Source organism: Acinetobacter sp. 70_2, from assembly GCF_056736115.1.
The window spans coordinates 57,672-115,342 of sequence record NZ_JBWZIP010000003.1 but is presented as its reverse complement, the minus strand read 5'-3'; the positions used below and the strand labels follow the sequence as shown (position 1 = coordinate 115,342).

The 57,671-nt window shown below is 39.1% G+C and carries 53 protein-coding genes (2 of these 53 cut by a window edge); 15 read left to right on the top strand and 38 right to left on the bottom strand.

What is annotated here, in order from left to right; all coding sequences use genetic code 11:
- The 5 genes from bioD to AC1PJ9_RS02315 form a co-directional block, all read right to left on the bottom strand.
- Positions 1–84, bottom strand: partial view of a dethiobiotin synthase gene (bioD, locus tag AC1PJ9_RS02335; RefSeq protein ID WP_216985618.1) — the start only. It extends 561 nt beyond the left edge of the window; only the first 84 of its 645 coding nucleotides appear in the window; it begins with the start codon at positions 82–84; the stop codon falls past the left edge of the window.
- Entirely contained in the window at positions 85–834 is a 750-nt protein-coding gene (gene bioC / locus AC1PJ9_RS02330) for a malonyl-ACP O-methyltransferase BioC (protein ID WP_311086658.1), read from the bottom strand.
- Positions 831–1,988, bottom strand: a complete 1,158-nt coding sequence (locus AC1PJ9_RS02325) for an 8-amino-7-oxononanoate synthase (protein WP_311086657.1) — start codon at positions 1,986–1,988, stop codon at positions 831–833. The genes bioC and AC1PJ9_RS02325 overlap by 4 nt, the downstream gene beginning before the upstream one ends.
- A 1-nt stretch (position 1,989) precedes the next feature.
- Complete coding sequence (gene bioA / locus AC1PJ9_RS02320; protein WP_311086656.1) at positions 1,990–3,270, bottom strand: adenosylmethionine--8-amino-7-oxononanoate transaminase; 1,281 nt, start codon at positions 3,268–3,270, stop codon at positions 1,990–1,992.
- A 90-nt stretch (positions 3,271–3,360) separates the two neighbouring features.
- A complete protein-coding gene (locus AC1PJ9_RS02315) occupies positions 3,361–4,095 on the bottom strand; it encodes an alpha/beta hydrolase family protein (protein WP_311086655.1) in 735 nt (244 codons plus the stop codon).
- Positions 4,096–4,450: 355 nt separating this feature from the next.
- On the opposite strand from AC1PJ9_RS02315, the gene otsB reads away from it, so the two are divergent.
- On the top strand, positions 4,451–5,302 hold the full coding sequence (gene otsB, locus AC1PJ9_RS02310; protein ID WP_311086665.1) for a trehalose-phosphatase: 852 nt from the start codon (positions 4,451–4,453) through the stop codon (positions 5,300–5,302).
- Positions 5,290–6,720, top strand: coding sequence for an alpha,alpha-trehalose-phosphate synthase (UDP-forming) (locus AC1PJ9_RS02305; RefSeq protein WP_311086654.1), 1,431 nt, complete (start codon positions 5,290–5,292; stop codon positions 6,718–6,720). Before otsB ends, AC1PJ9_RS02305 begins: the two co-directional genes overlap by 13 nt.
- A gap of 67 nt (positions 6,721–6,787) precedes the next feature.
- Here the strand turns inward: AC1PJ9_RS02305 and AC1PJ9_RS02300 are convergent, their stop codons facing one another.
- The 7 genes from AC1PJ9_RS02300 to AC1PJ9_RS02270 form a co-directional block, all read right to left on the bottom strand.
- Positions 6,788–7,981, bottom strand: coding sequence for an MFS transporter (locus tag AC1PJ9_RS02300; RefSeq protein ID WP_311086664.1), 1,194 nt, complete (start codon positions 7,979–7,981; stop codon positions 6,788–6,790).
- 293 nt (positions 7,982–8,274) lie between these two features.
- Positions 8,275–8,739, bottom strand: coding sequence for a heteropolymeric bacterioferritin subunit Ftn (gene ftn / locus AC1PJ9_RS02295; RefSeq protein WP_001214863.1), 465 nt, complete (start codon positions 8,737–8,739; stop codon positions 8,275–8,277).
- 254 nt (positions 8,740–8,993) lie between these two features.
- Positions 8,994–11,030, bottom strand: coding sequence for an NAD-dependent DNA ligase LigA (ligA, locus tag AC1PJ9_RS02290; RefSeq protein ID WP_311086653.1), 2,037 nt, complete (start codon positions 11,028–11,030; stop codon positions 8,994–8,996).
- Between the two features lie 94 nt (positions 11,031–11,124).
- The gene (locus AC1PJ9_RS02285) at positions 11,125–12,156 is read right to left on the bottom strand and encodes a cell division protein ZipA C-terminal FtsZ-binding domain-containing protein (protein ID WP_209048838.1); all 1,032 of its coding nucleotides are present in this window, start codon (positions 12,154–12,156) and stop codon (positions 11,125–11,127) included.
- Position 12,157: 1 nt separating this feature from the next.
- Positions 12,158–15,607 (bottom strand): chromosome segregation protein SMC, encoded by a 3,450-nt coding sequence (smc, locus tag AC1PJ9_RS02280; RefSeq protein ID WP_311086652.1) that lies wholly within the window; start codon positions 15,605–15,607, stop codon positions 12,158–12,160.
- A 10-nt stretch (positions 15,608–15,617) separates the two neighbouring features.
- Entirely contained in the window at positions 15,618–16,313 is a 696-nt protein-coding gene (locus AC1PJ9_RS02275; protein ID WP_311086651.1) for a GntR family transcriptional regulator, read from the bottom strand.
- Positions 16,314–16,566: 253 nt separating this feature from the next.
- Positions 16,567–17,370 (bottom strand): sulfite exporter TauE/SafE family protein, encoded by an 804-nt coding sequence (locus AC1PJ9_RS02270; protein WP_022575885.1) that lies wholly within the window; start codon positions 17,368–17,370, stop codon positions 16,567–16,569.
- Between the two features lie 30 nt (positions 17,371–17,400).
- Between AC1PJ9_RS02270 and AC1PJ9_RS02265 the strand changes: the two genes are divergently transcribed.
- Both AC1PJ9_RS02265 and AC1PJ9_RS02260 read left to right on the top strand, forming a co-directional pair.
- A complete protein-coding gene (locus AC1PJ9_RS02265; protein WP_311086650.1) occupies positions 17,401–18,153 on the top strand; it encodes a biotin--[acetyl-CoA-carboxylase] ligase in 753 nt (250 codons plus the stop codon).
- A gap of 15 nt (positions 18,154–18,168) precedes the next feature.
- Positions 18,169–18,903: a pantothenate kinase gene (locus tag AC1PJ9_RS02260; protein ID WP_005129512.1), complete on the top strand. Its 735-nt coding sequence runs from the start codon at positions 18,169–18,171 to the stop codon at positions 18,901–18,903.
- A 49-nt stretch (positions 18,904–18,952) separates the two neighbouring features.
- On the opposite strand, the gene ffh is transcribed toward AC1PJ9_RS02260, so the two are convergent.
- A complete protein-coding gene (gene ffh / locus AC1PJ9_RS02255; protein WP_000460622.1) occupies positions 18,953–20,362 on the bottom strand; it encodes a signal recognition particle protein in 1,410 nt (469 codons plus the stop codon).
- Between the two features lie 140 nt (positions 20,363–20,502).
- On the opposite strand from ffh, the gene AC1PJ9_RS02250 reads away from it, so the two are divergent.
- Positions 20,503–21,312 (top strand): cytochrome C assembly family protein, encoded by an 810-nt coding sequence (locus tag AC1PJ9_RS02250; protein ID WP_311086649.1) that lies wholly within the window; start codon positions 20,503–20,505, stop codon positions 21,310–21,312.
- Positions 21,313–21,397: 85 nt separating this feature from the next.
- On the top strand, positions 21,398–22,342 hold the full coding sequence (locus AC1PJ9_RS02245) for a tRNA dihydrouridine synthase (RefSeq protein WP_311086648.1): 945 nt from the start codon (positions 21,398–21,400) through the stop codon (positions 22,340–22,342).
- Positions 22,343–22,418: 76 nt separating this feature from the next.
- Here the strand turns inward: AC1PJ9_RS02245 and AC1PJ9_RS02240 are convergent, their stop codons facing one another.
- From AC1PJ9_RS02240 to AC1PJ9_RS02210, 7 genes are all read right to left on the bottom strand, one after another.
- Complete coding sequence (locus AC1PJ9_RS02240; protein WP_311086647.1) at positions 22,419–23,372, bottom strand: DUF6160 family protein; 954 nt, start codon at positions 23,370–23,372, stop codon at positions 22,419–22,421.
- 160 nt (positions 23,373–23,532) lie between these two features.
- Positions 23,533–25,944 (bottom strand): DUF6160 family protein, encoded by a 2,412-nt coding sequence (locus AC1PJ9_RS02235; protein WP_311070167.1) that lies wholly within the window; start codon positions 25,942–25,944, stop codon positions 23,533–23,535.
- A gap of 32 nt (positions 25,945–25,976) precedes the next feature.
- A complete protein-coding gene (locus AC1PJ9_RS02230; RefSeq protein WP_263613037.1) occupies positions 25,977–26,702 on the bottom strand; it encodes a DUF6160 family protein in 726 nt (241 codons plus the stop codon).
- 15 nt (positions 26,703–26,717) lie between these two features.
- The gene (locus AC1PJ9_RS02225) at positions 26,718–28,760 is read right to left on the bottom strand and encodes a hypothetical protein (RefSeq protein ID WP_263613036.1); all 2,043 of its coding nucleotides are present in this window, start codon (positions 28,758–28,760) and stop codon (positions 26,718–26,720) included.
- A 231-nt stretch (positions 28,761–28,991) separates the two neighbouring features.
- Entirely contained in the window at positions 28,992–30,470 is a 1,479-nt protein-coding gene (locus tag AC1PJ9_RS02220; RefSeq protein ID WP_004710349.1) for a hypothetical protein, read from the bottom strand.
- A 312-nt stretch (positions 30,471–30,782) separates the two neighbouring features.
- A complete protein-coding gene (dcd, locus tag AC1PJ9_RS02215; protein WP_002120290.1) occupies positions 30,783–31,352 on the bottom strand; it encodes a dCTP deaminase in 570 nt (189 codons plus the stop codon).
- 115 nt (positions 31,353–31,467) lie between these two features.
- A complete protein-coding gene (locus AC1PJ9_RS02210) occupies positions 31,468–32,061 on the bottom strand; it encodes a LysE family translocator (RefSeq protein WP_263613035.1) in 594 nt (197 codons plus the stop codon).
- A 355-nt stretch (positions 32,062–32,416) separates the two neighbouring features.
- Here AC1PJ9_RS02210 and AC1PJ9_RS02205 point away from each other — a divergent pair, with 355 nt between their 5' ends.
- Positions 32,417–32,983, top strand: a complete 567-nt coding sequence (locus AC1PJ9_RS02205) for a DUF2062 domain-containing protein (RefSeq protein WP_311086646.1) — start codon at positions 32,417–32,419, stop codon at positions 32,981–32,983.
- A gap of 30 nt (positions 32,984–33,013) precedes the next feature.
- Here AC1PJ9_RS02205 and AC1PJ9_RS02200 read toward each other — a convergent pair whose 3' ends face one another.
- From AC1PJ9_RS02200 to AC1PJ9_RS02190, 3 genes are all read right to left on the bottom strand, one after another.
- A complete protein-coding gene (locus tag AC1PJ9_RS02200; RefSeq protein WP_311086645.1) occupies positions 33,014–33,886 on the bottom strand; it encodes a 5'-methylthioadenosine/S-adenosylhomocysteine nucleosidase in 873 nt (290 codons plus the stop codon).
- A gap of 143 nt (positions 33,887–34,029) precedes the next feature.
- A complete protein-coding gene (gene apbC / locus AC1PJ9_RS02195; RefSeq protein WP_311086644.1) occupies positions 34,030–35,259 on the bottom strand; it encodes an iron-sulfur cluster carrier protein ApbC in 1,230 nt (409 codons plus the stop codon).
- 146 nt (positions 35,260–35,405) lie between these two features.
- Positions 35,406–35,906 carry a hypothetical protein gene (locus AC1PJ9_RS02190; RefSeq protein ID WP_263613031.1) on the bottom strand — a complete coding sequence of 167 codons (501 nt, stop codon included), beginning with the start codon at positions 35,904–35,906 and terminating at the stop codon, positions 35,406–35,408.
- 286 nt (positions 35,907–36,192) lie between these two features.
- Between AC1PJ9_RS02190 and metG the strand changes: the two genes are divergently transcribed.
- A complete protein-coding gene (gene metG, locus AC1PJ9_RS02185) occupies positions 36,193–38,259 on the top strand; it encodes a methionine--tRNA ligase (RefSeq protein ID WP_311086643.1) in 2,067 nt (688 codons plus the stop codon).
- Positions 38,260–38,343: 84 nt separating this feature from the next.
- Here metG and AC1PJ9_RS02180 read toward each other — a convergent pair whose 3' ends face one another.
- The 3 genes from AC1PJ9_RS02180 to AC1PJ9_RS02170 form a co-directional block, all read right to left on the bottom strand.
- Positions 38,344–38,679 (bottom strand): EF-hand domain-containing protein, encoded by a 336-nt coding sequence (locus AC1PJ9_RS02180; RefSeq protein WP_202733360.1) that lies wholly within the window; start codon positions 38,677–38,679, stop codon positions 38,344–38,346.
- Positions 38,660–38,848: an NF038215 family lipoprotein gene (locus AC1PJ9_RS02175; protein WP_068936152.1), complete on the bottom strand. Its 189-nt coding sequence runs from the start codon at positions 38,846–38,848 to the stop codon at positions 38,660–38,662. Before AC1PJ9_RS02175 ends, AC1PJ9_RS02180 begins: the two co-directional genes overlap by 20 nt.
- A 162-nt stretch (positions 38,849–39,010) precedes the next feature.
- Positions 39,011–39,634, bottom strand: coding sequence for a LysE family translocator (locus AC1PJ9_RS02170; RefSeq protein WP_068936154.1), 624 nt, complete (start codon positions 39,632–39,634; stop codon positions 39,011–39,013).
- Positions 39,635–39,814: 180 nt separating this feature from the next.
- Between AC1PJ9_RS02170 and AC1PJ9_RS02165 the strand changes: the two genes are divergently transcribed.
- The 5 genes from AC1PJ9_RS02165 to AC1PJ9_RS02145 all read left to right on the top strand — a co-directional run bounded on the left by AC1PJ9_RS02165 (position 39,815) and on the right by AC1PJ9_RS02145 (position 45,449).
- Positions 39,815–40,384 carry a TetR/AcrR family transcriptional regulator gene (locus tag AC1PJ9_RS02165; protein WP_311086642.1) on the top strand — a complete coding sequence of 190 codons (570 nt, stop codon included), beginning with the start codon at positions 39,815–39,817 and terminating at the stop codon, positions 40,382–40,384.
- Positions 40,381–42,024, top strand: a complete 1,644-nt coding sequence (locus AC1PJ9_RS02160; RefSeq protein ID WP_240288183.1) for an MFS transporter — start codon at positions 40,381–40,383, stop codon at positions 42,022–42,024. The genes AC1PJ9_RS02165 and AC1PJ9_RS02160 overlap by 4 nt, the downstream gene beginning before the upstream one ends.
- A 40-nt stretch (positions 42,025–42,064) precedes the next feature.
- Positions 42,065–43,186, top strand: coding sequence for an HlyD family secretion protein (locus AC1PJ9_RS02155; protein ID WP_311086641.1), 1,122 nt, complete (start codon positions 42,065–42,067; stop codon positions 43,184–43,186).
- 65 nt (positions 43,187–43,251) lie between these two features.
- The gene (locus tag AC1PJ9_RS02150; protein ID WP_311086640.1) at positions 43,252–44,133 is read left to right on the top strand and encodes a 1-aminocyclopropane-1-carboxylate deaminase/D-cysteine desulfhydrase; all 882 of its coding nucleotides are present in this window, start codon (positions 43,252–43,254) and stop codon (positions 44,131–44,133) included.
- Positions 44,134–44,249: 116 nt separating this feature from the next.
- Positions 44,250–45,449 (top strand): BaiN/RdsA family NAD(P)/FAD-dependent oxidoreductase, encoded by a 1,200-nt coding sequence (locus tag AC1PJ9_RS02145; RefSeq protein WP_311086639.1) that lies wholly within the window; start codon positions 44,250–44,252, stop codon positions 45,447–45,449.
- Between the two features lie 12 nt (positions 45,450–45,461).
- Here AC1PJ9_RS02145 and AC1PJ9_RS02140 read toward each other — a convergent pair whose 3' ends face one another.
- The 3 genes from AC1PJ9_RS02140 to AC1PJ9_RS02130 form a co-directional block, all read right to left on the bottom strand.
- On the bottom strand, positions 45,462–45,632 hold the full coding sequence (locus AC1PJ9_RS02140) for a hypothetical protein (protein WP_019457074.1): 171 nt from the start codon (positions 45,630–45,632) through the stop codon (positions 45,462–45,464).
- Between the two features lie 128 nt (positions 45,633–45,760).
- On the bottom strand, positions 45,761–47,428 hold the full coding sequence (locus tag AC1PJ9_RS02135) for a mechanosensitive ion channel (RefSeq protein WP_311086638.1): 1,668 nt from the start codon (positions 47,426–47,428) through the stop codon (positions 45,761–45,763).
- 227 nt (positions 47,429–47,655) lie between these two features.
- On the bottom strand, positions 47,656–47,883 hold the full coding sequence (locus tag AC1PJ9_RS02130) for a hypothetical protein (RefSeq protein WP_263613023.1): 228 nt from the start codon (positions 47,881–47,883) through the stop codon (positions 47,656–47,658).
- A 292-nt stretch (positions 47,884–48,175) separates the two neighbouring features.
- On the opposite strand from AC1PJ9_RS02130, the gene AC1PJ9_RS02125 reads away from it, so the two are divergent.
- Entirely contained in the window at positions 48,176–48,595 is a 420-nt protein-coding gene (locus tag AC1PJ9_RS02125) for a hypothetical protein (RefSeq protein WP_171249067.1), read from the top strand.
- A gap of 47 nt (positions 48,596–48,642) precedes the next feature.
- On the opposite strand, the gene AC1PJ9_RS02120 is transcribed toward AC1PJ9_RS02125, so the two are convergent.
- The gene (locus AC1PJ9_RS02120) at positions 48,643–49,404 is read right to left on the bottom strand and encodes a ferredoxin--NADP reductase (RefSeq protein ID WP_039251647.1); all 762 of its coding nucleotides are present in this window, start codon (positions 49,402–49,404) and stop codon (positions 48,643–48,645) included.
- A gap of 86 nt (positions 49,405–49,490) precedes the next feature.
- Between AC1PJ9_RS02120 and gigC the strand changes: the two genes are divergently transcribed.
- Positions 49,491–50,378 carry a LysR family transcriptional regulator GigC gene (gene gigC, locus AC1PJ9_RS02115; protein ID WP_151739721.1) on the top strand — a complete coding sequence of 296 codons (888 nt, stop codon included), beginning with the start codon at positions 49,491–49,493 and terminating at the stop codon, positions 50,376–50,378.
- A gap of 11 nt (positions 50,379–50,389) precedes the next feature.
- Here gigC and AC1PJ9_RS02110 read toward each other — a convergent pair whose 3' ends face one another.
- The 8 genes from AC1PJ9_RS02110 to nuoJ all read right to left on the bottom strand — a co-directional run.
- Entirely contained in the window at positions 50,390–50,845 is a 456-nt protein-coding gene (locus AC1PJ9_RS02110; RefSeq protein WP_311086663.1) for an excalibur calcium-binding domain-containing protein, read from the bottom strand.
- Positions 50,846–51,003: 158 nt separating this feature from the next.
- The gene (locus AC1PJ9_RS02105; RefSeq protein WP_077169979.1) at positions 51,004–51,297 is read right to left on the bottom strand and encodes a cold shock domain-containing protein; all 294 of its coding nucleotides are present in this window, start codon (positions 51,295–51,297) and stop codon (positions 51,004–51,006) included.
- Positions 51,298–51,411: 114 nt separating this feature from the next.
- Entirely contained in the window at positions 51,412–52,047 is a 636-nt protein-coding gene (upp, locus tag AC1PJ9_RS02100; protein WP_019457078.1) for a uracil phosphoribosyltransferase, read from the bottom strand.
- Positions 52,048–52,147: 100 nt separating this feature from the next.
- On the bottom strand, positions 52,148–53,644 hold the full coding sequence (gene nuoN / locus AC1PJ9_RS02095) for an NADH-quinone oxidoreductase subunit NuoN (RefSeq protein WP_311086637.1): 1,497 nt from the start codon (positions 53,642–53,644) through the stop codon (positions 52,148–52,150).
- Positions 53,645–53,646: 2 nt separating this feature from the next.
- The gene (gene nuoM, locus AC1PJ9_RS02090; RefSeq protein WP_019457080.1) at positions 53,647–55,245 is read right to left on the bottom strand and encodes an NADH-quinone oxidoreductase subunit M; all 1,599 of its coding nucleotides are present in this window, start codon (positions 55,243–55,245) and stop codon (positions 53,647–53,649) included.
- 1 nt (position 55,246) lies between these two features.
- Positions 55,247–57,136: an NADH-quinone oxidoreductase subunit L gene (gene nuoL, locus AC1PJ9_RS02085; protein WP_263613020.1), complete on the bottom strand. Its 1,890-nt coding sequence runs from the start codon at positions 57,134–57,136 to the stop codon at positions 55,247–55,249.
- On the bottom strand, positions 57,133–57,441 hold the full coding sequence (nuoK, locus tag AC1PJ9_RS02080; RefSeq protein WP_000529822.1) for an NADH-quinone oxidoreductase subunit NuoK: 309 nt from the start codon (positions 57,439–57,441) through the stop codon (positions 57,133–57,135). The genes nuoL and nuoK overlap by 4 nt, the downstream gene beginning before the upstream one ends.
- On the bottom strand, positions 57,441–57,671 hold the end of the coding sequence (gene nuoJ, locus AC1PJ9_RS02075; protein ID WP_014205902.1) for an NADH-quinone oxidoreductase subunit J. It continues 288 nt past the right edge of the window; only the last 231 of its 519 coding nucleotides appear in the window; the start codon falls outside the window, past its right edge; it ends in the stop codon at positions 57,441–57,443. Before nuoJ ends, nuoK begins: the two co-directional genes overlap by 1 nt.

The window sequence follows — 57,671 nt, the reverse complement described above, 5'->3', positions numbered from 1 at the left end:
CCATAATTTTGCTAAAAAGCCTGTCGCGTAGGTTTTACCAATTTCAGTATCAATCCCACTCACAAAATAGACCTGACCACTCATTTACTTCATTCTCCGGGCAATACAATAAATTGGATGATATGTTAAGGCATATCCCTCAGCATGCTTAAACCGCTCATAATCTTGATAAAACTGCTGTAAACTTTGCTTAGTCCAACGATGCTGAGCTGTAGCAGTTACACCTGTTGCTTTTAAATGCTGCAACACGGCTTTAGGTGAATCGAAATAGAGCTGAGTTTGTGACTCTGACAAATGCAAAATCTCAAAACCAGCCTGAGTTAAGGCACTGGTCCAATTTTCAAGCGACCAGTAACTTAGGCCTTGTCCAGTTAGCTCTTTAATTTCAATTAAGTTCTTAGCTCCAAATGTTGAAAAGCATAACCAACCGCTGTCAGTTAAAGCTTCATTACAACGCTTAAGCAAACGCGGTAAATCTTGCATCCATTGCAAAGCAGAACCAGAAACAATCATATCAAGCTGTTGAGGGAGTTCTAATGTTTCAACATCTCCAACTAACCATTTCAAATGTTCTTGATGATTAAAGTGCTGCTGTACCTCTGTATACAAATCATTCAAAATTAAATCTTCAATTTGAAAAGCTTCAACAAGCAGACGAGTTAAGTTACCAGAACCACAACCAATTTCAAAAACACGTGACATCGTACTTGGGCAAAACTGCTTTAGTAAGCCCGTTAAATTTTGGCAAATTTGTTTTTGAACAACCGCATGCTCTGAATAGCTTTGCCCTGCTTTAGCAAAACGCTCGGCAACTAAGTTTTTATTCAGACTCACAGAAAACTCACCAGTGCTTCAAGCTCGTGTTGTTCAACCATCGACGTTAAAGAAATACGCAAACGTGCACTATTTTTAGGTACTGTTGGTGGGCGTACAGGCATGGCATAAAAGCCGCTTTCTTGAACGTGTTTTGCCTTATCGATCGCAGCCTGACTTTCTCCAACAATAACTGGAACAATATGACTGGTCGACGGACTTACATAACCCTTTTGTACAACAGCTTGTTGAAGATATTGGCTAATATTTTTTAAGTGTTCACGCTGAGGTTGAGCAACTAATACTTTTTGGAATATAAAGTTTACCCAAGCCACAATAATAGGAGGTTGAGAAGTCGTAAAAATGAGCGGACGCATTTTATTAATAAGATAATCTTTAATAATTGGATCGCAAATAATGTAACCACCGACTGCTGCCAATGCTTTACCGAAGGTACCAACTAGAAAATCAATTTCCTGAATGACATTATATTGTTCAGCACATCCCAAACCTTGCTGACCACGTACACCAATTGAGTGTGCCTCATCGACATAAAGCATGGTTTTAGCAAAACGTTTTTTAAGCTGGACTAATGCGGCTAAGTCCGTTTCATCACCATCCATACTAAAAATACTTTCTGTGACCACAATGATTCGTTCAATCTTGTCATCATCATGATACTTTTGCAGAAGTTGTTCTAAGTGCTGTAAATCATTATGGCGATAACGCACATACTGCGCACCAGATAAACGTATACCGTCAATCATGCTCGCATGAACTAACTTATCTGCCAAAATTAAAGTTTTGCTATCAGAAACAGCTGGCAAAATACCAATATTCATGTGATAGCCACTATTAAATAACAGAGCCGACCGACCACCAAATGCTTTGCTTAGGCTATTTTCCAACTGTTCATATTCATCAAAGTTACCCGTCAATAAACGGGCCGATGAAGAACTAAAATAGCTGCGCTCTAACGGCAAGCTATCTAAAAACTCTTGGCGAAGATTAAGATCAGCCGCCAATCCAAGATAGTCATTTGAAGCTAAATTGAGCATTGTTTTATTTTGAATAGTAATAAAACGGCCATACTGCACATTTTGGGTAAATTGTCTGAAATTACCCTGTTGTTTTAACTCATCTAACTCTGTAGCAAAATGATTAAGCAATGACATCTTAATGCGCTCCCTGCAATGTTTTAACAACTTCAACCAATTGTTCAAGCAAATCGCTTAGCTCTTGTTGAGTAATGACATAAGGTGGCATCACATAAACCAGTTTGCCAAAAGGGCGAATCCAGATTCCACGGTCTACAAATTGTTGCTGTAAAGTTTTCATATCAACATTAAAGGTGAGTTCTACTACACCAATTGCACCCAGCACTCGTACATCAGCAACATAATCAAGCTGATCTAAAGGCACTAAATGTTGGCTAAGCTGTTGCTCAATTCGCTTAATATTGGCTTGCCAATCTTGCTCAATTAATAATTGCGTACTTTTCATGGCAACGGCGCAAGCAAGTGGATTGGCCATAAAGGTTGGGCCGTGCATAAATACTCCAGCCTCTCCACGACTAATCGTTTCTGCAACATGTTTTGTTGTTAAGGTCGCAGATAACGTCATATAGCCGCCTGTTAACCCTTTACCTATGCACATAATGTCTGGCTCGACTTGGGCATGTTCCCAAGCAAAAAGCTTACCCGTACGGCCAAAGCCAGTAGCAATTTCATCAAAAATTAATAACAGATGATATTTCTCGCAAAGTGCTTTAGCCTGACGTAAATATTCAGGATGATAAAAACGCATGCCCCCTGCACCTTGAACAATTGGTTCAATAATGAGTGCGGCAAGTTTTTCATGATTTTGCTGAATGGCTTGTTCTAGCTCGGCAATATCTTGAGGATTCCATTCTTCGTGGAATTTGGTTTGTGGTGCCGCCACAAAAAGGCGGTTTGGTAAGCTTGTACCAAAAATTTGATGCATGCCTGTAACCGGATCACACACAGACATCGCATTCCATGTATCTCCATGGTAACCAGAGCGCGTAGTAATAAAATTTGTTTTTTGTGGTTGGCCTTGTGCGGTCCAGAATTGCACAGCCATTTTCAGAGCAACTTCAACAGCAACTGATCCTGAGTCTGCATAGAAGATTTTGTCGAGACTTGGCGGTGTAATTTTTAAAAGAATTTTTCCAAGCTCAATCGCAGGATCATGTGTTAGCCCACCAAACATGATATGTGACATGTTCTGTAATTGATCTGTCACTGCCTGATTAAGTTCAGGGTGATTATAGCCATGAATTGCACACCACCAAGAGGACATGCCATCAATTAAAGTTCTACCATCATTGAGTTCAATCGTCGCACCATAAGCACGCTTAACTTTAAATGTTGGTAACGGTTGGGTCATTGAAGTATATGGATGCCAAATATGTTCCAAATCAAAATTATCGGTCATCCTCTATACCCTTTTACAGCAATCAAATCTTTCATTTAGCACATGTTAAACCTGTTAATAATGAAAGAAAATTGCGAGATCAACCAAAGCTTATGAACTTTGCTGATGAATTGTTAAAAATTGGCAGATTTCTTCAATTGTTCTTTCCACCTGTAAGTAGGGAAAAGCATGTGTAGCATCTTTTAGCAACTTATAAGTCATGTTTTCTGTAGCGAAATCCTTAAAATTCTCCATAATTTTGCAAGGAATGACATTGTCTTGCTCAGCAAACAGATGAAGCTGTAGACCTGGATAGTTTTTCAAGTTATCTACCAGATTTAACTGTTCAAGCATTTGTAAACCTTCTATTAAAAGTTCATTTGACGGCGGATTTGCTATATTTTGTACACTCATCCAATCTTGTTTCGCTTGAGATGAGCCAAGTGTAATCAAATAATAAAAACGCTTTAAAGTGGCTTGCGGGTTCTGTAAAAAAGACGCTTTAAATTGACTAAATACATCAGTAGGCATTGCTGTTTGCCAATTATCGTTAGCAACAAAACATGGATTCGACGCGAGCGTAATTAACGTTTTAGTTTGCCCAGTTTGTTTATAAAAAAAGTCAACGAGATGAGTTGCTAACTGTCCGCCTAAAGACCAGCCTATCACCACATCAATTTCAGCCACTAAATCAAGCTGTGCTTGAAAGTTACTCTCTAAAATATTAAATATATCAATTAATTGCGTTTCAAAACCAGCTTTTTCCAAATGCAATTTAAGTGATTGCAAAGGTTCTCCCCCTACTCCCCAACCTGTAATCAATAAAATTTTATTTTGTAACTTCATATGCATGTCCACAGCCAACTTTTGCAAGATTATATATTAATATCAATTTTAAATATCCTTTAAAATCAACATAAAAATTAAATTTCGAAAAGTAAAATCAGGCATTTAGAGGTGTTTAATATTCTGAAATATATTGATAAGTAAGGCCTAAATTATTCATATGAAATATACAAAAATTTAATTATGTAAACATTGAAGCAAATCAAAAAACAACATAATCCACACTTCACCCATAAATCCATTGTGCAATGTAATTAATGTTAATACTTATGTTTTTTTATTAAAAAAAATGACTCATCAATTCATTTTAATGCTAGAAGATTAATTAATGATCAAAAATATTGGGCAGGTTAATATGAACAGTCAAAGTATAATATCTGATGGGAGAGAAAAAGATACATATTTTGTTACACCCAGTGGTATTATAAATACCTTACCTTCAGATAAAAATTATTGTTTATTTCTGGATATTGATGGAACATTAGCTCCATTTCAAATTCATCCTGAACATAGTTTTATTCCTAATACGACATTAGAAGTTATAAAAAAAATTATTGAATTAAATATACCAGTAGTTGCTGTAACAGGTCGTGATGTTGAAACAGCGAGTAAGCTGCTTCAGTCTATTGAAGTTCCTATAGCAGGGCTACATGGTTTAGATATTTATTTTGACTCTAGCACTTATATTCGCCCAGACTTAAGTGATATTAATTTTAATAAATTAAAAGAAGATATTATAAAATCTTGTGAAAAATATCCCGATTTATTAATTGAGGATAAAGGATATTCTATTGCTTTGCATTATCGAAAAAATCCAGAATTAGAAAATAATGCAACTTATATTATGCAACAGGTTAAATATTTTCATCCTCAACTAAAATTAAATAGAGGAAAATTTGTAGTTGAATTAGTACCTAAACAGGCAGATAAAGGCAAAGCAATTCAAACTATATTAAATCATCTTAATTTGCCGTTAATTCATCCGATATTTATAGGAGATGATTTAACAGATGAATCGGGTTTCACTTTTATTAATCAACAATTTGGCACTTCAATTAAAGTAGGTTCTGGTGAAACAGAAGCTCAATATAGATTAAAAGATATTAACAGTGTTTCTAATTTTCTTTTTTTCTTTCTCGAAAAAATAAAAAAGTTATACGTCAAAAATAGTCAAGATCAGAATGGAGAACAAATATGTCTAAATTAATCGTGTTATCGAATCGAATAAGTATGCCATCAGGTAAGGCTTCAGCAGGTGGCCTTGCAGTAGCTGTACAAGACGCATTAAATGACAGTAATGGCATTTGGTTAGGCTGGAATGGTCAACAAGTTACCGATACTGAAGCGCCTGAGTTCGATCAGGCATATTCTCATGGGATTGACTACATTACCTGCCCTCTTACACATCAGCAATATGCGCAGTACTACTGTGGTTTTGCTAACAAAGTTTTATGGCCTGCCATGCATGATCGAGATGATCTAATCGAATATGATGCTGAAGAATATAATACTTACCAAAGGGTTAATCGTTTATTTGCTGAAAAATTAAAACAAATTGCTCAGCCGGATGATGTTATTTGGGTACATGACTACCACTTTTTTAGTGTAGCCCGTCATTGCCGCGAATTAGGAATGCAAAATAAAATCGGTTTCTTTTTGCATATTCCTTTTGCAAGCCTAAATATTTGGCGCAAAATTCCAGTTGCACTACAGTTAGTACAAGACCTTTGCCAATATGATGTAGTTGGTCTACAGACTCAAGCTGATCAAAACACCTGTATGCAAACCTGTATGGGCTTACTTGAAGCTCAAAAAATACTAAGCGACCGAATCAGTTATAAAAAACGTCAGGTGTTGATTAAGTCCTATCCTATTGGTGTACAACCAGAACTTATTCAACGTCAAGCACAACAGGCATTTCATACCCCATATGTATTTAACTTTGAAGATATTCCACGTCAAAAAACTATTATCGGGGTTGATCGGATTGATTATTCAAAAGGTCTGCTTGAGCGTTTCAATGCATTTGCGACCTTCTTGGAAACTAATCCTGAATATCATGGACTGGTACGCCACCTTCAAGTTGCAACGCCTTCACGTACTGATATTCCAGCTTACCAACGTTTATACCAACGTTTTAAAACCAAACTAGAGCTGATTAATGAAGAGTTTGCCCACGAAGACTGGCGTCCAATTGATTGCTGCTACGACACTGTTCAACATGACAGTCTAATGCATATTTATCGTCGTTCTGATATTTGCTGGATTAGCTCATTACGTGATGGAATGAACTTAGTCGCAAAAGAATATATTGCAGCTCAAGATCCAGAGAATCCCGGTGTGCTGATTTTATCTAAATATGCTGGTGCTGCTGAACAAATGACTCAGGCCTTGATTGTTGACCCATTGGATCGAGCAGCCATGATGGATACTCTAAAAACCGCTCTAGAGATGTCTAAAACAGAACGTATTAATCGTTATGAACAATTAATAGAGGGTTTGGCAGCCACCGACTTGAGTGATTGGCGAAATACTTTCTTGAAGGATTTAGAAAATGCTCCGACCTTCACAAAGTCTAAGTTGTCATTACAAGACAAGTATCAACCTACTTATCATGTCTTATAGTGATTTAAGCTTATAGAACATCGAGAAGTTTTTCTCGATGTTCTTTCGGCGGGTAAATCGGCTTAAGTTACTTTGCCTTCACAAGGGTAAAGCGATTGAGTAGAGCAATCATAGTTAATAAAACCGCTACACCTGATAGCACTGTGGTTAAGCTGGTCCACTGACCAATTAAACCGATTAAAGCTGGACCACTTAATGAGCCAGTGTAAGCAATGGTTGAAACCAAAGAAAGCGCTGCTGCTTTAGGCATATCATTTTGACGGCCAACACGCGAAAACATAACAGGCACAATGTTAGAGCAGCCTAAACCTAAAAGTGCGTAACCTAATACCACGACCTGCCAAACAGGTGCCATCACAATAGTGACCATAGCAAGAGCTGCAACAATTGCACTATAAGTCACAATGGTTTTCTCGCCCCATTGTTTTAACAAGAGATGTCCTGCAAAACGACCACTTGTCATACTAAGTGCAAAGAATGTATAAGCCAGCCCCGCAAAAGCAGGATTCAGCTGATATTTACTCGTTAAATAAATACCACCCCAGTCCATCGCGGCACCTTCTGACAAGAAGGCAATAAAACACATCATCCCAATTAAGAGGATAGTACCATTGGGACGCGAAGATTTTTTCGGTGCGTCAGTTATTTCTGCTGCACCTTTTTCATCTTGCTCAAAGGTTGTTAAAGCAGATGGGATAGCAACAAAACTAACAGCCAATAAAATCATGACCACAGACAGCGTACTCATGAATGGTGAAAGACCAATTGCCAATAGTGCAGTAACAAGCATGGCACCTATTAAACCACCAAGGCTACACATACCATGAAAACTGGACATGAGTGCACGTAAGCTGTTCTTTTCCACCACAACTGCTTGTAAATTGATAGCAACGCCAAGACTACCTGCTGCCGTACCAAAAATAAATAACGCCACCGCCATCGATACAAGACTATGCCAGATTGTCAAACTTGGTAGTAATACTATTAAGAGTATAGTCGCCACAGCAATTAAAGGACGACATCCCCAACGCTTAACTAAAGCCCCTGTCGCAGGCATAGCAATCATTGAGCCGATTCCCATACAAAGCAGCAATAAACCAAAATTTGCATGATTTAGGTTTAAACGTTGCTGTGCATAAGGAATAAGTGGCGCCCAAGCAGATATCGCAAAGCCCAAGCTAAAAAAGCTAAGACGAGTTGCTAATCGTTGTGTGCTTAAGAGAGTAGCTGTATCTAAAACAGCAGGTTTGGAAAATAACATATACGCGAAGCTCACCATAAAACCATTGGCGATCCATACCAACCGATTCCCCATAGAAAAACCCCTGCCTTATTAAGTTCCAGGCAAGGGTTTTTGTTGGCGAAATTATATCCAATTCCACAAAAAAAACATGGGGTCTGATACAATTTTTCTGACTTTTTTGTAACTGCCAAAGCCTTATATAGTAAGGCTTTGAATATATTCAATTTGACAATATTAACGTCTAAGGAATGACTTCATTTTATTAAAATGAGCGAATAAAAAACCCAGCTTAAGCTGGGTTTTTCAAATCGTTAAATTTGAGACTGAATATAATTTTGTAGGCCAATCAGTTCAATTAAACGCAACTGTTTTTCAAGCCAGTAAGTATGGTCTTCTTCGGTATCTGATAATTGTTGACGTAACATGTCACGACTAATGTAGTCGCCTTTTTCTTCACAAAGTTTAATACCTGTCGCTAATTTTTCACGCACATGATATTCAAGTGCTAAATCAGCTTTTAAGCAAGATACAACGTCTGTACCAACATTGATATCTTCACGGTGCATGTTTGGTTTGGCACCTAAAAATAATACACGACGAATGATTGCATCGGCATGTGAAGCTTCTTCCTGCATCTCATGGTCAATACGCTCATAAATCTTGTTTAAGCCCCAATCTTCATACATACGAGAATGGATTAAATACTGATCACGGGCAGCCAACTCTCCGCCAATGAGCATATTTAAATAGTCTATGACTTCTGGATTGCCACGCATAATAAATCTCCTATCGTATGAGTCTATTATGGGCAAACTTAAAAGTGATTGCAAAATAAAAAATAGTTAAGTTTATGATTTTTATCAAATTAAAATGAGAAACATACGCATTTGCAGTTTAAGTTATTTAAATTTCCTCTGCAAAAAGAAACGCTTGTCCGATTTATAGGCTCAAACAAGCGTTCAAATATGGCATAAACCATCAATTTATAAATTTGTAACTAAAATCAATGGTTCTTATTTCGCTAAGTCTTTTAGCTCAAAGTCTGCCCATAACCCGCCATGAGTGATAAGAAGTCTGTTTCGTTCATGACAGGAATACCTAATTTCGCTGCTTTTTCTAGTTTTGAACCAGCCTTTTCACCCGCAACCACACATTTAGTTTTACTCGATACACTACCACTTACTCGCGCACCTAATGCTTGGAGCATTTGAGTCGCCTGATCACGCGTCATTTGCTCTAATGTACCTGTAAGTACCCAGCTTTCGCCATTTAATGGCTGACGTGTTGGCGCAATTGGTGCATCCCAATGAATACCCGCAGCAATTAAACGATCAAGTACTTCAATGTTATGCGGTGCCAAGAAGAAATCAGCAATCCATTCAGCAGTAATATCGCCTACATCTGGGGTTTTCTTCAAAGCTTCAATATCAGCAGCTTTAAGAGCCTCTAATGTCTGAAATGTATTGGCTAACATTCTAGCTGTTGTTTCACCTACCCCACGAATACCTAAGGCATAAATAAAACGCGCAAGAGTTGTTTTCTTACTAGCTTCAATAGCATCAATGAGGTTCTGTACTGACTTTTCACCCATTTTTTCGATGCCCAACAGCGTTTCTCTGTGTTCATGCAAATGGTAAATATCAGCAACATCTTTGAGTAAATCGAGGTGTAATAAAGACTCAACCCAACGATCACCCAAACCTTCAATATCCAGAGCTTTACGCGATACGAAGTGGCGAATGGCTTCAATACGCTGTGCAGCACAATATAAACCACCAGAACAACGTGCGAGAGCCTCACCTTCAGGCATAACCACTGGAGAAGCACATACTGGACAGTTTTCAGGTAAATGAACAACTTCTGCTTCGGCAGGACGGAACTCTGGCCAAACTTTTTCTACTTTGGGAATAACGTCACCAGTACGATAAACACTTACCGTATCTCCAACGCGTACATCTAGACGATGAATTTCACCAATATTATGCAAAGTCACGTTAGAAACAGTCACACCACCCACAAAAACAGGGTTTAAGCGTGCTACAGGTGTTAAAGTCCCAGTACGTCCTACTTGCCAATCAATCTGTTCGACAGTGGTCAGTGCCGCTTGTGCAGGGAATTTATAAGCGGTTGCCCAGCGTGGTTCACGGCTTAAGAAACCAAGCTGCTGTTGCTGTTTTAGGTCATCGACCTTTACGACCATACCATCAATTTCAACTTGTAGGTTTGGACGCTCTTGCTGAATTTGTTCGTAGCGCTGCTGTACTTCTTGAATTGAGTTACACAAGTACTGACGTTCCGCAATTTGAAAACCAAGTTCCGTTAACCATTGCAAGCTATCATGCATGGTCGTTAAGTTATGGTTTGGCTCACACTGCGCAATACCATACGCATAAAATGCTAAAGGTCGGCTAGCAGCAATATTTGGGTCAAGTTGTCTTAAACTTCCTGCTGCTGCGTTTCGAGGGTTAGCAAAGGTTTTCTCGCCTTTTGCCTCTTGATCCGCATTGAGTTTTTCAAAACCAGACTTTGGCATGAGTACTTCGCCACGAACTTCGAGCAAGCGCGGAATGTCGTACTTTTCCGAGTGTAGAACTTTAGGTAAGTTACGAATGGTTTTTACATTTTGAGTAATGTCTTCGCCGGTTTCACCATCACCACGGGTTACACCACGAACCAATACCCCATTTTCATACCATAGTGAAATTGCAAGACCATCGAGTTTTAACTCAACTTCATATTGTACTTTTTGGTTTGGTAGTCGCTCTTCTACACGGCGTGCAAATGCAAATAAATCTTCTTGGTTAAATACGTTACCCAGAGAAAGCATTGGCACCACATGCGTCACACTTTCAAACTTTGAAAGCGCTTGTCCACCTACTTTCGTTGTTGGCGAATCAGCTTGTACAAGTTCAGGATATTGCTCTTCTAAAGCTTTTAGCTGATGAAATAAATGATCGTATTCACTGTCCGAGATTGTCGGCTGATCCATGACATAGTAGGCATGGTTATGCTTTGCAATCAGTTGAATAAGCTGACGCATCTGTTCGATCACGGAAGTTATTGCCATTATGTTATTCACCATAAAAAAGGGTGGAAATTTCTCCACCCTGAGCTGCGACTAGATATGTTGCAATTATCGCAACCTATACAAAAAATTTAAACTAGGCTGTTGCCTGTGCAGGACGATAATCAATCACATGATGGCGCCAATGTTCTTTTAACTGTGGCGTAAACTCAAGGTTATTTTCATCATAAACCTTACCATCAATTTCACGAGCAATAAGACCTGCAATACTGGTCATCATGTCAAAACCAGTAACTGCTTTACTGTTTGGAAGTGCAAGGAAAAATGCTAAGCCTTGAACTTGTTCAGCAGATAAAGTTTCCAAATCAAAACCAGCTGGACCGTTATCTGTCATACGAAGTACAGAGAACATCAATGCACTTGGTTCATCGGTATTTTCATAACGGTGGAAACAAGACATTTCACCGTAACGTAGACCGTATTTTAAAAGTACTTTCAGTGCTTTATCGCCCGATAACGCACGGCGCGGATTTGGATAAACATTCAGTGCAATAATCTGCTCAGCCATTGCTAACGCACTTTCGTCGTCAAAACGCTGTTGCTCATGCAAATGTACATCCAGAATATTACTTTCACCTTCAAACTCGGCAATTTCAGCCGTTTCAATATTCGGATTTAAGCTTAATTCAGGTTCTGCTTTAGAATGCTCTTCTGCCACTTTTTCTTCTGATGAGCTTGTAGCTTCTGTTGCAGCAGAAACGGTATCAGTTAACTCAACTGAACTATTTTCACTTACAGTTGGACTAACAGTATTTTCTTCAGCTTTAACTTCTTCTACTGGAGTATTTTCAACGGGTGCTTGTGTCTGGTCTGTTTGAGTTTGTGAAGCTAGTTCTACTTCTTTTGTTTCCTGTTCTTTTGGCTGCGCCTGCTCGCTTAAAGTCGGTTCTACACGTTCAGCAACGGTTGCTGATGCTACAGCTGCCTCTGCCTGTTCAAGTTGATCTCGTACATGACGAGGAATAACCGGTTGATTACTTTCAGGATTAATATGTAAATCACTGTCTAGCGAGGGTTCAGCATGGTTCGGCTTTTTTAAAATCATTCTTAAGCCAACTAGCATGATAATAATGGCAACAACGATGCCAATAATCGTATTGATTTCCATTCTATGACTCCGAAACTAACCCGTATTCTTTTGCCTGTTCTAAATTGACAGTGACTAATTTTGATGTGCCCGGTTCAGGCATGGTTACACCCAACAAGTCAGTTGCCATGGTCATCGCCAGCTTATTATGTGTAATGTAAATGAATTGTACATGTTCAGAAAGCTCTTTTACCAAATTACAATATCTCTGTACATTCGCATCATCGAGTGGTGCGTCCACTTCATCGAGTACACAAAACGGTGCCGGGTTTAACCTGAAAATGGCAAATACTAATGCTAACGCCGTTAACGCTTTTTCTCCACCGGAAAGTAATGCTAGAGAACTATTTTTCTTTCCAGGCGGTCTCGCCATGAGCTTAACCCCAGATTGCCAGTCATCTTCCAGACTTAAACTTGCCTCACCACCATTAAAAACCTTTGGAAACAGGTTTTGCAACTCTTGATTAATCTGATCAAAAGTCGTCATAAATAGTTTACGGGTTTCTTGGTCAATGCTTTTCATCGCATCTTTTAACTGAGTTACCGTATTTTCCAAGTCTTGAATTTGGTGGCTCAACTCATCAAAACGCTGAGAAACTTCTTCAAACTCTTGTGAGGCTGCCAAGTTAACCGCACCGATTTTTTCAAACTGCTTTTGTACCTTTTCCAGTTTTTGCTGGTGCTCAGTTAAATCTATTTTCAAGCCCGTTTGAAGTTCAGCATTTAACTCTTTTAACTGCTCTTGATAGTGCTCGCGGTCTGATTTAGCTGCTTGCCATGCTAAACGTTTGGCTTCAAGCTGCTCTCTGAGTTTTTCATCTTGCTGTTGGTACTGATGGCGTTGGTCTGTGAGTGTTTGTTGCTTCTCTTGCACACTATTAAGCTCAAGCTGCCAGTCATTCCAAGTCTTTTGCAACTTTTCAGTTTGAGCAAACTGTTGTTGAAATTCCGACTCAAGGTTTGGTAACTCTAACTGAATAGGGTCAACAAACTTTTTCGCCTGTTCCATTTGCGCTGCAATTTGTTGATATTGACTCTGCAAGAAGGAAATATCTTTTTCAAGCAGCTCGATTTGTTGAGTTGTCTGCGTACTGTTCCGACGTAAAATCTCGCGTTCTTGCTGCTGCTGTTGTAAGACTTGTTGCTGTTCTTCGAGTTGTTCTGTTAGCTCTTCTACCCGAAATTGCAAAGTTTTATAGTCAGGTAAAATAGTTTCTAGCTTCATCGCAAGCGCATGCAAATCAATTTCAAGATCGTCTTTTTGCATTGCATCTTCTTCAAGCTGCATGTCTAACTGAGCTAACTGATCTTTTAATTGCTGTTTTTGCAGTAAAAATGCTTGTGCCGCAGTTTGCTGTTTAGCAATTTGTACATCTAGCTGCTGCAAGTCTTTTTGTTTTTGTTTAATAATTTGTTGTTTCTGCTGTAAGTCTGCTTGTAGGTGTGCGAGTTTTTCTTTTTGCTGAACAGTAATTTGATCTAATGCTTGTAGTTCAGGTTGCTGCTTTTGAAGAACTTGTTCAATTTCATCTAGACGAATACGATGACTGAGCATACCTTGCGCACTTTGACTTTCGTCATCATACATAAGAGCAATTACCCAATCCTGCCCAACATGATAACCATCCAAGGTCAAGATAGACTGGCCATGTTGTAGTTGCTTTTGCTCATTTAAAGCATCAGATAATTTTTGCGCAATCGCTACATTTGAAAATATTGAAAGCTGTGGTGACGCAATCCAGTCATTTAAACAGGCCAAATTTCCTTTAAATTTGCTTGTTTGTTCTGACGGTTTTAACTGGCGAGCAATTCCTTCCTGAAAGACTTGTTCGGTTTCAACAATATGTGCCTGCAACCATTTTGCTAAAAACTTTTCAACAATCTGCGCGTGTGGCTTACCCTGCTCTGTTAACTCTAGAGCCTGCATTAAACGTAGCGTATCTTGGTTTTGCTTTGGACTTTGTTTAGCAACAAGCTGGCTTAAGTTTTTCTGCTCAGATAATAAAACCTGTATTTCTGTTTTCAGTGTTTGCTGCTGATTTTTAGTTGCCTGATGCGCTTGTTGAGACTGTTCAATCTGTTGCACATACTGCTCAATATCAGCCTCTAACGTTGAGATTTCACGACAAAGCTGCTGTTGTAGTTGCTCAAGCTCGCCTTGTTCATCTTCGTGTACTTGCGATTGAATCTGACTTGCCTGATGTTGCAGCGTTTCTTTTTGCTGCTCAATGCGCTGAACATTTTTGCCTAGCTGTTCAATTTGCGCAGACATTTGCATTTTTTGCTGCTGTTGTTTTTCAACTTGAGCTTTTACTTGCTCAAACTGTTGCTGTGCTTGTTTTTGCTGAGATTGTAAATCAGCAAAGTTTTGTTCTACTTCGGCTGCGGTATGTTCAACCGTCGTTAAAGCTTCCGTTTGTTCTTCTAGCTGATTACTTAACGTTTCAAGCTGTAGCTCGGAAAGTTGTAAACGCTCTTTCGTCTGAGCTTTTTGCTGTTCTAATTGAACCAGTGTCGTACTATTTTGCTGAAATAAACTCTGTTTTTGTTCTAGAGTCATTTTTAATTCAGAGAGTTTCTTTTCAGCTTGCTGCCACTCTTGTTGTAGTGGTGAAGATTGCTGAATAAGTCGCTGAAATAAAGCACTGGTCGATTCTAAATCATGTTCAATTGTACTTAACTCAGAGCGAACTAACTTAAAAGTTTCGCCCAGTTCATTCATTTGAACTGTATATTCTTCTTGTAGGCGTACACTTTTATCTGCCTGAAAAGATAAAATTTCAATTTTTAGGGTACGAATCTGACTTTCTAAGGTTTTATATTGAACCGCAGCTTCTGACTGGCGTTTTAGCGTTTTAAGCTGTGATTTTAACTCAAGCGCAATATCTTCTAAACGTGAAAGGTTTTGCTCAGTATGTTCAAGATGCTGCAAGGTTTCGCGGCGACGCGCCTGATAACGAGAGACGCCCGCTGCTTCTTCAATGAAAATACGCATTTCTTCAGGTTTGGCATCAACCAAACGGTTAATCATGCCCTGTTCAATGACAGCATAAGAGCGTGGCCCTAAACCCGTTCCCAAGAAAATGTCGGTAATATCACGGCGACGGCAACGTGTACCATTTAAAAAATATTCAGACTTACCTTCACGGGTGACCTGACGACGAACAGCGAGCTCGTTATAAGCATTATAGGCTCCACCCAATTTACCATAGGTATTATCAAAACGTAGCTCAACACTGGCAACACCCACTGGCTTACGCTTGGATGTTCCGGTAAAAATAACATCTTGCATGCTACCACCACGCAGCTGACGAGCATTTGACTCACCCATCACCCAGCGGATCGCATCAATAACATTGGATTTGCCACAACCATTTGGACCAACCACTGCTGTGCGGTTAGCCTTGAAATTTAACGTTGTACTATCTGCAAAAGATTTAAAGCCGGAAAGTTTTAAACTGCTTAAACGCATAATGCCCTAACTAACGGCGTGAGCGTCTCGCCCAAGCCAATTCAATCTGTTTCATTCGTGTCAGCGATTCCAACACAAGGTTACGTAAGTGTCGACAAAAATCTTCCATAAATAAAGCGGCTTGTTGTGATTTTCGGATCAAAATTGCATCAGTCACGAGTTTAAATAATGCAAATGCTTCTTGTAGTTCCCGCTTAGAGGTATTTAGGGTCAAAAAATAACTACGACGTAAAGAAGGTAATAATTCTTTATAAAATTTCATTAGGTAAGGATTACCCACCATATCTTGCTGTTCAGCCAGATATTGGAAAATGGCATCGTAGAATTTTTCGATATCACCTACTTTTACATGCTCAAGAAGTTGTTCTAATAAGAGCTGTAATTGATTAGCTTCGTGCGCACGCCATGTTTCACTGATGCGTTGTACAATATGTCCCAGTAGCATTACATTTGTATCAAAAAGTGCTTTCACTTGTTGTGCAGACATTTCTGAGACAATTGCACCCCGACGCGGAAAAATTTCAATTAAATGCGTACGTTCAAGTAATAATAATGCTTCACGAACTGACCCCCTACTTACATCAAGCTCTTTCGCAATACGAAGCTCTTGTATGCGTTCGCCTTCGACCAATTCGCCGCTAATAATCTGTTCGCTAATATATTTTACAATTTGCTCAGAAAGACTTTCTGTCTCTTCGAGATTCATAAATCACCCGCTACTTTTTATATGCATTAATCCATGCTTTTCTTTCGCATCCTTGTTTTTAACTGATCCCATCCATTAAAAACTATGTCATTGTCTGACAATTTTATTGCATTTTAAGCCAACCCGCCCAAAATCCATACAGAAATCGGATGAAAAAACTTATCTTTAGTCTGTTTAAATCTTCAAATAAAAAAAGCTTAAACCATGTGAGTCTAAGCTTCTTTTTCTATATTTTTCTAAATGAATACGCTTTTTAATTCATAAAACCTTTATAAATAAAATAGCTGCCAACTACCACGAGTAAACAAGCAAAGCATTTTTTCAACATTTGTGGTGATAAAGCATGCGCAACCTTAGCCCCAAGTTTAGCCGTCACAAAACTCATGACACTAATACCAATAAACGCATAGATATGCACATAACCAATCGTGTTAGGTACAGAGATGTGCTCTTTAGCACCAAACCACATAAAGCCAATTGCACCCGCTACAGCAATAGGTAAACCACAAGCGGCAGAAGTCGCAACTGCTTTTTGCATGACCACACCATGACGGTTTAAATACGGAACGGTTAAGCTACCGCCTCCAATACCAAAAATTGCAGAGGCAATACCAATACCACCACCTGCCATAAATTGCATAGGTGTTGAAGGGAGCTGACGTGTTGGGTCAACAACCACATTTGCGCCTTTAAACATGCGATAGGCCATCACAACAGCAAAGACACCAATAAGAAGCTGTAAATGCTGACCAGACATCAGATCGGCAATACCCGCCCCTAAGAATGAACCAATCACTAGCCCAGGTGCCAAATTACGAAAAACAGGCCAGAGGACTGCACCTTTTTTATGATGGGCAGAAACTGAACTAAATGATGTCACGATAATGGTTGCAAGCGATGTTCCGACTGCAATATGCATGATTACAGCAGGGTCATAGTGCAACTGGGTAAAAACGACATAGAGGATTGGTACAATAATTAGTCCACCACCAACCCCAAACAATCCGGCAGTAAAACCAGCAATTGCGCCAATGAGTAAATATATGATTAACTCCATAAATGTTTTACCACTCTGCTCATATTCAACATGGATTTAGAGACTCGCCAACTACAACAACTTTTAAGCGCAAAAAACCAGCTTCCAGAAGTGGTTTTATTAAAAGCAACCACAACTTCGACCAATGATGATATTCGTGAAATTGCCCAAAAAGGCATTACAACAGGCTTGGTTTGCAGTACTCAACAAACTCAAGGGCGAGGTCAACATCAACGGCAGTGGATTTCACCTGAAGGAAACATTTATTTAAGCACATTGGTGCAAACTCGAACACCCTTAGATGGTCGCTTAGCACTTGAAGTTGCTCTAAATATTTTGCAAATCCCGCAGTTGCAAGCTTTGAGCTTACAAGTGAAATGGCCAAATGATTTGTATAGTGCGCATGGGAAATGGGGTGGAATTTTGGTCGAACCACTTTCTCAGCATCAGGCTATTGTAGGCGTGGGGATTAATTTAAAAACACCACCAGTGACTGATAGTGACCAGCCAATCACCTCTTTAGAAGATTTAGGGCTAGAGCAAATGAGTCGGCTTGAACTCATTTCAGAACTCTATGTTGCAATTCAAAATGCAGCTCGCTGGTTTGATCATGGTTGTTATAACTTAGCAGGTCGTTTTAACCATCATGCAGCTTGGTTGAATCAGTTAGTTCAATTCGAACATAGTCAAGGATTGGTACATGGCCGTTTTGTTGGAATTTCTAATGAAGGTGCAGTAATTCTTGAAACTCCAGAGCAACAGCAGTTTTATCAAGGTCGTTTAAGACCACAAACCACTCAGTAATCAGGTATTTTCCCCATGAAAAGTTTATGGCTTGATATCGGAAACACCCGTTTAAAATACTGGATTACTGAAAATCAGCAAATTATTGAACATGCAGCTGAGCTACATTTGCAGTCTCCTGCCGATTTATTACTTGGATTAATCCAACACTTTAAACATCAAGGTCTACATCGCATTGGCATTTCTTCAGTACTCGATACTGAAAACAACCAACGTATCCAGCAGATTTTAAAATGGCTTGAAATTCCTGTTGTTTTTGCCAAAGTCCATTCGGAATATGCAGGCCTACAATGTGGCTATGAAGTTCCTAGTCAACTCGGGATTGACCGCTGGTTACAAGTATTGGCTGTTGCAGAGGAACAAGAAAATTATTGCATTATTGGTTGCGGAACAGCGCTCACGATTGATTTAACCAAGGGCAAACAGCATTTAGGCGGTTATATTCTGCCAAACCTTTATTTGCAGCGTGATGCGCTGATTCAAAATACTAAAGGTATTAAAATTCCAGATTCAGCTTTTGATAATCTGAACCCAGGTAATAACACAGTCGATGCAGTACACCACGGTATTTTGTTAGGCCTGATTAGTACAATTGAAAGCATCATGCAGCAATCCCCTAAAAAGCTGCTCCTCACAGGTGGAGATGCTCCTCTTTTTGCTAAATTTCTACAGAAGTACCAGCCAACTGTTGAAAAAGATCTTTTGCTTAAAGGATTACAACAATATATTGCCCATTATCCTAAAGACTAAAATACAGAACAAAATAAAAGGCGCTCTAGGCGCCTTTTATTTTATGGTTTTATTTCTTTTGGTCGTTGTTACCAAATAGTGGTCCCATACCGCCGCCACCGCCAAATTGTTTTTGCATATTGCCTAATGAACGCATCATTTTGCTCATACCAGATGGATTCGCAAACTTCTTCATCATTTTAGCCATTTGCGCTTGTTGCTTAATGAGTTTATTCACTTCAGCAACATCCATACCACAACCTGCCGCAATACGTTTTTTACGACTTGGGTTCATCAGGTCTGGGTTACGGCGTTCTTTAACAGTCATTGACTGGATAATAGCTTCCATTTTTTTGACTTGTTTTTCAGGGTTCGCTTGCTCAATCGCTTGCTGAATTCCTGCACCGCTCATGCCAGGCAACTTGTCTAAGAAGCCCATCATGCCGCCCATTTTTTTCATTTGTTCAAATTGCATCAGCATATCTTCAAAGTTGAAGCTACCGCCTTTTTGCAATTTTTTCGCCATTTTCTCGGCTTTTTCTTTGTCGATTTTACGTTCAACTTCTTCGACTAAAGAAAGTACGTCACCCATACCTAAAATACGTTGAGCAACACGGTCCGGATGGAATGGCTCTAAGGCATCAAGCTTTTCGCCCATACCTAAGAACTTGATTGGCTTACCGGTAATCGCACGTACAGAAAGTGCCGCACCACCACGCGCATCACCATCAGTTTTAGTAAGAATCACACCTGTAAGTGCTAATGCATCATTAAAGGCTTTAGCAGTATTTGCAGCATCCTGACCTGTCATGGCATCAACCACGAACAGAGTTTCAGTTGGCTTAACTGCTGCATGTAACTCTTTAATTTCGTCCATCATGTCTTCATCGACATGTAAACGACCCGCTGTATCGACAATCAACACATCAGCAAACTGGATTTTTGCCTGCTCAATTGCACGGTTAACGATGTCAATTGGCTTTTCAGAAGGATCTGATGGAATAAAGCCTGCGCCAACTTCGGCTGACACAGTTTCTAACTGTTTGATCGCTGCCGGACGGTAAACGTCGGCAGAAACGGTCATTACTTTTTTCTTTTGACGTTCTTTTAAGAAACGTGCCAGCTTGGCAGCAGTTGTAGTTTTACCTGCACCTTGTAAACCAGCAAGCAATACAACAACTGGAGGCTTAGCACTTAAATCCAGTGTTTCATTTGCCTCACCCATCATCTTGGTGAGTTCGTCATAGACAATTTTTACAAATGCCTGGCCTGGAGATAACTGGGTCATCACTTCTTGGCCCAATGCCTCTTCCTTAACTTTCGCGATAAATTCACGAGTTACAGGTAACGCGACATCGGCTTCAAGAAGAGCCATACGTACTTCACGTAAGGTATCTTTAATATTGTCTTCGGTCAGCTGCCCTGAGCCAGTAACATTTCTTAAACTCTGCGTGAGTCGTTCTGTTAAGGTATCAAACATTGCAAAATCCGCTTAAAATGGCTAGTTGCAAAAAAATCTTTCTCAAAATAGAAAATTTATGCATAGAATGCTATAGGATACTTTAGTTCGCAGCGAATTTATATCTTATCTAGATGAATTAATCCTGAAAAAGGTTTGACATGATTAGCCTCCCCTTGGTTTACACAATTTTGGCACTCATCGCATATACCACTTCTTTCTGGTATCTGTTCATACGTTTAATGTCAAAACGTGAACCAAACCCATGGTTATTTGCTGTTGTTACGACCTTGGCACTGCTATTGCACGGCACAGTTTTATGCCATGCCATGCTGACGCCTTTAGGAATTAACTATGATGTTTTTAATCTAGTCTCTTTTACATCGTGGCTTATGTTGTTGTTAAGTTTAATTTTTAGTACGTTTCGCCCGATTGTACCTTTAAACTTACTCGGTATTCCTGTAGCGGCTATTGGTCTTATTTTGGGTTTTGCATTTAGTAAACCAAATCAGTTTATTGAGCAGCATTCGTTAGGCCTAGATACTCATATTATTCTTTCACTTTCTGCCTATGCAGTTCTACTCATGGCAACCATACATGCCATCTTGATATGGTTCCAAAATCGTGAACTCAAAAAGAAACAAAAAAAACGTTTTTGGGTCAACTTACTCCCGCCTATTCAGGCCATGGAGTCATTGTTATTTGACTTAATCATTACTGGTTTTATTTTATTAACCATTGCTCTGGCATTTGGCTTCTTAACAGTTGATAGCTTCTTTGCTCAGCATCTCGCTCATAAAACCGTATTTAGTATTATTTCATGGATTATTTATGGTTCATTACTCATTGGCCATTACAAACTCGGATGGCGCGGTCAAAAAGCGATTCGTTTTACCCTCATTGGTTTTGCCCTTTTAGCGATTGGTTTTATTGGCAGTAAATTTGTACTCGAAATGATATTAGGCCAATAAAACAATTAAAATTTCAGCACTACTAGACAGCGTTATACATATCCCGTATAACGCTGTTTTTTGTTTTAATCAGGTGACTCAGACTGTGAAACTCATACTCGCTCCAATGGAAGGTTTAACTGACCCGATCATGCGGGATACGCTCACATCTGTTGGTCATTTCGACTGGTGTGTAACCGAGTTTATTCGAGTTACAGACAGCATTTTACCCGACCATATTTACTATAGTTTTTGCCCTGAGTTAAAGAACGATGGTAAAACAGCTGCGGGAATACCCGTGCATGTTCAGTTCTTAGGGAACAACCCAGATATGCTGGCAGCAAATGCAGCAAAAGTCGTTGAACTAGGTGCTCCTGCAATTGACCTTAATTTTGGTTGCCCTGCAAAAACCGTAAATAGACATCGCGGTGGTTCCGTACTTCTAGATGAACCAGACGTGGTACATATGCTCATTAAAGCAGTCCGCGATGCTGTACCAGCGCATATTCCTATTTCAGCAAAAATGCGTTTGGGTTATCTCGATGAAAACCACACTATGGAAAATGCTCATGCGGTCGAAGATGCTGGCGCAAGCTGGTTAACAGTACATGCGCGAACGAAAGCAGATGGCTATACGCCACCAGCTTATTGGGAAAAAATTCTACCGATTAAAGAAGCTTTAAAAATTAATGTCATTGCTAACGGCGAAATCTGGACCAATGCCGATGCAAAGGCCTGCCAACAGCAATCTGGTTGTGAAGATTTAATGATTGGTCGCGGTGCTGTGACGACCCCCGACTTAACACAGTGCATTCGTAATAATATGGATGAGGCATTATTTAGTTGGGAGCAACTGGTTGACTTACAAATCCGTTTTTTAAATGGTCAAGCCAAAACAGAAATTGGTATGGTTGGTCGTTATAAGCAATGGCTAGGTATGATGACCAAAGCCTACCCTCAAGCCAAAGAACTGTGGGACCAAGTTAAACGCATTAAAGCTTTAGATGAAATTGTTCAAAAGTTAGAACAAACCAGTTCATCACATAGCTAGTTACTTAAAATTTATAAAAGAGGGTGGCTGTTTATACAACCACCCTCTTCTTTTATTTCAGGTTCAGTGATTATTTTTAAAAACCGCTTACTTTCATTTTAAAGTCGGTTACCGAAGCACCCGTAACTCCAAAACTCCCCATAGACCCATTAGGTAAATTATTAAACGTTGTTGGACTTTGTAGCCCTGCATTTCCTAAAGTTACATTATTAAGCGACGCATCAAATTTACTCGAGACACCTGTATTGCCAAAAGTAAGCCCTGTTGGGTCAACTCCAGCATAAAACCCATCAAGAACAAATCCTGTAGATGAGTTTGTTCCCGCAAATTTAAACCCAAAGTTAGCACCAGTATTATCAGATACTAAAGTAATTGGACAACCAGATGCAGCAGAACAAATCGATTGAATGGCTCCACCAAATTTGACCATGACAGACTGGGCAGCATGACCCAATTGAATGTTTAAACGAGGTTTATTGGTCTGTACAAAGTTAATGTCCAAATTTCCAGTAGAGCGAATCAGTTCTTTCACGCCTGTATTTACTGTTGTTCCCGAACTAAAAATTGATTTTGGTGCATAACTAGTCACCGCATAATCAGCAGGGCTAGAGACTGAAGTGTTAGGCGCTAAATAAACCGAAAATGGTGTAAGCCGAATACCATTGACGTCACTTCCCATTGTGACAGCCAAGTTCACAAAAGGCTTACCCGCACCTGCATCGGTATCTATAGCAATATTGAAAGAAGGATTGGTCGATACAGCCGCTTTAATAAATTCTATACTTGGAACAGGATTAGTAGAGTTCCCCGCAATGACGAGACCTGCTTTACTATTGTAAGAGGTAGAGGCAATACCATTGGTATCAATCAAGGCGACTTGATTAAATTTAACTTTATCGGCCTGAATGCCTAGCGTTAAACCATTTTGACCCGTCGTTGCTGAAAGACTTTGATCATCTAATGGTTGCATCGCAAAAACACTTGAACTACTGGCAAATAATAACCAGCAGACTATATTTTTATTTTTCATGTTGCTCTAATCCTTAAGAGACAAACGTTTATTATTTGTTCAGATTATCAGAATAATAGATGAGTACAAAATAATTATCCCTATAACCCGACGAATGCAAATCCAATCACATTCAAAATAAATTTTTTATCAAAAGTGGCGATATCGCCACTTTTCTTTATTAGTTAAAAGCACCATTTCTCGGCACAATACTGAAGCTACTATTTAAACGTCCACCAGTAATTGCAAGTTCACCTAAACGTGCGCCTGCCCCTGTTGAAGGTGGATAGAAATTAATATCTTTAACTCGTAAGGCACCATCAATATTCTTATCAGGGTTAAAATACACTGCGGTATTTACACCAACCTTACCTAATCCACTCGCGCTGTCTTTTCCAACAACTAATGCCGTGTTAAACGCAAGCTTACCAGTCATATTCTCAAAACCAATTGCAGAGCCATCAATCGGATCACTAATTTGGACTGAGTTTCCAGTTGCTGTAGCAGGCATTGTAAAATCACCCAAAACAGTGAGCGCACTACCATCAGCAATTGAACTATTAGGTACAATCGATAAATTTAAATCACCGCCTAAGCGTAGTTTAAGACCAAATAAAACGTCATTATTTCTGGCAAAGTTATCAATTGGTGAAGTACAAGATCCTGTTGCCGGACAAGTTTTATATTTAGCGCCTGGTAAATAACCCGCTGCAATTTCAGTTGATAAGGCAAGTAACATATCTTTTAAACCGATATTTAAACTGCCATTTTCTAAACCGATAGTGCCATTACCTTTGAGGAACATATCGATATTACGTAAGCCCATGTAATAGTCGGTAGGATTACCCGCATTATTGGCATTTGGAGAACCATCAATTAATAAAATTGAAGTTGTTTTTGTACCGCCTGCATCACGTCCTGTTGTGCCAACAGCGACACCAAATCCTAAACGCGAAGTCGTTCCTGAGGTACCTACAGCATTCTGAACGGGTCTACCATTAGCATCTTTTGTATAGTAAAAAGCGCTATTCGCAGGTGCATCTACCCCATAAACTGCTGCATTGGCATTTAAATTATAAAAAGGTAAAGCCAAACCCCACTGGTTACTTAAACCATTATCTGCAAATTGATTAGCAGCAGCAACATTCGCACTTGTGGTAAAACGGCCTCGTCTTGAAAATGCTTGAAACTCTGCTCCACGCATCGCAAGAATTAGACTAAATGGATTAGTCACCGTATCACGGTGAATATTATGTTGATAATCGGCAGCGGTTGTTAAAGTACCAGATCCTAAACGAATACTATTTAATGTCGCGTTATTTGGCATTAATAAGGTTTTTGTATCGGCAAGATTTAAATAAATATTTCCGCTATCAAAATAACCACGCGTAGCTGAGTTCAACCCAGTTAAATTACCAAACTCGAAACCATAGGCGTTCAGCCCTGCCCCACCAATTTCTAAAGTCGTGGCTTTGCCATCGGCGCCTAGCATAGAATCGTTATCTTTAGTGAACTCACCTTTCATACGAAAGGCAATTCCCGTATTACCCAAAATACTATTACTTGAGGTGGTGCCTGAGGCAGTATTTGCTGTACCTAAGGTTGTCGTGTCCGAAGAGCCATCCATACCACGGACTTGTAAATAACTATTTACCATACGTCCGCTTGCACCAAGTCGGATTAAACCTTTTGAATTTTGCGGTGTATTGGTCGCATCCAACCCATAAGGATTGGTTTTATCTACATTGGAACTAAGCATTACTTCAATGTTTAGACCCGAATTAGTCACTTTACCATTGCTATCAACATAAGTACCCGCTGTTAAACCAGAAGCTGAATCAGCGACCCGATTAAAATCGACATAGCCATAAGTACTATTTGGAGTTTGCCCAACCGCAGCCACATTTGTTCCAGTATTCGTTTGTAAAACCACACCACGGATAGGGTCAATAAACATGACCCCTTTACCCACAAAATTAAAGTTAAAATTCTTTAAAATTAGTTGGTTGAGCTGACTACGAGCATCTAACTGTCCTAAATAAATATTTGCGTTATTTATACCCAATGTCATATTTGACTGGCTATTTGGGCTAAATAAACCGTCTTGAGTAGTCAATGCTAAATTTAAAGGTGAAGTTGTTTGGATAGCCAACTGCCCTAATGTAGGTGAGCATGTAGCGGAACTATTACAAACCTTAACGCTATTTACCGTAATGAGAGATGGACTGCTTTGCATAGAAAAATCGACCCCAGCTTTACCTGTAGTCGTATTACTTCCCACATCTAAACGGTAGTTCGTTCCTAAAGCTTGTGTAGATGCATTACTTTTTTGTATTTTTACACCACTCGCTTGAGCTCTTAAAACTTGATCAGCACTTGTTGGCGTGCCTGCATGGTCATCCCAGTAAGCATTATCAACATTGATCTCATTGAAAGTCGTTTGAATCGAGATCCCATCTTGACCATTGACTGCACTCAAATCGGCATCGGTTAAAGCTTCTAAAGCAAAAACTTGTCCACTCACTAACAACATGCTGGCTGTTAATGTATTTAAAATAAACTTTGAGCCGTGACTTTCTTTATTTTTGTTCATCACTTCAGTTCCTTTGAAATCTACATTAACCATTAACAACGGGGATGGCTACCATCACAGCTAAACACCATGACTTTTCCTTGAATAGCCAAGTTGCCGTTCATCATTAAACCCATAAAACCTGTTTCACGCCCATAGTCGTAGGCTGAAGGTGTCGCCGTAGCCACTTGCTGAGTTGCACTGTTTGCGGTCGCCGCATACGTTGGTTTTTTGAAATATGCATAATCATACATATTCGTACTTGAGCCTTGGGTCGTTGTTGAACTTGTAAAGTTATCTTGCTCAATGGATAAAGCATTAAAACCAAAGTTACGAATTAAAATTGGTTGTGCTGCACTAAAACTAAGTTGAATAGCAGGTTTTATAATTTCGGTATTAGATTTATCAAGATACTTCAAATCAGCACCATCCAAACCCATTTTTTGAATGTTTAAAGTTCCTTGTACACCTTTAAACACCAACCAAAGCTTATTACCACTATCACTATTTTCAGCCCAACCACTTGGCTTAGTTGCATCTGCTTGCACAAAACGTTTATTAATCGCTAAACCAATATGACAGAACTCTACGTTTTCACAGACACCACCACTACCATTATCAAATATGCTGTTACTGGTTTGGTTTAAATTGAGCATTAAAGACAAGTCAGCACCTGCTTGGCCATTAATGGCTTGTAAAGCGTCGTTGTCCAAAGTTTGTAATTCTGCATGAGTCGCAGTTGCACAAAGAGTAAGGAGTAAAGCAGTTATTTTTTTCATCGCATTATCCTCCTCTTATAGACCTTTTGTGGTGAGTTTTAAATGTTGGATTAAAACACCATCAATGACTGCTGAACCCATATTATTACTAATTGAAGAGCTAATTTGTGCTCCTGATAATTTATAAGTGTTCACATCTGCATTTGGTGTAGTCGTATACCAACGCCCATTATTGTAAAGTGCATCAGGTAAAGGTGTACCATTTGGTACTACAAACTGAGCCCCATTCCCTGCATCGGTAGTGGTATAACCTGTTGTGTTAGTCGTCGGATTATAATAAGAGGTACTATCAATATTCGCCCAGTTTGCTCCTTGAGAATCAAATCTTAAGCCTGAGCCAGCATTTCCCGTCCAACCTGATGCTGTACGGTATTGCCATGTGTCATAACAAGTTCCTAAGTTTAAAAATCCACAACTATAGCTGCCTCCACGTCGTTCCTGATTTTGTAATTGATAGAAATTTTTAACTTGTGTTACAGCAGCAACCGTTCCTGTTGGTAATTTCCCAAATGAAATACCTACTGCATCTTGAGTATTGTTCCCTTTAAAGGCTTCTAATGTATTATTTGTCGAGTTATAAACAGTTGAACCGATTGAGATACTACTATGCGTTGCACTAGAACCTTGATAAGTTTTACCTCCTAAGGTTACATTGGTACCGCATTGATAAACATTACAGGTAGAACCAAGATAAGTACTATCTGTTCCAGTGTAGTCAGTATAGATTTTCTTATAAATTTCTGGCTTATTCGGAATACGTGCAAGCTCTAAACTAAAGTTTTTACCATCTGAGCTTAAAACGAGTGGTTGGTATAAAGAACCTAACACAAGATTAATATTCGGATTATAAAGATATAAACCTTCGTTTGCATCGAAGGTTGGTGCAAGCCCACCATTAATAGCAGGAGTAATGAGATTACCTTGCCCAGTGCCAGATTCACGAGTACTCAACCGCAGTACATTATCCATTGCACTATCTGTTGGAGCAGTCCATGATCCAGTTGAAGTAACCGTAGTAGTCTGGCTGCGAATACGATATAACCAATCTGAACTTGGTGAACTATTGCTAGGCGCACCAGTATATTGAGTACTATAACGATTTACCCATGGACCTACTGTCGTTGTTGGAGTATTTGAAGTAATTGTTGCTCTCAAATTAGAGGCATCACCACTATTTAAACGCACAACACCTGCGAAGCCTAGAGTATTATTATAAAATGGACTCAATCCATTTGCGGATGTCGCACCTCCCAAAGTTTGGAAGAGCTGTAAACGGCTACCATTTAAACTAAAATTATTCCAGATACCTTGTAAACGTAACCGATTCGCACGACTTGCATCACTACTTGTACCAATCAAACCATTTGAGTCGCCATAATTAAACTGATCTGTCGCACCATTAATTTTATTTGGATTGCGAACAAAGATATCTGACCATAAACCTAATTTAAGTTTATATGCATCAAGCCCTGCCGTATCTCTTGTCCCTACCTCATATAAAGGTGCTTCTAAGGCTAAATACGTTACTTGGCAAGAAGGATCACTCGCGCCACTACATGTAGCAGCACTAAAATTAGGTACAAGGTTCTGAGTAGCTACTTTGAATATCCATGGATTAACAGCAGTACCCCAACTCGAAATCGCGGCCGCAGTATCGGTAGATGCAAGACGGCTATTAGTATCGTTATCAGATTTAGAAAGAGCTAAGCCATAAAGAAAAATATCAGCTTTACCTACTGCACGGTCACCAGAATCAATCGTACCATTTTTATTGGTATCTGCCGCCGTCATACTTAACGGCCCAACAGGTACATAATTGATATAACCTGTATCTTTAGTACGGTCAGTTAAAATTTGACTTGCGGTTTCGTTCGCACCTGCCCCACGAAATACCATATAAGTATTTTGAGGTAAAATAGCGATACCTTCACCAGTAGTTTCACTTAAACCGGCATCAGAAAGTTCTTCAAGAGCGAAACTCGATTGGCTTATGAAAAGACCAATTAAACTTGCCAAAACGGTTTTTTGAAACCTTACCGTATAATTAAGTGTAGTCATCTTGACCTTCCTGTTTTATACGATGCCGTGCACCATATTTATTTTTCTTTAACAATCCTTGATGCTAGGTGAATATATCCTTTTCACCTTAGACCAGAAGGCAAATCTAAATAGATATTGCCAACTTTTCCACATTTCTATTATGCGGAATATTTGCACAAATGCAAAAGAAAGCGCATAAAAAGCTAATTTTCCGATGAATGAAAATCAGCTCAAGCTAATTGCTTACAATTAACAAAAGGTTAAATTCGTACCATGACAGTTTGGTTTAAAGTTTTGATTCGTTAACTGTAAATTACTTAAATTTAGTGTAAGTGGGCTATTTTTTAAATCAATCGTACCAATATTTACATCCAGATCCCCTAGTTTTAACAAACCTCCCAAGTCAGAAGTTTGAGCAGGATTAGCTTGTAAATATGCAGAAACAGCAGTTGAAATTTGCGGGAATAATGGTGAAATATCAATTGCATCTTGTGGAATGATGTTACCTACATTAACTGGATTTGCAAAAGACATCCACCAGCCCTTTTGGGCTACGTCATCTGCTTTTGCTCCAGGCCACTGCAACATTTGATTTTGCAGTGCCAGATACATTGGCGAGTTAATTGGTAAATTATGAATAAGACCCAATGACTGGGTTAAATTTAAATTTGCAGTAATATTTGAAATGGTACCATTCATATATACATTCGGGAATTTAGCACCTTTACCCGCAATGACACATGCTAATAAGCTACAGTCTGTTACTGTAGCTTCTACTCTACCGCCTTGAGTGTAAATGCCTGTTGGTTCAGGATAAGCTGGATCATGTGGGCCTGCTGCATTATATTGCACAGTACCATCCACTGGATAAGAACTGCTATGTCCTACATAAATATTAGGGACTTTTACTGGAGCAGATAAAACTTTTGAGGTAACCCGATTACCATTAACTTGAATGGGCGCAATTTCAAAATAGTTATTTTGAATACCCGGAATATTAAATCCACCATCAGAAGTAATAAAACTTACCTCAGCAGCACCACCCAACCCCAAAGCCTGCAATCGGCCTGTTACTGCATTTGCTCCATATAAATTATCTCGAGTAGCCGAAGTTGTAGCATAACCTTTAATCAAACCACTACTGTCAGACTGAACCTTCATATAACCAGAAATGGAGTTGATCCCATTCGGGGTCGTTGTATTTTCAGTACCTGCCGTTAATAAACCAATAAATTTTTCAGCACTTAGCCTTAAACCAACTACTTCACGTGTTGAAGCTGAGGTTGGGTTCTTAACAGCAAATTCAATGAATGGATTCGTTAATACTGCAGAAGATGAGGCACGATCTTCATTAGACATGGGCAATGGGTTCCCATTGGTATCAAAATTTTGTCCACTTAAACTTAAATTATCAATATCGATATCACAACCACCAGCCCCATTTACACCACCACAGCCCAACTGAAGTTTTCTAATATTAGTATTGATTTCTAACTGGGCTTCCATTCCTAATTTATAAAAACCAATATTACTGCTGTTATCGCGTAGTTTCTCCAAGTTTGCCGAATCAGTAGGTGCAATATAAGACATACTCATTAACGCTTGGCCACGAGTTGCAGATAGTTCAGCATCAGACATTGGAACTAAGGTAGACGTAGCATAAGCTGAAGAAAAGCATAAACTTCCAAGTGCTAGAATAGCTAAATGAAGAGACTTAAACTGTCGCATGACCGACCTCCGTATCCTTGGGGGCATAATCTAATTTAATTTCTTTTTATTTGGCTTCCCTTTCTTTAATCTAATCTTAAATTGAATAAACAAAGAAATGCCGATATCTGATTTTTTATGATTTAAGTCCATTTAAATTGTGTGATACAACTCAAAGAAACAAATCAATTATTGATCATTTTATATCATTTTTTACAAAAGAAAACGTTCATTTATAAATATTCCGATGAATGCCACTTTCTTTATTTTTCAACAAAAATGGGCCACTTCAAGTGACCCATTTTTTAGAATTTAATCTAATTTTAAAACAACTTAGGTTTTAGGAAGCGTAACGCCAGTTTGTCCTTGGTATTTACCACCACGGTCTTTATAAGACGTTTCACAAACTTCATCGCTTTCAAAGAAAAGCATTTGTGCTACACCTTCACCTGCATAAATACGTGCAGGTAAGTTCGTCGTATTTGAAAACTCTAAAGTAACGTGACCTTCCCATTCTGGTTCTAAAGGCGTCACATTTACAATAATACCGCAGCGGGCATAAGTTGATTTACCCAAGCATACAGTTAAAACATTACGCGGAATACGGAAATATTCAATTGTACGCGCTAGAGCAAACGAGTTTGGCGGAATAATACAAACGTCAGATTCAATGTCGATAAAACTTTTATCATCAAAATTTTTCGGATCAACAATTGCAGAATGTACGTTAGTGAAAACTTTAAATTCGCGGGCACAGCGTACGTCATAACCATAGCTAGAGACCCCGTAGGAAATCAATTTTTCGCCATTCTTATCAAAACGGACTTGATTCTCTGCATAAGGTTCAATCATGCCGTGTTTTTCGCTCATTTCGCGAATCCAACGATCAGACTTAATAGCCATGTATTTTCTATCCAAAAGGTAATTTCATTGATTGCGACGTACTTTAACGTAAAAAAGCAATTATGAAAACAACGCTTGAGCTACTCTTCTCGATAAGAATAGCTCGGTAAGACTTTTAAAGGTTTAATAACGCAGAATAGCTAATCGGAATTGAGAAACTAACTAAAACTAGTGAGGCTGTTTTTTGTAAATTCGATTGATTTAACCAACGTACTTTATTACCTGCCAAAATTGAACCCAAGAAAATCCAGAACAATGCAATTGGTGTAATCAACGCTAAATAAGCCAGCATATGAATGAGATAAATATGAAAATCAGTCCATGCTGCAACAGGGAAAATAGCTGAAGCAAACAGTAATGCTTTAGGGTTAAGTAAAGTTGCACAGAACAACTCACGCGGGCGAATCGTTGGCTGATCTAACTCAAGTTGCTGATTGGCTGTGTGCCATAACTTAATTGCTAAAAAAATAATGTAACAAGCGCTTAGCAATTTAAGCATAGGAGGTAAGAAAGGAAGCGTTGCAGAAACTTTCCCTATTAACATGCCCCAAGCTGAAATAGAAATTACATATCCAAGAACTTCTGCCGGAATTAATTTCGCAGACTTCTTAAGACCTACCTGTACTCCTGACGATGCGAGTAAAGTATTGGTTGGGCCTGGGGTAAGTAAAATTGTGGCAACTAAGCCAATAAATAGCCATGAAATCATTGAATGACCTCACAATGTAGTCATCTCAGATTAATAGATATCTTTTGGGAAGGCAAAATCTAATTGTAAGACAATTTTTTAAAATATTAATCAGTAAAATTAAAAAATAACAAATAAACAAATAGATACGTAATTTTTAAAAAATTTAAGCTAAAAAACTTTAGAGTCAGTTGTCGAGCTTTGCGTGCCAAATTGTATTAAGTAATATAAGTATTTTTATTTTAAATCTATTTTTAGGTCGAAAAGATCTATAATGAATTATTACAGCAGTAAGTTTAATTTTTAAGCTTTTAATAAGTTTCAATTAATATATTGTTTTTTTGTGTTTATATGAGTCACCAGACTCTACTATCCTATGATTATGGCAAAGCAATTTTTTCAGTCTTGGCTTCCTTCTCCAGAGAAAGTTTCAAATATGAAATTTTTAAGGATTTTTGGGAAAAAAACCCTCAATCCAGTGCTTTGGTATGTCAACCGTAAATCGATTACAAGAGCGGTTTTTGTAGGAACGTTTTTTGGTTTACTGCCTATTCCCTTTCATAGTGTTTTTATTGTGATGGCGGTATTGCTGTTTGAAGTAAATTTACCTATTAGCCTAATGCTCGCTTGGCTCAGCAACCCACTCACATTAGTTCCCATTTTATATACTGGTTTCTGGTTTGGTTCGCACATTTATCATGTACATATGATCAATAAAAAAATGCTGCTAGGCGTACTTCATCAGATTTCTAGGTGGATTACTCATTTTGGTCATGGGCATATAGATTTTAGTCTCGCTAAAATTTTAATGTCTGGGCTTATAGTTGAAGCATTTGTATTTGCAATCATACTGTATATAGTGACCGAAGTTTTCTGGCGCTGGATGGTCATTCGGAATTGGAAAAGTAGAGTTGGTTATAAAAAACAAGAAGATGCCCTATAAGAACCCATCTTCTTGCCTATAGTTAAACTATTATTTTGATAGTTTAGATTTCATATATTCTTCAGCAACATTAAGCACATAGTCTTGGCAAGCCTCTCCAGTACCTGAGTCATACGCTCCATTATTGGTAATATTATTAGATAAAATCCGAATTCCTAAAAAAGGAACATTAAACTGACTTGCGATTTGTGCAACCGATGCTGCTTCCATTTCCTCAACAGAAGTACCATAACGTTGATGGAAAAATTGAATACGATCAAGCTCATTATTCCAAACATCTGCCGATCCAATCGTTCCCTCGACTACTTCACCTTTGTCATAACGAACTTTATGTGCCGCCATTAATAATTCTTTATCGCCTTCAAATTTGCGAATTGCAATAGGTTCTGGGTCTGATTCATCTGTTGGCAATACATCAAATGCTTCAACCCAAGTGAGTGAATTTGATCCAGCTCCTAATGGTTGTTTAGGCGTTCTAAATGCACCAATATTGGTCGCATATTTTCCTAGAACAATATCGTAAACGTGTAGATCTGGGTCGTGACCGCCTGCAGTCCCCTGATTAATAATCGCAATCGGTTTATAACGTTCAATGGCTAGAGCTGTTGCCGCGGCAGAGTTACTCATACCCATCCGTGTTTTAGAAATAATCATTGGATAGCCATTGTGAGTTCCTTTCCAGAAAGTCCACCCTCCTATTGTTTCAACAGTCACATTCTGTAATTTAGAAGCCATCTGTTTTGACTCTACAGGTAAGGCACCTTGAATAATAATCGGCTGTAATTTCTGTTTTTGCTCTTCAACTGTCGTTGTTTGGGACACTGTTGAATGGTCGTCGTTACATCCAGCCAAAAATAAAGCGCTACATAAACTGATAACGCCAAAAGTATATTTAAATTGCATTTCTCACCTATTTCTTTTTAAAAGCGTAAAGTAGCAATCTACATGCCAATTTCAAGTTTAGCTTTGTTATTTAGATTCAGTGATTTAAATTTTTCTTTTAACCAAACAATAAAAAAACCCGGCTTAAAGCCGGGTCGGATGAATCAAAAGATTCGTTTATCATCACGCGTGCGTTGAGGGATTTTTTCAATCTGTTGCCATACTGCTTTAGCAATATCGATGTAGCTATCAGCTGCGTCATCCATTGCTACAACACTCGGTTTACCCTGATCTGCATGTTCACGGATTTGAGCATTTAAAGGCAAACGTCCTAACAATGGAATATGGTATTGCTCGGAAAGCTTCTCACCGCCACCAATACCAAAAATTTGTTCTTCGTGCCCACAGTTAGAGCAAATATGAGTCGACATGTTTTCAACAACACCCAATACTGGTATGCCAACTTTATTAAACAACTCAATTCCTTTGGTAGCATCTAACAAAGCAACATTTTGCGGAGTCGTCACAATGATTGAGCCAGTCACTGGAATACGCTGTGCAAGCGTAAGTTGAATATCGCCTGTACCCGGCGGCATATCAATCATGAGCACATCTAGATCAGGCCAAAGCGTTTGATTAAACAATTGCATTAAAGCACCAGTTGCTTTTGGTCCACGCCATGCAACAGGAGTATTGTTATCCCCTGTTAAATGTCCAATAGAAAGTACAGCCATGCCGTATGCCTCTAAAGGTACAAAGTTTTCACTTTCAATAAGAGGCGTTTTGCCAGCATTACCTAGCATGGTTGGAATACTTGGGCCATAGATATCAGCGTCCAACACCCCTACCTTAAGTCCCATTTTTTGTAAGGCAAGTGCTAAATTAACCGTAGTTGTCGATTTACCAACCCCACCTTTACCAGATGAAACTAAAATAACGTTCTTAATTCGAGGATGAAGCGGAACATCTCTTTGCTGCGGAGCAGCTTTCTGAATCGGTGGATTGTTTGGATCTGGCTCAGATTTAGGTGAGGCATCAAGCACAGGAGGTAAATTTGAATTTTCTTTCGGTGCTTTAGATGAACAAGCATGACCTGAACTTTCTGGTGCAGGACGCTTTTGTTGAACTACATGTAAGTTCAGTTCTTCAATACCACACTTTTCTAATGAACTAGCCAAATCATCATGAATTTGCTGCAAATGCTCTTTTTCATCTGGGAACGTGTTAATGGTGAGTTGTAAAACTCGACCTTGTACCTGAAGCTGGCTAATGCGCTCTTTTAAGGCATCTTTTGAATGCGGTAGTAAATAATTTTGGAGTACAGTTTGGATTTCATCTTCTTTCACTTCTTGTGCAGGTGAAAAAACGGACTTTAATGAAGAAAGCCAAGACATATTGTTTACTCCAAAAACAGATCATTACAGCTTGTTGGAGCTAGTGTAACAGTATTGATCCGCACTCGCTCAACTCGAAATGAATAATTGCTAATTTTAAAGCCTCATCATTTGAGTGAGGAGTACAGATTTTGGTTTAAATCAGCTTATTCAGCAGAGTCGTGATTTTTTAATTTATTGAGTTTATCGGTTGCTGTCTTCTTCAATTCATCAAACTTTGCAGTTGCCTGAGTTTTTAACTCATCAAGTTTTGAGGCGGCCTCTTCCTTTAATTCTGCTGCTTTGGCTTTAGCATCATCTAGTTTATGGGCGGCTTCGGTACGCAAGTGATCAAATTTATCTTGCAGACTATGCTGAGCGTCGTCAAGTTTACCTTTCAAATCACTGGCTTTATCTTCAACTGCTTCTTTTGCAGCAGCTTGTTTCTCTTTTACATTGTCCTTCAAATCATCCAAGGCTTTTTCGCCCTGTGCTTTTGCGTCTGCTGCTTTTGCCTTTAACTCATCTACTGTATTTTCAACTGCTTCTTTACCAGCAGCCTGTTTCTCTTTTACATTTTCTTTTAAATCGTCCAAAGCTTTTTCGCCTTGTACTTTTACATCTGCCGCTTTTGCCTTTAATTCGTCTAATTTATTTTCAGTAGTCATCGTTGTTATCCTCATCGTTAATTAAAAAAATTACCTGAATAAGTTATTAGTTATACATCGTTATGGTTTATTTTCTGACCGTAACTGCAATTTGAAACAAAGACAATACAGGAAGATTCAAATATTTTTTGATTTGTTTATCTGTTCTAAAGAGAAACAGCTTTTGACTTCACATCCATTTTTATAGATGCCTCTTATGCTTAGCTAAAGATTATTAATCTTTGCTTATCTCCCTGCATCAGTTAAAATCTTCCACCTTATAAATACGAATGAGAGAATGAGATCCGTGCGTAAAATTTTAGTCACCAATGCCCTCCCTTATGCGAATGGTCCAATTCATATGGGTCATTTACTCGGTTACATCCAGGCAGATATCTGGGTTCGTGCCATGCGAGCAATGGGTCATGATGTGACTTATGTATGTGCGGATGATGCTCACGGTACAGCGATTATGCTACGTGCCGAAGCGAATGGTATTAGCCCAGAAGAGCAAATTGCGAATGTTCAAAAAGAGCACATTCGTGATTTTGACGGTTTTGGCGTACATTTCGATCATTACGATTCAACACATAGCGATGCAAACAAAGCACGCTCAACAGATATCTACATTAAAAACCGTGAAGCTGGAAATATTGCAGTTCGCCCTGTAACTCAATTATTTGACCCAGAAAAAGGTATGTTCTTGTCTGACCGTTTCATTAAAGGCACATGCCCGAAATGTAAATCAGAAGATCAATACGGCGACTCATGTGAAGTGTGTGGTACAACTTATAATGCGACCGAGTTACTTAACCCACGTTCAACTTTAAGTGGTGCAACACCAGTTGAAAAATCATCAGATCACTATTTCTTCAAGCTTCCAAACTTCTCTGAATATTTACAGAAATGGACGCGTGATGAAGGTCGTTTACCTCTTTCAATTGCGAACAAGTTAGATGAATGGTTTGAAGCTGGTTTAGCAGACTGGGATATTTCTCGTGATGCACCATATTTTGGCTTTGAAATTCCAGATGCACCAAATAAATATTTCTACGTGTGGGTAGATGCCCCAATTGGTTATATGTCTAGTTTTGAAAACTACATCAAAACTAAACGTCCAGATTTAAACTTTGACGATTTCTGGAAAAAAGACAGCCAAAACGATGTTTATCATTTTATTGGTAAAGACATTGTTTATTTCCATGCTTTGTTCTGGCCTGCAATGCTTGAAGGCGCGAACTATCGCACCCCAACAGGCTTGTTTGTAAATGGTTTCTTGACTGTAAATGGACAAAAAATGTCTAAGTCACGCGGTACTTTCATTAAGGCCGAGACGTATTTACAGCATTTAAACCCAGAGTATTTACGTTACTACTTTGCTTCTAAGCTTTCAGATAAAGTTGAAGATTCTGACTTGAACCTTGATGACTTTGTTCAAAAAGTAAACTCAGACTTAGTCGGTAAAGTCGTCAATATTGCTAGCCGCTGTGCAAAATTCGTCAATAGCAGCTTTAACAATACGTTATCTGCTGAATGTGCAGAATCTGAGTTAGTACAAAGCTTTATTGATGCAGGTGATTCAATTGCTAAAGCATATGAAGCACGTGAATTCTCAACGGCGATCCGTGAAATTATGGCGCTTGCTGACCGTGCAAACCAATATATTGATGAGAAGAAACCTTGGGCTCTTGCTAAACAAGAAGGTCAAGAGCAACAAGTTCTTGATGTATGTTCTGTGGGTATCAACTTATTCCGTCAATTAGCGGTGTACTTGGCTCCAGTTCTGCCAACTTTAGCTCAACAAGTTCAAGATTTCTTAAAACTTGAAAGCTTCGATTTCGAGTCACGCAAACAAATTCTTGTAAGCCATGAGATTGCGCAGTTCCAGCCACTTATGCAACGTGTTGATCCAAAAGCTGTTGCAGCTATGGTTGATGCTTCTAAAGAGTCTTTAGGTGCTCCTGCTCCAGAAGCAACAAAAGCGGCAACGAAAAAAGAGAAATCTGCCGAGAAAAAAGCAGTGCCTACTCCGGCAGTGGGTGAAGCTGAAATTATCGGTATTGAAGATTTCTTAAAAGTTGACTTACGTGTTGCTCAAGTACTTGAAGCAGGTACAGTTGAAGGTTCAGATAAATTACTTCAATTGACGTTAGACGTAGGTGAAGCTGAACCACGTAACGTATTTAGTGGTATTCGTAGTCAATATGCACCAGAAGACCTAAAAGGTAAATTGGTTGTTATGGTTGCTAACCTTGCACCACGTAAAATGCGTTTTGGTATTTCAAACGGTATGGTACTTGCTGCCGGAAATGGTGAAGGTATTTTCATTATTTCACCAGATAGCGGTGCGAAACCTGGCGATAAAGTGTCTTAATCCGCCTGCATATAAAAAAGCTCCCTAAATTGGGAGCTTTTTTTAACTATAAATTTTCAAGGAACATCTATAAGAAGATTTAAATTATGACCACGGCCGCCCTTCACAAGGGTTACTAAGTAAAACGTGTATATTCCCCAACTCCTCATTGGTTAAATAGCCATTCTTATTTTTATCTAAATAATGAAATAGCTCTGTTTGCTTATTTTCTCCCTGAAAACGCTTATCAGTAGGCCAACGATAAGGATAGAAATCTTGTACCTGTTGAAACTCTTTTAAGCTGTATAAGCCATCATGATTTACATCATATTTTTCCTGAAAAAGCTTCCAATCCAAAGATGCAGGCTCACATGCACTTACTACATTTAAAATGCAGTAAGTGATGCAAGCTGTGAGTAACTTAATAGTTGGATTGCTCATGATTATTGGCTTGTAAATCAGAAATTTTGTAATCTTTTTCATGAACAGGTGTACCAACAATGCTCATAGTTCGCTCATTTGCTGGCTGTTGCTTGCTCATGGTTCTCATCTCACATCCTGTAGTTAAGATGAGAAAAACTACAGAAATGCTCACCATTAGTTTTTTCATAACGTGACCCTCATTTCTTTTTGTTTTATTTATTAAGTTACCACTTTTTAAATGTTTAAGTACTAAAAAAGATATTTCAATTTGTATATATTTTACTCAAAAATAAAGCCAGACTATAAATAGCTGGCTTTGTATTTTTTAGATATTTTAATTAAAGGCTTATCATTTGAAGAAAATTAATTTTAAACCTAATACACTTACAATACTTCCAGCGACTCGGTCAACGCCAGTTTTTGCTTTTAAGTACATTGTTCTAGGCTTCTCTGAAGAAAGCAGCATTGCAACACATGAGTACCACCCTGCATCGATCATAAAACAAATCACTGGTAATGCGACATAGTAGTAACTTGGGATTTCTTTTGGCAATAAAGCAGTAAATACACTCGCTAGAACGACTGCAATTTTCGGGTTGCTTAACTGGGTAATCAGGCCATAACGATATGCCTGTTTATAGGTCATTTTTGATTTGCCATCATTTTCCATAGCAATTGGTTCTTTGGCATGTTTAATAATTTTAAAGGCTAACCAAAGCAAATACAGCCCACCACCAATTTTTAAGATTAAATATGCTGAAGGTACTGCCAGTAAAACTGCCTGCAACCCCATAACAGCTAGAAAACCAAAAAGAGCTGCACCTGTACCTGTGCCTAAAGCTGTAAACAAACCATGTTTACGTGATTTAGAAATTGAATTTTGTGCTACATAAATAAAGCTCGGCCCAGGGCTTATTGCTCCAAGCATCAATGCCATCGCAATTGAAAAAAGAGGAATAAGGGACTCAAACATTGTATTGACCTAGCATCATGCAATTGCGCGGTATTCTAACAGCTTTTTATGACACATATAAAAATGGAAAACATATAAATGATGAAAATTGAATTTTCATGTTTTTTACAATTTATATCTTCACAACGGACAAAAATGTCCGTTAAATATATCGGTCTTTAGAACTCCCAAATCAATGACATGAGTAAACGTCAAAAAATTGCTGCCCATAACCGGGATGAATTACTCAATGCAGCCGAAGAATGTTTTCGTATTCATGGCATTAATGTGCCCTTGCAAGTTGTGATTGACCATGCAGGTGTAGGCAGAGCAACTTTTTACCGTAACTTTTGTGACCGCAAGGCTTTAATTAGCGCGCTTTTAGAACGTGCGATTACACAGCTAGAGCAAAAAGCTGCTCATTTTCAACAATTCGAGGATGGTTTATTTCGTTTAATTGAAGGACATATTGCACAACTTCCTAAGCTTGCAATTTTGCAAGATTTTTGGAGAGTGATTGATCGACAAGATCCAATTATGTTAAAAATTTATGAACGGCGAAATAATGCACTTAACCCACTGATTGGAAATGCGATAGAACAAAAACTGTGCCGAGCTGATCTCACTGCCAATGACTATGCAATGATCACTGCAATGTTGGGTTCTTCATTTCAAGGACATGAGCCAGAAGAACAAACTCGCTTAGCAAAACGAGCAATTGAATTACTAATTCATGGTATTCAAGTACAAAAAATTCGAGGGATAGAATGAGTAAAACGCCTCGTTATTTAGAAACACCACCCGACTGGACACCAGAAGAGCAACCGACTCTACCTGGTTCACCGGCAGCTATTGCTCACTCTGTACCTAAGCGATTTATTTACTTTTTTATTGGTTTATTTGTCGCCCTTTCGGCAAGCTTAAGTAATGGTTTTATTACGGCAAATTTACCTTTAATTCAAGGTGAATATGGACTGACGCCTTCCGAAGCTGCTTGGCTCCCTGCGGCTTATGTCATGGCAAATGTCAGCTCAAACCTGATTTTGTTTAAAGCCCGACAACAGTATGGTTTAAGAGTATTTTCGGAAATAGGGCTGGTTATTTTTATTGCCGTGCTGGTTTTACATATTTTTGTGCATACCTATGAAATGGCCCTATTCGCAAGGGTTGTGGCAGGTTTGGCAGGAGCACCTCTCAGCTCTTTAGGTATGTATTACACCATGCAGGCTTTTAAAAAAGCAGACATGGCAAAAGGTATATATATCGCCTTCGGTTTCCAACAATTAGGGGTTCCCCTCGCTTGGATTATTTCTCCATTTCTTGTCAGTACAGACAGTTGGTCTGTCCTATATACCTTTGAGCTAGGTTTAGCACTTTGTTGTTTAGCGATGGTTGTTTCATTGAAATTACCACGTAGCTTACGAATCTATGTTTTTGAGAAGCAGGATTTCTTCACCTTTGCTTTACTGGCTCCCGGTTTTGCATGCTTATGTATTGTGCTCACACAAGGCCCAATTTTATGGTGGTTTAACAGTGAATGGTTGGCATATGTATTAATTGCTGGCTTTAGCTTAGTTGTTCTTGGTTTGCTCTATGAACACTATCGTGCCAATCCATTAATTATGACACGCTGGTTAGGTGCTTCTTCGACCTTGCGTTTCATTTTTGGTGCTTTTGCTATTCGACTTCTAATGTCTGAGCAAAGCTATGCTGCTGTTAATTTCTTAAAAGCCATGGGAATGGGGCCTGATCAGTTTGTACCGCTTTATGTTGTGATCTTCATCGGGATTTTAAGTGGAACCTTATTTAGTGCACTGACTTTTTCACGTGAACGAATTATCTTCCACTTACTTTTTGCAGAGTTCTTAATTCTGGTTGCCTGTGGACTAGATTATCACTTAACCAGTGATGTTCGACCTGTGAACTTCTTTGCAAGTCAATTCCTAGTAGGTTTCGCAGGTGGTTTATTTATTGGGCCGTTACTGCTTATTGGCTTTGCCCAAACTTTGGCTAAAGGTCCTTCGTATGTGGTGACTTTTATTGTGCTGTTCTCTGCAACTCAAACCTTTGGTGGTCTGGTCGGGTCTTCTTTCTTCTCGACCTATCAACAACATCGTACACAAAACTATCAAGTCGAGATTATTAAAGATTTAGAACAATCCGACCCGTTAGTTTCTCAGAGGCTCTCCACCTATCAACGTAGTGCAGCCATCACAACAAATGACCCAGCATTACAAACGACTCAGGCCATGCGTACACTCAATCAAGTGGTTACCCGTGAAGCACAAGTGCGTGCCTACAATGATGTTATTGCGTTAAACGGTATTTTTGCTATCGCACTGCTCTTATGGGGTGGATTTAATATTGCGCGTAGTAAATATCTACAACGCAGAGGAATTAGCCGCCCTTAAAGGCTTTTGTTATTGATGAAATAGAAATTGAGATTGATATATGTCAGATGATCAAAACAAACCGGAACCAACACCAGCTCAGGCACCCGCCAACGAGCCAACACCTGCACCTGCACCTGCAAGTAAACTGATTCCGACAAAACGCTCAACACTATTATGGATGTTGGGTGTGCTTATTATCGGTATTTTAGTGATTTTATGGGCATGGAGAATCGGACCTTTTGCCACGAGTGTCCAACAAACTGATAATAGTTATGTCAAAGGTAAAACCACTGTTTTATCGTCACAAATTAATGGCTATGTTAAAGATGTATTGGTAAAAGACTTTGACCACGTTAAAAAGGGTCAGGTGCTCATGCATATTGATGCAACTACTTATGACCAAAAAGTAACTCAGGCGGCTTCTGGAGTTGAACAAGCTAAAAATACTTTAGCCAACCAAACCCAATCCATCGCTCAAAAACAGGCTGATATTGTTTCGGCACAAGCCAAAGTAGATCAAGTGAAAGCTCAATATGAACTCTCTTTGGCACAGCTTAGACGTTATCAACAGTTAGGAAATAGTGGAGCCGCTTCTAAATCTGAGCAAGATAAAGCTGCTGCTGATGCCGAGAATAACCTTGCAGCCCTTAAACAGGCAGAAGCAAATGTCTTAGTTGCAAAAGAGGCTTTGAAAACCGCACAGGTCGCAGAAGCTGGCTTAGAAGCACAAGTTTCCAGCGCTAAAGCACAGTTAGACCAAGCGCAAACCACCAAAGACTATAGCGTTATTGTGGCTCCAATGGATGGTCAACTTGGTGAAGTAAATCCTCGTGTTGGACAATATGTAGCAGCAGGCTCACAGTTACTCTACTTAATTCCACAACAAACTTGGGTGATTGCTAACTTTAAAGAAACCCAAATTGCCAATATGCGAATTGGTCAAAAAGCATGGTTTACAGTCGATGCAATGAATCACAAGAAATTTACAGGACATGTTGAGCAAATCTCGCCTGCTGCGGGTTCCGAGTTCAGTGTGTTAAAGCCAGACAATGCGACAGGAAACTTTACCAAAGTTGTGCAACGTATTGCCGTACGTATCACCATAGACCCAAATCAGGAAGGAATGGAACACTTACGCCCTGGCATGTCAGTGATTACTTCTGTCGACACAAGTTCTTAATCAGCTTTTTAAAGTTCTCTTGAAAAAGCTACAATGTGATCATTCATTATTTTTCTCAATTTCTAATGTTTGATCACATTGCCCAGCCTATTTCCTATCAGCACATTGAACTCCCCTCATCTGTTCATCTCGACATTAAAAGGGTAGATCTAATTCATCCTCAAATTTCAGGCAATAAATTTTTCAAACTAAAATACAATCTGCTTGCCGCAAAACAACAAGGTCTATCAACTATTTTGACTTTTGGTGGGGCTTACTCAAATCATATTGCTGCAACTGCTTATGCAGCTCATCTTTTTGGCTTACACAGTATAGGAATTATTCGCGGTGAAGAGTTAGCGAGTAAGCCTCTCAACCCCACCTTGGCAAAAGCTCAAAGTTTGGGAATGCAGCTACATTTTGTCTCACGCAATGAATATCGTTTGAGAAATGATGAAAACTATCTTCAACAGTTACATCTTCAATTTCCTGAAACTTTCATTATTCCTGAAGGTGGCACCAATGAACTGGCAGTTCAAGGCTGTCAGGAAATTCTTAGTCAGAGTGATTTAAAGCAATACGATGTGATTTGCTGTGCAGTGGGAACTGGTGGAACGATTTCGGGCCTTATTGAAAGAAGTTCAGCACATCAAAAAGTTTTAGGATTTGCGGCTTTAAAAGGTGACTTTTTACAACAAGAAGTTCAGCAGTGGACTAAAAAACAGAATTGGTCGCTCACTGATGCTTATTGCTGTGGTGGTTATGCGAAAACTTCATCTGATTTACTGGCATTTATAGAAAATTTCGAAGAACAATATGCTGTACCCCTTGAACCGATCTATACGGGAAAAATGATGTTCGGTCTGTTGGATCTTATCAAAAACAATTACTTCCCTGAAGCAACTCGCATTCTGGCTATTCATTCTGGTGGTTTACAGGCAGATATAAGAAATAAATCACACCAATAATTCACTCACTTTTCGCTAACGTTTTCTCTAACGCAATAAATGTCTTTAGCACGAGTAAGTGCTGACATGATAGTATATGCCCCTTTTTAATTTTCACGATTAATCGAGAATCTCTTATGTCTAACAGTCATGTCGATGTCATTGTCTTAGGTGCAGGCGCTTCTGGACTCATGTTGGCTGCACATGCTGCTAAACGAGGGCGCTCGGTTTTAATTTTAGAAAAAGCCAACAAAATTGGTAAAAAGATTTTAATGTCGGGCGGTGGGAAATGTAACTTTACCAATCTATATGTAGAGCCTGACAACTATATTTCTCATAATCCACACTTTGTTATTTCTGCCTTATCACGCTATAGCAATTGGGACTTTATTGGACTGATATGTGATTATGGAATTGCATATGAAGAACGAAAACACGGGCAATTATTTACGTTAAACGGCGCTAAAGAAATTTTAGAGATGTTGGTGAGTGAGTGTAATAAAACCAACAATGTTGAAATCCAAACCCATTGTGAAGTTGGACAAATCGACCCATTAGAACAAGGCGGTTTTTCTGTACACACCAACCAAGGTCGTTTTAACTGTGAGTCATTAGTTGTTGCTACAGGCGGCTTATCTATTCCGACTTTGGGCGGTTCTGGATTTGGCTATGAACTAGCACAAAAATTTGGACATACAGTTTTCCCAACCCGTGCAGGTTTAGTTCCATTTACTTTTTCAGATCATATTAAAGAAGTTACCACACGCTTAAGTGGTAATGCTTTAGATGTCACGTTAAGCAACTCAAAAAATAGCTTTACTGAAGCGTTATTATTTACTCATCGTGGATTAAGTGGGCCAAGTTCTTTACAGCTTTCTAACTATTGGAATACTGGGGAAAGTTTTAAAATTGACTTTTTCCCAAGCCAAGATTTGGCAGCTTATTTAAAAGATAAAAAGAAAGCACAGCCTAAAGTTTTATTGCGCACCCTTCTGAATGAGTTTACAGCGAAAAGTATTGTACAAGAGCTACAACAACTCATATGGCCAGAGCATAGCGAAACGGCAATTGGTAATATCAGTGATGCACAGCTAGAGCATATTGCCGAGCAATTACATGGTTTTTCGGTTAAACCATCAGGCACTGAAGGATATCGTACTGCCGAAGTGACCTTAGGTGGAATTGATACAACTGAAGTTTCATCTAAAACACTCGAAAGCAAAAAACAGAAAGGACTATTCTTTATTGGAGAAGTACTGGATGTGACCGGCCATTTAGGCGGTTATAACTTTCAATGGGCTTGGTCTTCTGCTTATGCAGCAGCGCAATATGTTTAAATGCTGAATAAGCTAATTTGCTGCTTTCGCTTCACTTGATGATTTTTCAGCGTCACGTGTATGCGTTGTTGCCTGTTTTGATGAATCAGATTTGCTAAACACAAATTTATAAGCACTTGCTAAAAAACCAACGGTAATCCCAGCAATTACAACAGGTGCTAAAAAACGACCAGGCTTTTTCATGGTATTTTCCTCACTTATTTGTTTTTATAGCTGTCAAAGACAGAACGACCACTCAATATAGAGTGGTCGAACTTATCACAAAAATCAAAGATTTTTTGTACTGTTTATCTGAAAATTAGTTACACCTACTAAATTTCATCATTTTCGCCAGTAGAACCAAAAGGTTTATTTACTGGTGGTTGTGATGGATTTACTTGTGCAGAATCAGCTGGTTTTGCATCAGATGAAACAGTTGATGATGAAGTTGTAGTCGTTGGCGAAGTTGAAGCCGAAGACGTACTTGCTGTTGTAGTAGAAGGTGGTTGATATAAAGGATTTGGTTGATTAGCTTCTTTTTTCGCTTTATCAAGCAAGTCAGACAATAGTCTTTCCGCTGGTTGACGACCACCTAAGCCAAATGCAAGCGCGAAAGCCACTGCAACTGCACCTAGAGTTAAGCCAAATGCAAGATTCACAATCGAATCAGCAATACCCATCGCTTTTAAACCAAGCGCAAGGACTAAGCCAATAATTAAGACACGAACCAAACTACCTAACCAACGCGAACTGTTATATTCACCGCGCTGAACTACGTTCGCCACCACATTTGCAAGCCAGAAACCAATAACCAAAATCACAGCGCCCAATAGAATGTTTGCACCGAAGTGGATAAACATTGCGATTAGACCACTAATCTGTTCAAAGCCAAGACGGTCAGCAGCTTCTGAAACTGCAAACAACATGGTAAAGAACACGATTAACCAGCCAACAGCACCAGAAACTTTAGTTTGACCGAAAAAGCGTTGTACATCTAATTTTGCAGGGATTTCATCAACACCTGTTCCTGCAATGAGTTCAGCAACCAAGCGTCCAACAAAACGAGAAACAATATAAGCAACCAGTAAAATTAAACCAGCAGCAATAATGTTTGGAATCGCTTGCAAGATTTCATTGAGCATTGCTGTCGCTGGCTGAGAAATTGTCTCAATACCTAAAGCTTCAAATGCCACAATCAATGTCGTAATGATAATAATGGCAAAAACAAATGAACCTAAAAATTTGCCTACATTTGAGTTTTTGAACAGACCGATTTTTTCCGCTTGTGCTTGAACACCTAAGCTATTAATTAAACCTTCAACAATACCGCGTACAATTTTTGCCAAGATATATCCAACAAAAACGATAACGCCAGCAATAAAGATATTTGGTAAGAAGGCAATTGCCTCATTCACCATATTTTGAACAGGAATAAGTAAACCTGTTAACCCTAAGATTGAGAGTACAATAGGAAGGAAAAGTAATAACACAAGCCAGTAAAGAATTTCACCAATATTCTGACTAATTCCCCCTACCCCTACTTCGCTACTTAATTTGTCATCGAGTTGCGTTCTGGATAGCACATTGGTAATTCCCGCCCGCACCAGTCGAGCAACGATCCAACCAATGAAACCCACCACCACGGCAGCAATAATATTTGGAATATAGACGAGTACTTGATTCACCATATTGCTAAATGGTCCACTCACTCCACTAATGTTGAGCACATTTAAAGCAGCAACAACAGCAAGAATCAGAATAAACCAGAATATGACTTTGGAGACGAGGCCTTCTATATTAGGAGTACGTCCTGTAGCTGAAGATAATTTGGCATTTGTATTTAATTTTTGCAGAAGTTTTTTTACCCCTGCTGCAACTAATAAAGCGATTATCCAGCCAACCAGTAAGATGACAATTGCAGCTAAAATAGGATGAAACTGATCCCAGTAATACATCGCATCAAACTGAGCGCCGCGAGGCCCATTAAAAAATTCATTCATATTGTTATGTCCTCAATTGTTATGTTCTTTTCAGTGTTATCAGTAAATGAAAAACACTAGTTCGTTGTAAAAAATGACGATAAATGCGGTCTATGTCACCTTATGTTTTGAATATTTTTCAATCAACATCCTTCTGCATAAATACAACAAATTGATGCAAAAGATTGCAAAAAAAGCCTTCAGGACACATCCTAAAGGCTTTCTATCGAGATATACTGTTGGGCTTACTATCCTTTGTAAGTTTTCAGATCAGAAGTACCCATCATGACATGTGGTGTAGTCTCATGTTGAAAAGCCCCTTCTTGTTTTGGCGATTGGTTATGTTCAGAAACCATATAAACAATAAGCGCAAGAAGAAAAAGCCCTACAATAATTAAAATATAAACTGGCAATCTTCTTTTTTTTGCAGTCTCTTCAGGACTCGTCACATGAGGTGGTTTTGAAAAATCATGCATCTTCTTTCCCCTCTTCTATTATCATTAACTATATATTCATCATAACAATTTGATTTGTTGCATTGTGTGAAAAAGCATTATGCGAAGGTGACTATGGTTGCAAAACTCTACTTTTAAAATAATAAATTTAGTATAAAATTTAGCCACATTAATTTTGACTATTAAAAATATAATCTCACTTTATTCATAAACTTCTTCGAAGTTCGATTTGTAATACAATATGTTTTAGCGCTTACTTTTTATAAAATAGGCTATAATAAGCCCCCTTGTTTTAAAGCTACTCAATTTTATGATGTATCGTCAGCAAAGCGTAACTCTTGATCTCGACACTGACGTCACACATCAATGTTATTTGCATCAGACAAGAGATGACCATCTCATTGGTATTATTGAATTTAATAAGCCAAGCTATGAGCTCAAATGGAGTGATCTTGAGTATTTCCGTCGCCGTACCGAAGAGTTCTCGGTTATGCCATTCCCTGAATGTGTTAATGCAATGATTGTTGATATTCGTAATATCAATGTATTTCTGGACAATGAAGTCCCTATTTTACCTTGGCGTTTACTTGAAGAAGACTGCCCTGTCCGCTTGGTTGTTCCTCAAGATCGTCTTGAATATTATGCAGGTCTGTTTGAACCGACTTGGCTTTCAACAGATGTCGACAGTGCGATTTCAGAAATTCGTGAATTTATGGATATGTTTGTCCATTAATAAACATATCCATAAAAAACTTTCTTAAAATATTTTTACTTTCAGTTTTACCAATAATTCTCTACAGCAATATTTCCCTCACCACGACGATTCATCGTCAAACCACGGCGTTTTAAAGCTTCTTTAGTATCGTCAACCATTTGTGGGTTTCCACATAACATGACGTGACTAGTTGCTGAGTTAAGTTCCAAACCTGCTGCTTTTTCTAACTCACCATTTTCGATTAATACAGGTAAGCGCTCATGCAACGGCGCTGATGAGTCTCGGGTAATAATAGGAATAAATTTAAAGCCGTTATGCCCTTCTCCAAACGTTTCAGCAATCTCTTGAATACGATCGACATATGCCAATTCATCTGCAGTACGGACGCTATAAACCAAATTAATCTTTTGATAATTAGACCAAGTCTCAAAGTCTTGTAGCATCGACAAAAATGGAGCCAAACCTGTACCTGTTGCTAATAACCATAAATCATGCGGTAAAGGTTGCTGATAACGCGCCAAAGTCAGATATCCATATGGAATTTTTTCCAAATAAAGCTCATCACCGACTTTCAAATGCTGTAGATTCGAAGTGAAAGCACCGTCTGGTACAACAATTGAGAAGAACTCTAGCGTTTCATCAAATGGAGAAGACACCACCGAATAAGCACGGACAACCAGTTCGTCACCTACCTTTAAACCTATACGCGCAAACTGACCTGCGGTAAATTTAAAATGCGAAGGACGAGTCATGGTAAAGCTGAAAAGTGTTGGGGTCCAACGATGAACTGATAAAACTTTTTCTACGCTAAATTTTTCAATTGACATGATTTCAACGTGGCATGAAATAGTGCGCTCATGTTAGCATGACAGCCGAAATAATGAATACTTTTAAACGTTAAGGCTTTTTAAACATGCGGATGACATTACGCCAGTTGGCTGTTTTTGTAGCAGTCGCCCAAGAAGGAACCGTTACTAAAGCCAGTGATGCGGTCAGACTGACGCAAAGTGCAGCAAGTATGGCTTTAGCCGATTTAGAAGACGGCTTAGGTGCTCCTTTATTTGATCGTTTAGGTAAGCGCTTACAGCTTAATGATCTTGGACGTTTTTTACTTCCACAAGCTTTAGAAATCTTGGGACGTTGTGAAGCGTTTGAACAAGCTGCAAAAGGTGAATTACAAAGTATTGACCTTCGTATTGGGGCGACCTTAACCATCAGTGACTATTTAATGCCTGATTTAATGGCCAGCTTTTTACAACGTCATCCGCAAGCACATTTACAACTTCAAGTGGGTAATACCCGCCAAATGATTGAAGCTGTAAATCAGTTCCAATTAGATTTAGCTTTAATTGAAGGTTCTTGTCACTTACCTCAACTTCAATGTATTCATTGGCGTGATGATGAGCTAGCAGTGTGCTGTTCCCCAGATCATCCTTTAACACGTTTAAATCGCCCCCTTACCCCTCAAGATTTTCACGAAGTAGAATGGATCTTACGTGAAGAAGGTTCAGGTACGCGTGAAGTTTTTGATAATGCAATTTTGCAAGATCTACCAGATGCCAACATTCGTTTAACGCTTGGTCACAATGAAGCAATCTTAAAAATAGTGGCTGGTGGTTTAGGAATGTCTTGTATTTCTAGATTAGCAATTGAACCTTTAAGTGAAAAAGGTCAGCTTGTTATTTTAGATACACCATTTTGGCAACTGACTCGTCCGCTTTATATGCTGGTACATCGCCAAAAATATCAAGGGCCGGGCCTCAAAGCATTTTTAAAATTCTGTGATGAAGATCAGGCTTAAAGCCTGATCTTCTAATGCCATCTAGAATCATTTTCGCAGGGCTCACCGTCACGGTTCCCATCCATTTTAGTGTTCGGACAATTTCTTACAAACCAACGTGCCTCTTCTAAAGAGTGCATTTGGGAACAATACTCACGCCCATCACAATGAAAAGCCGATGTTTTATCATTTACCCGTTCCGGGGCTCTTTCAGATGTAAGTGCTAAAGCCTTTTTCGTTTTTTCAGAAAGCTGAACATCCGGTAACTTACCCAAAGCTGCGCGCTGTGCTTCAATAATCGTCTTCTGTTGTTGTATTAATAAATGCACTTTTTCATGTGATACACGCTGCTGAGCCTGCTGACGATAGTACAATACCGTGAAACTCACACATGCAACAATAACCAAGATGCCAACGATAAATATACTGATGTATTCACTTGAACTCAGCTTGAATTTGCTGCGTTTAATTTTTCCCCGTTGAATCATATTTCCCCATTTTTTAATCTTATTATTCATTCTTAAAAAATTAAGGGAAATTTATATCTCCCTTAATTCTAAATCACTTAATCTTTCTGAACGCATCAAAACACTTGTCTGATAAATTCATTACTTAAGTTTTTTAATATATTACATTTAGTTCATTATTAACGTCGGAAATTTGACAATAACTCACTTGTGATCGCTTTATTGTGATCCGCAATTTTATTCTTCTTGGTTTTCGCAGGGTTTGGATCAACACGCTCAATTTTGATCGCTTTAAACTTCCCCTGATTATCTGCCGCAAGAAATCTCACTTTTTCATTTCTTTTTGGTTCACCTTCTGATGCAGGGAAATCAGAAATATGAAAGAAAATATCTCCTTCAGTGGTTGAAATAAAACCAAAACCCTTATCGGGGTTATATTGTTTTACCCTTCCAATATAAAACTCTTGTTTCATGATCTTTCCCCTACTTTTCCAATCCAGTCATCACACTAAATAAAAAGAGACTTTCAATTCCGCCCTTAAAAGCATACGGTTTGATGAAGTCTCTTTTTATCGTTATGTCAAAAATTAATCTTTTTGAACACTACCAAAAATCTTGTCGCCAGCATCGCCTAAACCTGGAACAATATAGCCTTGCTCATTTAAGCCATCGTCAATAGATGCAGTATAAAGCTCAATATCAGGATGCGCTGCTTCTACCTTTGCAATTCCTTCAGGAGCTGCAACTAATACCATAACACGGATATCTTTACATCCACTTGCCTTTAACACATCAATTGCAGCAACCAAAGAGTTACCTGTTGCAAGCATTGGATCAATAATCATTGCAATACGGTTAGCAACATCTGGAACCAGTTTTTTATAGTAAGTACGTACTTCTAGAGTGGCTTCATCACGCTCAAGACCTAACACACTTACTTTTGCACTTGGAATCAGATTAAGTACGCCATCAAGCATACCGATACCAGCACGTAAAATCGGTACAATCGTTATTTTTTTACCAGCAATACGCTGAGTAGTAACAGTTCCAGCCCATCCATCAATTTCGCAATCCACAACTGGTAAATCTTTCGTTGCTTCATATGTCAACAACATAGTCACTTCTTGAGCAAGCTCACGGAAATTCTTAGTACTGATGTCAGCACGACGTAATAAACCTAATTTATGACGAATAAGTGGGTGACGAATTTCTTGAATGGCCACAGATGTTACCTAAAAATATAAAAACGTATTTATTATAATCTTTTTTTAACTATCAATAAAAAAAAGCCTCCATATTTGGAGGCTTTTTTGTACACAAGAATTATTGTTGTTGCGAAAGCATGAAATGTAATGGAGATAAAATTTCTGCTTTTAATGCCAAATTAATCATTGGATCTGGATATACACCCAAAATAATAACTAATGCAGCAGCAGCTAATACCATCAAACCACCTACTTTTTGTCCCCAATGTGCATCAGCATCAATACGAGGAGTTTCAGGTGGAGTCATATACATCACAACCATCACACGTAAGTAGTAATACAAACCAATACCACTACCTACAATAATCATTGCAGCTAAGAACCAGTGTTGAGTCGTTACAGCAGCCATAACAACCAAAAACTTACCAATGAAGCCTGCTGTTAATGGAATACCAGCCAAAGATAACATCATGACTGTTAATGTTGCTGTAAGTACTGGACGACGCCAGAACAAACCGCGGTAGTCTGCAAGGCTTTGAGCTTCATCTACGTTGTTATATGGACTAGACATTAACGCTACTGCACCAAAGGCACCAATAGTTGTTAATACATAAGTCACCACATACACAGTTACGCTACCTAAGCTCGCATAAGTCATGCTGATTAAAGCAATTAACAAATAACCAAAGTGAGCAATAGATGAATAACCCAAAATACGCTTTAAGTTCACTTGGCGAACAGCGAGCAAGTTACCGACTAAAATTGACAATACAGCAATGATTGTCAAAACAGTCACTAGCGAGTTCACCATAATTGCGCCAGAAGCAAGCAAATAACGTACGAACAAACCAATAGTCGCAACCTTAGCAGCAGTTGCTAAGAAAGTTGCCATTGGAGCTGGAGCGCCTGCATATACATCTGGTGTCCATTTGTGGAACGGTGCAAGCGACAATTTGAATGCAACAGCAAAGATAATAAGTGCTAAACCTAATAACACCATTGGCTGTTTGATTGCGCCAAATAAAGCTTGAACCGAATCATAGAATGAAAGCGAACCAGTGTAAGCGTAGATATACGCCATACCCATCAACAACATCGCAGAAGCTGTTGCAGAAAGTACAAGGTACTTAATACCCGCTTCAAGCGATTGGCTACGTTGATATGTATAAGCAAGTAAGCCGTATACAGGAATCGACATTAACTCAAGACTAATGAAGAAAGATGCATAGTGAGAACTTGCAACCATCAACATTGCACCTGCTACAGAAGCAAGTAACAGAAGATAGAGTTCTTCACGGTTGTCTTTATAAGTCTCGATGTAAGCATGAGACAAAGTACAACAAGCCAATGATGCAACTAAAATCATGAACTGATAGAACAAAGTAAATGGGTCAACCATAAACATGCCCATCACATTTGCCGGTACAAATTTACCGCCAAATAGTTCTAACAAGATATAAAGTGCAGCAAGGTTTAAACCGACAACAGAAGTTGTTGCGATTAAATTATGGTTACGCTTAATTGCAATGAGCAGCATAACGACGACTGTTGTCAACGCAACAATCATCACAGGTGCTAATGGCATGAGCGTAGAGAATGATACTGTGAAGTTCATGATTATTGGATCTCCACATGGTCAAGTTGAGTAGCTGTTTGCTGAACAGTTTCAACGACTTCTTGTACTGGCACATAACTATTGACCAACCACTGCATACTTGAATGAGATACATCCAAGAATGTTTGTGGGAAGATACCAAGCCAAACGAGACCAATCGCACAAATCATCAAAATAACAACTTCACGAGCAGATAAGTCTTTTAATGGACTAGTGTAGTGTTGCTTTTGTTCAGGGTTTGGCTCACCAAATAAAGCACGGTGAATCAAGATCAAGCCATATAAACCTGCAAATACAAGGCTGATAGAAGCAAGAATCGTGAAGGCCGGATATTTATTAAATGAACCCATCAAAATCAGGAATTCACCAATAAAGTTACCTAAACCTGGCACACCAACAAGAGCAGCTACGAAGAACATTAAGAAGAATGGTAAGTATTGGAGTTGACCACGAAGACCACCCATCAAACGCAAATCACGTGTATGCAAGCGCTCGTAGATTTGACCAGACATAATGAACAATGCAGCAGATGACAAACCATGTGCCAACATCATGATCATTAAACCTTGGAAGGTCAAAATATTACCTGCATAGATTGCAAGTAAAATGAAGCCCATGTGTGAAATCGACGTATACGCAAGTAAACGTTTCATGTCAGTTTGCTGGTAAGCACACCAAGCGCCGTAGAAAATACCAATCAAACCGAAAATAATCGCAATATCTGCAAACTGTGCAGAAGCTGCTGGGAAGAATGGAATTACGAAACGGAGCAAACCGTATGCTGCTGTTTTAATCAAGATACCAGCCAAGTCTACAGAACCCGCTGTAGGAGCTTGAGCATGTGCATCTGGTAACCAGCCATGCAATGGAAACACTGGTAACTTCACTGCAAAACCGATAAAGAAGCAGATCATGAAACCATACGCGAAGCCAGCAGGTAAACGATTCGCTACAGCTAATAAATAGTTGTAATCAAAACCGATCATACCAGTCATCATGTAACCATAGACCACAAGGCCAAGGATACCGATTAACATCACTAAACCAGCGATTTGCGTATATAAGAAGAACTTAGTTGCAGCGTAAACACGTGAACGGCCGTTTGAACCTTTATGACCCCATAACGCAATCAAGAAGTAGATTGGTACAAGCATCATCTCCCAGAAGAAGAAGAATAGGAACAAATCGATTGCCAAGAACACGCCAATAACGCCACCTAAACTCCATAATAAGTTTAAGTGGAAGAAACCAACATTCTTTTGAATCTCACCCCATGAACAACCAACAGCAAGTACACCCAGTAAAGCTGTTAACAACACCATGAGTAAAGACAAGCCATCCACTGCTAAGTGAATGCCAATACCGAGAGATTTAATCCACGGTAAATAGAACTCAGCTGACCAAGTTGGGACTTTTGAGCCCAACTCATAGGTATAAGTACCACTTTGCCAAAGTGCAAGACCTAAGCCCAATGTAATGAGCATACCAATTAAGGCAATCCAGCGTGGCAAAGTTTTGTCGAGTTTATCGACTAACCAACAAGTAAAACCTGCAATGAACGGAACAAGGATCAGCGCGGGTAAAATTAAATTGTTTTCCATTTTATTTCCCCACTACCTGAATAACGATCAAGATCATCAATAACACCACTACACCGAGTGACATGCTTGATGCGTATTCACGCAATGAACCTGTTTGACGTGAGCTTGTAAAACTGTTTCCGCCTTTAACAAGCGCAGGAAGCACAAGCCACAAGCTATCAATTGGATCACGACCAAATAGTTTGGCGAAGAATAAATAAGGTTTAACAAAAACGATGTCATACAACGCATCGAAACCAAATGCAGTACGACAAATATGAGCTAAGCCAGCACCAAGACTTGTTTGAGCAAACGACTTCACTGCACCGTAAGCAAATGCAAACAGACCAATACCAACTGCTAAACCAGCAAGCGCGATACCTACTGCTAAATGCTCTGCCCCATGCATGCCTTCTACAAACTGTTCAGCAACATGGAATTCAGGAATTTTCGCTGTATTTAAAATACCAGCGACCGGACCTTTTAGTGCAGCGCCCACAAAAGTAGACAATACAGCCAAGATACCTAATGGCGCCCAGTAAGTTGCACCTTTAATCTCATGGTAATGTGTATTTTCTTTACCGAAGAATACAACCCAGATTAAACGGAAAGTATAGATTGAAGTCAGGAACGCACCTGCTACACCAGCCCAATATAAGGTGTGGTATAGAGCAATTGATTGACCTTGAACCCAAACTTCACCAAGAATCGCATCTTTTGAGAAGAAGCCGATTGTTAAGAATGGAATCGCTGCTAATGCACCGCCACCAATCGCGAAACATGCAAATAGGAATTTGTTTTTGTAGAACAAACCACCCATTTTGAAAATATTTTGTTCGTGATGGTAAGCAAGAATAACCGCACCAGAAGACAAGAATAATAATGCTTTGAAGAATGCGTGAGCCAACATGTGGAACAAGCCAGCTTGATAAGCTTCTGCACCGACAGCCATAAACATATAACCGAGCTGACTCATTGTTGAGTAAGCTAAAATACGTTTGATGTCTGTTTGCACAAGAGCAGCAAAGCCTGCAACTAATAAAGTTACAGCACCTGTTACTGAAATGAATTGCATCACTTCAGGTGCAAGTTCAAATACGCTAAATAGACGACAGCATAAGTACACACCAGCCGTTACCATTGTTGCTGCGTGGATTAATGCAGAAACAGGGGTTGGACCTGCCATCGCATCTGCCAACCATGTTTGCAATGGAATTTGAGCAGATTTACCAGCAGCACCTAAGAACAACATTAATGCAGTCCAGATGGTAAGTGACGAGCTCTTCGTCATTACTTCTGCTGCGTGTTCAACGATGTACTGAGTATTCAGCGTACCAAATTGTTGGTAAAGCAAGAATAAAGCGATAAGTAAGAATACGTCACCTACGCGGGTAACTGTAAATGCTTTGATCGCTGCCCAACCATTTGCAGGGTTTGCATAATAGAAACCAATCAGCAAGTAAGAGCAAAGACCTACGCCTTCCCAACCTAAGAATAACAACGCTAAGTTGTCACCCAATACAAGCACAAGCATGCTTGCAACGAATAGGTTGAAATAAGAGAAGAAGCGCGCATAACCTTCTTCACCACGCATGTACCATGATGCAAAGATGTGGATTAGAAAACCAACACCAGTGATCATGCCCATCATGAGTAAAGATAAGCCATCTAAATGTAAGCTAATGCCAGGAGCGAAACCACCAACATTGAACCATGTCCAAAGGTTTTGAACAAAAACCTGTTGGCCGCTGTTGGTAAAAGCCATACCAGCAATCAATGCAAATAATGCAGATAAACCTACAGAACCCACACCAATAATTGCTGCAACATTTTCAGAGAGCTTATCACGCCCTGCCGCCAATAAAATAAAACCGATTAGCGGAAATAATACTGTTAGATATAAATAACTCATCCGCGCATCTCACTAGCAGCATCCACATCCAAATGATGGAAGCGATGATAGAACTGAAGGACAATCGCAAGACCGATACACGCCTCTGCTGCAGCAAGGGTTAAAATCAGAATGAACATCACTTGTCCATCTGGTTGTGCCCATACGCTACCCGCAAGAACGAATGCTAACGCAGCAGCATTCATCATGATTTCAAGGCTCATTAACATAAATAGTAGGTTGCGTCGCACCATTACACCGTAAAAACCGAGTGCAAAAAGAATGGTTGCAACAATCAAACCATGTTCTAAAGGGATCTGGCCCATTATTCTTTTTCCTCTTCTGCACCTGGTTCACGTTTACCTAAGTGGTATGCTGCAACAAGGGCTGCTAGCAATAACATTGCGGCAACTTCAACCAATAACAAGTAGTGAGTAAAGAGCGCCTGACCAACAACTTTTGGTCCAATTACTTGTGCGCCAAGTGGCGCAGAGATGGTTGTATATTCACCACCAAGCATCCAAACTAAAAGCAAGCCAAGTAAAAAGCTCATGAG

Excerpts from the sequence above, each read along its gene's own strand:
- AC1PJ9_RS02325 (WP_311086657.1), bottom strand. The coding sequence starts at position 1,988 with ATGTCATTGCTTAATCATTTTGCTACAGAGTTAGATGAGTTAAAACAA.
- bioA (WP_311086656.1), bottom strand. The coding sequence starts at position 3,270 with ATGACCGATAATTTTGATTTGGAACATATTTGGCATCCATATACTTCA.
- AC1PJ9_RS02315 (WP_311086655.1), bottom strand. The coding sequence starts at position 4,095 with ATGAAGTTACAAAATAAAATTTTATTGATTACAGGTTGGGGAGTAGGG.
- otsB (WP_311086665.1), top strand. The coding sequence starts at position 4,451 with ATGAACAGTCAAAGTATAATATCTGATGGGAGAGAAAAAGATACATAT.
- AC1PJ9_RS02305 (WP_311086654.1), top strand. The coding sequence starts at position 5,290 with ATGTCTAAATTAATCGTGTTATCGAATCGAATAAGTATGCCATCAGGT.
- AC1PJ9_RS02300 (WP_311086664.1), bottom strand. The coding sequence starts at position 7,981 with ATGTTATTTTCCAAACCTGCTGTTTTAGATACAGCTACTCTCTTAAGC.
- ftn (WP_001214863.1), bottom strand. The coding sequence starts at position 8,739 with ATGCGTGGCAATCCAGAAGTCATAGACTATTTAAATATGCTCATTGGC.
- ligA (WP_311086653.1), bottom strand. The coding sequence starts at position 11,030 with ATGGCAATAACTTCCGTGATCGAACAGATGCGTCAGCTTATTCAACTG.
- AC1PJ9_RS02285 (WP_209048838.1), bottom strand. The coding sequence starts at position 12,156 with ATGGAAATCAATACGATTATTGGCATCGTTGTTGCCATTATTATCATG.
- smc (WP_311086652.1), bottom strand. The coding sequence starts at position 15,607 with ATGCGTTTAAGCAGTTTAAAACTTTCCGGCTTTAAATCTTTTGCAGAT.
- AC1PJ9_RS02275 (WP_311086651.1), bottom strand. The coding sequence starts at position 16,313 with ATGAATCTCGAAGAGACAGAAAGTCTTTCTGAGCAAATTGTAAAATAT.
- AC1PJ9_RS02270 (WP_022575885.1), bottom strand. The coding sequence starts at position 17,370 with ATGGAGTTAATCATATATTTACTCATTGGCGCAATTGCTGGTTTTACT.
- AC1PJ9_RS02265 (WP_311086650.1), top strand. The coding sequence starts at position 17,401 with ATGGATTTAGAGACTCGCCAACTACAACAACTTTTAAGCGCAAAAAAC.
- AC1PJ9_RS02260 (WP_005129512.1), top strand. The coding sequence starts at position 18,169 with ATGAAAAGTTTATGGCTTGATATCGGAAACACCCGTTTAAAATACTGG.
- ffh (WP_000460622.1), bottom strand. The coding sequence starts at position 20,362 with ATGTTTGATACCTTAACAGAACGACTCACGCAGAGTTTAAGAAATGTT.
- AC1PJ9_RS02250 (WP_311086649.1), top strand. The coding sequence starts at position 20,503 with ATGATTAGCCTCCCCTTGGTTTACACAATTTTGGCACTCATCGCATAT.
- AC1PJ9_RS02240 (WP_311086647.1), bottom strand. The coding sequence starts at position 23,372 with ATGAAAAATAAAAATATAGTCTGCTGGTTATTATTTGCCAGTAGTTCA.
- AC1PJ9_RS02235 (WP_311070167.1), bottom strand. The coding sequence starts at position 25,944 with ATGAACAAAAATAAAGAAAGTCACGGCTCAAAGTTTATTTTAAATACA.
- AC1PJ9_RS02230 (WP_263613037.1), bottom strand. The coding sequence starts at position 26,702 with ATGAAAAAAATAACTGCTTTACTCCTTACTCTTTGTGCAACTGCGACT.
- AC1PJ9_RS02225 (WP_263613036.1), bottom strand. The coding sequence starts at position 28,760 with ATGACTACACTTAATTATACGGTAAGGTTTCAAAAAACCGTTTTGGCA.
- AC1PJ9_RS02220 (WP_004710349.1), bottom strand. The coding sequence starts at position 30,470 with ATGCGACAGTTTAAGTCTCTTCATTTAGCTATTCTAGCACTTGGAAGT.
- dcd (WP_002120290.1), bottom strand. The coding sequence starts at position 31,352 with ATGGCTATTAAGTCTGATCGTTGGATTCGCGAAATGAGCGAAAAACAC.
- AC1PJ9_RS02210 (WP_263613035.1), bottom strand. The coding sequence starts at position 32,061 with ATGATTTCATGGCTATTTATTGGCTTAGTTGCCACAATTTTACTTACC.
- AC1PJ9_RS02205 (WP_311086646.1), top strand. The coding sequence starts at position 32,417 with ATGATTATGGCAAAGCAATTTTTTCAGTCTTGGCTTCCTTCTCCAGAG.
- AC1PJ9_RS02200 (WP_311086645.1), bottom strand. The coding sequence starts at position 33,886 with ATGCAATTTAAATATACTTTTGGCGTTATCAGTTTATGTAGCGCTTTA.
- apbC (WP_311086644.1), bottom strand. The coding sequence starts at position 35,259 with ATGTCTTGGCTTTCTTCATTAAAGTCCGTTTTTTCACCTGCACAAGAA.
- AC1PJ9_RS02190 (WP_263613031.1), bottom strand. The coding sequence starts at position 35,906 with ATGACTACTGAAAATAAATTAGACGAATTAAAGGCAAAAGCGGCAGAT.
- AC1PJ9_RS02180 (WP_202733360.1), bottom strand. The coding sequence starts at position 38,679 with ATGAGCAATCCAACTATTAAGTTACTCACAGCTTGCATCACTTACTGC.
- AC1PJ9_RS02175 (WP_068936152.1), bottom strand. The coding sequence starts at position 38,848 with ATGAAAAAACTAATGGTGAGCATTTCTGTAGTTTTTCTCATCTTAACT.
- AC1PJ9_RS02170 (WP_068936154.1), bottom strand. The coding sequence starts at position 39,634 with ATGTTTGAGTCCCTTATTCCTCTTTTTTCAATTGCGATGGCATTGATG.
- AC1PJ9_RS02165 (WP_311086642.1), top strand. The coding sequence starts at position 39,815 with ATGAGTAAACGTCAAAAAATTGCTGCCCATAACCGGGATGAATTACTC.
- AC1PJ9_RS02160 (WP_240288183.1), top strand. The coding sequence starts at position 40,381 with ATGAGTAAAACGCCTCGTTATTTAGAAACACCACCCGACTGGACACCA.
- AC1PJ9_RS02155 (WP_311086641.1), top strand. The coding sequence starts at position 42,065 with ATGTCAGATGATCAAAACAAACCGGAACCAACACCAGCTCAGGCACCC.
- AC1PJ9_RS02150 (WP_311086640.1), top strand. The coding sequence starts at position 43,252 with ATGTTTGATCACATTGCCCAGCCTATTTCCTATCAGCACATTGAACTC.
- AC1PJ9_RS02145 (WP_311086639.1), top strand. The coding sequence starts at position 44,250 with ATGTCTAACAGTCATGTCGATGTCATTGTCTTAGGTGCAGGCGCTTCT.
- AC1PJ9_RS02140 (WP_019457074.1), bottom strand. The coding sequence starts at position 45,632 with ATGAAAAAGCCTGGTCGTTTTTTAGCACCTGTTGTAATTGCTGGGATT.
- AC1PJ9_RS02135 (WP_311086638.1), bottom strand. The coding sequence starts at position 47,428 with ATGAATGAATTTTTTAATGGGCCTCGCGGCGCTCAGTTTGATGCGATG.
- AC1PJ9_RS02130 (WP_263613023.1), bottom strand. The coding sequence starts at position 47,883 with ATGCATGATTTTTCAAAACCACCTCATGTGACGAGTCCTGAAGAGACT.
- AC1PJ9_RS02125 (WP_171249067.1), top strand. The coding sequence starts at position 48,176 with ATGTATCGTCAGCAAAGCGTAACTCTTGATCTCGACACTGACGTCACA.
- AC1PJ9_RS02120 (WP_039251647.1), bottom strand. The coding sequence starts at position 49,404 with ATGTCAATTGAAAAATTTAGCGTAGAAAAAGTTTTATCAGTTCATCGT.
- gigC (WP_151739721.1), top strand. The coding sequence starts at position 49,491 with ATGCGGATGACATTACGCCAGTTGGCTGTTTTTGTAGCAGTCGCCCAA.
- AC1PJ9_RS02110 (WP_311086663.1), bottom strand. The coding sequence starts at position 50,845 with ATGATTCAACGGGGAAAAATTAAACGCAGCAAATTCAAGCTGAGTTCA.
- AC1PJ9_RS02105 (WP_077169979.1), bottom strand. The coding sequence starts at position 51,297 with ATGAAACAAGAGTTTTATATTGGAAGGGTAAAACAATATAACCCCGAT.
- nuoN (WP_311086637.1), bottom strand. The coding sequence starts at position 53,644 with ATGAACTTCACAGTATCATTCTCTACGCTCATGCCATTAGCACCTGTG.
- nuoM (WP_019457080.1), bottom strand. The coding sequence starts at position 55,245 with ATGGAAAACAATTTAATTTTACCCGCGCTGATCCTTGTTCCGTTCATT.
- nuoL (WP_263613020.1), bottom strand. The coding sequence starts at position 57,136 with ATGAGTTATTTATATCTAACAGTATTATTTCCGCTAATCGGTTTTATT.
- nuoK (WP_000529822.1), bottom strand. The coding sequence starts at position 57,441 with ATGGGCCAGATCCCTTTAGAACATGGTTTGATTGTTGCAACCATTCTT.